57 protein-coding genes and 1 pseudogene (2 of these 58 only partly in view) are annotated in these 55,375 nt (G+C 65.9%); 43 read left to right on the top strand and 15 right to left on the bottom strand.

The genetic code is table 11. From position 1 onward, the window contains the following. Positions 1-261, bottom strand: the 5' end (the start) of a protein-coding gene (locus BEMPMBAN_RS16085; protein ID WP_234897504.1) for a cytochrome P450. Its footprint begins 828 nt before the window's first position; the window shows 261 of its 1,089 coding nt (coding positions 1-261); the start codon lies at positions 259-261; its stop codon lies beyond the left edge, outside the window. 182 nt (positions 262-443) lie between these two features. Continuing rightward, entirely contained in the window at positions 444-653 is a 210-nt protein-coding gene (locus tag BEMPMBAN_RS16090) for a ferredoxin (protein ID WP_159231731.1), read from the bottom strand. 197 nt (positions 654-850) lie between these two features. Here BEMPMBAN_RS16090 and BEMPMBAN_RS16095 point away from each other — a divergent pair, with 197 nt between their 5' ends. The 9 genes from BEMPMBAN_RS16095 to BEMPMBAN_RS16135 all read left to right on the top strand — a co-directional run bounded on the left by BEMPMBAN_RS16095 (position 851) and on the right by BEMPMBAN_RS16135 (position 10,435). Then, positions 851-1,048: a hypothetical protein gene (locus BEMPMBAN_RS16095; protein WP_159231733.1), complete on the top strand. Its 198-nt coding sequence runs from the start codon at positions 851-853 to the stop codon at positions 1,046-1,048. Positions 1,049-1,132: 84 nt separating this feature from the next. Next, the gene (locus BEMPMBAN_RS16100; RefSeq protein ID WP_159231734.1) at positions 1,133-2,401 is read left to right on the top strand and encodes an amidohydrolase family protein; all 1,269 of its coding nucleotides are present in this window, start codon (positions 1,133-1,135) and stop codon (positions 2,399-2,401) included. 48 nt (positions 2,402-2,449) lie between these two features. Beyond that, positions 2,450-3,694, top strand: a complete 1,245-nt coding sequence (locus tag BEMPMBAN_RS16105) for an MCE family protein (protein ID WP_425294981.1) — start codon at positions 2,450-2,452, stop codon at positions 3,692-3,694. Continuing rightward, a complete protein-coding gene (locus tag BEMPMBAN_RS16110) occupies positions 3,691-4,716 on the top strand; it encodes an MCE family protein (RefSeq protein WP_159231736.1) in 1,026 nt (341 codons plus the stop codon). Before BEMPMBAN_RS16105 ends, BEMPMBAN_RS16110 begins: the two co-directional genes overlap by 4 nt. Next, on the top strand, positions 4,716-5,831 hold the full coding sequence (locus BEMPMBAN_RS16115) for an MCE family protein (protein ID WP_159231738.1): 1,116 nt from the start codon (positions 4,716-4,718) through the stop codon (positions 5,829-5,831). The genes BEMPMBAN_RS16110 and BEMPMBAN_RS16115 overlap by 1 nt, the downstream gene beginning before the upstream one ends. A 44-nt stretch (positions 5,832-5,875) precedes the next feature. After that, positions 5,876-7,171, top strand: a complete 1,296-nt coding sequence (locus BEMPMBAN_RS16120) for an MCE family protein (protein WP_234897506.1) — start codon at positions 5,876-5,878, stop codon at positions 7,169-7,171. 38 nt (positions 7,172-7,209) lie between these two features. Beyond that, positions 7,210-8,409: an MCE family protein gene (locus BEMPMBAN_RS16125; protein WP_234897522.1), complete on the top strand. Its 1,200-nt coding sequence runs from the start codon at positions 7,210-7,212 to the stop codon at positions 8,407-8,409. After that, positions 8,409-9,935 (top strand): MCE family protein, encoded by a 1,527-nt coding sequence (locus BEMPMBAN_RS16130; protein ID WP_159231744.1) that lies wholly within the window; start codon positions 8,409-8,411, stop codon positions 9,933-9,935. The genes BEMPMBAN_RS16125 and BEMPMBAN_RS16130 overlap by 1 nt, the downstream gene beginning before the upstream one ends. After that, positions 9,932-10,435, top strand: a complete 504-nt coding sequence (locus BEMPMBAN_RS16135) for an Rv2253/PknI dimerization domain-containing protein (RefSeq protein ID WP_234897507.1) — start codon at positions 9,932-9,934, stop codon at positions 10,433-10,435. Before BEMPMBAN_RS16130 ends, BEMPMBAN_RS16135 begins: the two co-directional genes overlap by 4 nt. A gap of 13 nt (positions 10,436-10,448) precedes the next feature. Here BEMPMBAN_RS16135 and BEMPMBAN_RS16140 read toward each other — a convergent pair whose 3' ends face one another. Beyond that, positions 10,449-11,699, bottom strand: a complete 1,251-nt coding sequence (locus BEMPMBAN_RS16140; RefSeq protein ID WP_159231748.1) for a TetR/AcrR family transcriptional regulator — start codon at positions 11,697-11,699, stop codon at positions 10,449-10,451. A 137-nt stretch (positions 11,700-11,836) separates the two neighbouring features. Here BEMPMBAN_RS16140 and BEMPMBAN_RS16145 point away from each other — a divergent pair, with 137 nt between their 5' ends. The 5 genes from BEMPMBAN_RS16145 to BEMPMBAN_RS16165 all read left to right on the top strand — a co-directional run bounded on the left by BEMPMBAN_RS16145 (position 11,837) and on the right by BEMPMBAN_RS16165 (position 17,331). After that, positions 11,837-12,085 (top strand): hypothetical protein, encoded by a 249-nt coding sequence (locus tag BEMPMBAN_RS16145; protein ID WP_159231750.1) that lies wholly within the window; start codon positions 11,837-11,839, stop codon positions 12,083-12,085. Positions 12,086-12,195: 110 nt separating this feature from the next. Continuing rightward, entirely contained in the window at positions 12,196-13,662 is a 1,467-nt protein-coding gene (locus BEMPMBAN_RS16150) for an aldehyde dehydrogenase (protein ID WP_159231752.1), read from the top strand. Beyond that, the gene (locus BEMPMBAN_RS16155; RefSeq protein WP_159231754.1) at positions 13,659-15,113 is read left to right on the top strand and encodes an aldehyde dehydrogenase family protein; all 1,455 of its coding nucleotides are present in this window, start codon (positions 13,659-13,661) and stop codon (positions 15,111-15,113) included. The genes BEMPMBAN_RS16150 and BEMPMBAN_RS16155 overlap by 4 nt, the downstream gene beginning before the upstream one ends. A gap of 155 nt (positions 15,114-15,268) precedes the next feature. Next, positions 15,269-16,105, top strand: coding sequence for a mycofactocin-coupled SDR family oxidoreductase (locus BEMPMBAN_RS16160; protein ID WP_159231762.1), 837 nt, complete (start codon positions 15,269-15,271; stop codon positions 16,103-16,105). Between the two features lie 23 nt (positions 16,106-16,128). After that, the gene (locus tag BEMPMBAN_RS16165; protein WP_159231771.1) at positions 16,129-17,331 is read left to right on the top strand and encodes a cytochrome P450; all 1,203 of its coding nucleotides are present in this window, start codon (positions 16,129-16,131) and stop codon (positions 17,329-17,331) included. Between the two features lie 44 nt (positions 17,332-17,375). Here the strand turns inward: BEMPMBAN_RS16165 and BEMPMBAN_RS16170 are convergent, their stop codons facing one another. Next, complete coding sequence (locus BEMPMBAN_RS16170; RefSeq protein WP_159231773.1) at positions 17,376-17,957, bottom strand: TetR/AcrR family transcriptional regulator; 582 nt, start codon at positions 17,955-17,957, stop codon at positions 17,376-17,378. Positions 17,958-18,013: 56 nt separating this feature from the next. Between BEMPMBAN_RS16170 and BEMPMBAN_RS16175 the strand changes: the two genes are divergently transcribed. Together BEMPMBAN_RS16175 and BEMPMBAN_RS16180 are read left to right on the top strand one after the other, a co-directional pair. Next, a complete protein-coding gene (locus BEMPMBAN_RS16175; protein ID WP_234897508.1) occupies positions 18,014-18,907 on the top strand; it encodes an SDR family NAD(P)-dependent oxidoreductase in 894 nt (297 codons plus the stop codon). Between the two features lie 33 nt (positions 18,908-18,940). After that, entirely contained in the window at positions 18,941-19,957 is a 1,017-nt protein-coding gene (locus BEMPMBAN_RS16180) for an NAD(P)-dependent alcohol dehydrogenase (RefSeq protein WP_159231776.1), read from the top strand. Positions 19,958-20,090: 133 nt separating this feature from the next. Here the strand turns inward: BEMPMBAN_RS16180 and BEMPMBAN_RS16185 are convergent, their stop codons facing one another. Then, positions 20,091-20,783, bottom strand: coding sequence for a GntR family transcriptional regulator (locus BEMPMBAN_RS16185; protein WP_159231778.1), 693 nt, complete (start codon positions 20,781-20,783; stop codon positions 20,091-20,093). A 65-nt stretch (positions 20,784-20,848) separates the two neighbouring features. Between BEMPMBAN_RS16185 and BEMPMBAN_RS16190 the strand changes: the two genes are divergently transcribed. The 7 genes from BEMPMBAN_RS16190 to BEMPMBAN_RS16220 all read left to right on the top strand — a co-directional run bounded on the left by BEMPMBAN_RS16190 (position 20,849) and on the right by BEMPMBAN_RS16220 (position 27,162). Continuing rightward, on the top strand, positions 20,849-21,685 hold the full coding sequence (locus BEMPMBAN_RS16190; RefSeq protein WP_234897509.1) for an HpcH/HpaI aldolase family protein: 837 nt from the start codon (positions 20,849-20,851) through the stop codon (positions 21,683-21,685). Continuing rightward, positions 21,682-22,482 (top strand): carbon-nitrogen hydrolase family protein, encoded by an 801-nt coding sequence (locus BEMPMBAN_RS16195; protein ID WP_159231780.1) that lies wholly within the window; start codon positions 21,682-21,684, stop codon positions 22,480-22,482. The genes BEMPMBAN_RS16190 and BEMPMBAN_RS16195 overlap by 4 nt, the downstream gene beginning before the upstream one ends. A 1-nt stretch (position 22,483) precedes the next feature. Further along, positions 22,484-23,575: a C4-dicarboxylate TRAP transporter substrate-binding protein gene (locus tag BEMPMBAN_RS16200; RefSeq protein ID WP_159231782.1), complete on the top strand. Its 1,092-nt coding sequence runs from the start codon at positions 22,484-22,486 to the stop codon at positions 23,573-23,575. Beyond that, the gene (locus BEMPMBAN_RS16205) at positions 23,572-24,090 is read left to right on the top strand and encodes a TRAP transporter small permease subunit (RefSeq protein ID WP_159231784.1); all 519 of its coding nucleotides are present in this window, start codon (positions 23,572-23,574) and stop codon (positions 24,088-24,090) included. The genes BEMPMBAN_RS16200 and BEMPMBAN_RS16205 overlap by 4 nt, the downstream gene beginning before the upstream one ends. Further along, positions 24,087-25,463 (top strand): TRAP transporter large permease, encoded by a 1,377-nt coding sequence (locus BEMPMBAN_RS16210; protein ID WP_159231786.1) that lies wholly within the window; start codon positions 24,087-24,089, stop codon positions 25,461-25,463. Before BEMPMBAN_RS16205 ends, BEMPMBAN_RS16210 begins: the two co-directional genes overlap by 4 nt. Positions 25,464-25,524: 61 nt before the next feature. Next, positions 25,525-26,139, top strand: a complete 615-nt coding sequence (locus BEMPMBAN_RS16215) for a class I SAM-dependent methyltransferase (protein WP_159231788.1) — start codon at positions 25,525-25,527, stop codon at positions 26,137-26,139. A gap of 48 nt (positions 26,140-26,187) precedes the next feature. Beyond that, a complete protein-coding gene (locus BEMPMBAN_RS16220) occupies positions 26,188-27,162 on the top strand; it encodes a pirin family protein (protein WP_159231791.1) in 975 nt (324 codons plus the stop codon). Between the two features lie 70 nt (positions 27,163-27,232). Here the strand turns inward: BEMPMBAN_RS16220 and BEMPMBAN_RS16225 are convergent, their stop codons facing one another. The 3 genes from BEMPMBAN_RS16225 to BEMPMBAN_RS16235 form a co-directional block, all read right to left on the bottom strand. Then, a complete protein-coding gene (locus BEMPMBAN_RS16225) occupies positions 27,233-29,380 on the bottom strand; it encodes an FUSC family protein (protein ID WP_159231793.1) in 2,148 nt (715 codons plus the stop codon). Further along, a complete protein-coding gene (locus tag BEMPMBAN_RS16230) occupies positions 29,380-29,844 on the bottom strand; it encodes a hypothetical protein (protein WP_234897523.1) in 465 nt (154 codons plus the stop codon). The genes BEMPMBAN_RS16225 and BEMPMBAN_RS16230 overlap by 1 nt, the downstream gene beginning before the upstream one ends. A 100-nt stretch (positions 29,845-29,944) precedes the next feature. Beyond that, positions 29,945-30,511 carry a TetR/AcrR family transcriptional regulator gene (locus BEMPMBAN_RS16235; RefSeq protein WP_159231795.1) on the bottom strand — a complete coding sequence of 189 codons (567 nt, stop codon included), beginning with the start codon at positions 30,509-30,511 and terminating at the stop codon, positions 29,945-29,947. A gap of 165 nt (positions 30,512-30,676) precedes the next feature. Between BEMPMBAN_RS16235 and BEMPMBAN_RS16240 the strand changes: the two genes are divergently transcribed. The 8 genes from BEMPMBAN_RS16240 (at position 30,677) to BEMPMBAN_RS16275 (ending at position 37,706) form a co-directional block, all read left to right on the top strand. Beyond that, complete coding sequence (locus tag BEMPMBAN_RS16240; RefSeq protein ID WP_200846001.1) at positions 30,677-31,312, top strand: TetR/AcrR family transcriptional regulator; 636 nt, start codon at positions 30,677-30,679, stop codon at positions 31,310-31,312. Between the two features lie 106 nt (positions 31,313-31,418). Next, positions 31,419-32,348, top strand: coding sequence for an SAM-dependent methyltransferase (locus tag BEMPMBAN_RS16245; RefSeq protein WP_159231799.1), 930 nt, complete (start codon positions 31,419-31,421; stop codon positions 32,346-32,348). A 101-nt stretch (positions 32,349-32,449) separates the two neighbouring features. Further along, on the top strand, positions 32,450-33,865 hold the full coding sequence (locus BEMPMBAN_RS16250; protein WP_159231801.1) for an aldehyde dehydrogenase family protein: 1,416 nt from the start codon (positions 32,450-32,452) through the stop codon (positions 33,863-33,865). Positions 33,866-33,876: 11 nt separating this feature from the next. After that, positions 33,877-34,740, top strand: coding sequence for an SDR family oxidoreductase (locus tag BEMPMBAN_RS16255; protein ID WP_159231803.1), 864 nt, complete (start codon positions 33,877-33,879; stop codon positions 34,738-34,740). 6 nt (positions 34,741-34,746) lie between these two features. Continuing rightward, positions 34,747-35,712, top strand: coding sequence for an NADPH:quinone oxidoreductase family protein (locus BEMPMBAN_RS16260; protein ID WP_159231805.1), 966 nt, complete (start codon positions 34,747-34,749; stop codon positions 35,710-35,712). Beyond that, positions 35,712-36,416, top strand: a complete 705-nt coding sequence (locus BEMPMBAN_RS16265; protein ID WP_159231807.1) for a haloacid dehalogenase type II — start codon at positions 35,712-35,714, stop codon at positions 36,414-36,416. The genes BEMPMBAN_RS16260 and BEMPMBAN_RS16265 overlap by 1 nt, the downstream gene beginning before the upstream one ends. Before the next feature lie 23 nt (positions 36,417-36,439). After that, entirely contained in the window at positions 36,440-37,177 is a 738-nt protein-coding gene (locus BEMPMBAN_RS16270) for a methyltransferase domain-containing protein (RefSeq protein ID WP_200846002.1), read from the top strand. 43 nt (positions 37,178-37,220) lie between these two features. Then, positions 37,221-37,706, top strand: a complete 486-nt coding sequence (locus tag BEMPMBAN_RS16275; protein WP_159231809.1) for a DUF456 domain-containing protein — start codon at positions 37,221-37,223, stop codon at positions 37,704-37,706. A 73-nt stretch (positions 37,707-37,779) separates the two neighbouring features. Here the strand turns inward: BEMPMBAN_RS16275 and BEMPMBAN_RS16280 are convergent, their stop codons facing one another. From BEMPMBAN_RS16280 to BEMPMBAN_RS16290, 3 genes are all read right to left on the bottom strand, one after another. Then, positions 37,780-38,580, bottom strand: a complete 801-nt coding sequence (locus BEMPMBAN_RS16280) for a tyrosine-protein phosphatase (RefSeq protein ID WP_159231811.1) — start codon at positions 38,578-38,580, stop codon at positions 37,780-37,782. Beyond that, positions 38,580-39,884, bottom strand: coding sequence for an acyl-CoA dehydrogenase family protein (locus BEMPMBAN_RS16285; protein ID WP_159231813.1), 1,305 nt, complete (start codon positions 39,882-39,884; stop codon positions 38,580-38,582). The genes BEMPMBAN_RS16280 and BEMPMBAN_RS16285 overlap by 1 nt, the downstream gene beginning before the upstream one ends. Positions 39,885-39,967: 83 nt before the next feature. Further along, positions 39,968-40,192: a hypothetical protein gene (locus BEMPMBAN_RS16290; protein ID WP_159231815.1), complete on the bottom strand. Its 225-nt coding sequence runs from the start codon at positions 40,190-40,192 to the stop codon at positions 39,968-39,970. 187 nt (positions 40,193-40,379) lie between these two features. Here BEMPMBAN_RS16290 and BEMPMBAN_RS16295 point away from each other — a divergent pair, with 187 nt between their 5' ends. After that, the gene (locus tag BEMPMBAN_RS16295; protein ID WP_272952240.1) at positions 40,380-41,021 is read left to right on the top strand and encodes a response regulator; all 642 of its coding nucleotides are present in this window, start codon (positions 40,380-40,382) and stop codon (positions 41,019-41,021) included. A 76-nt stretch (positions 41,022-41,097) separates the two neighbouring features. Continuing rightward, positions 41,098-42,222: a sensor histidine kinase gene (locus BEMPMBAN_RS16300; protein WP_200846010.1), complete on the top strand. Its 1,125-nt coding sequence runs from the start codon at positions 41,098-41,100 to the stop codon at positions 42,220-42,222. Positions 42,223-42,318: 96 nt separating this feature from the next. On the opposite strand, the gene pntB is transcribed toward BEMPMBAN_RS16300, so the two are convergent. Further along, a complete protein-coding gene (gene pntB / locus BEMPMBAN_RS16305) occupies positions 42,319-43,761 on the bottom strand; it encodes a Re/Si-specific NAD(P)(+) transhydrogenase subunit beta (protein WP_159231821.1) in 1,443 nt (480 codons plus the stop codon). A gap of 6 nt (positions 43,762-43,767) precedes the next feature. Further along, positions 43,768-45,309, bottom strand: coding sequence for a Re/Si-specific NAD(P)(+) transhydrogenase subunit alpha (locus BEMPMBAN_RS16310; protein WP_159231822.1), 1,542 nt, complete (start codon positions 45,307-45,309; stop codon positions 43,768-43,770). A gap of 278 nt (positions 45,310-45,587) precedes the next feature. On the opposite strand from BEMPMBAN_RS16310, the gene BEMPMBAN_RS16315 reads away from it, so the two are divergent. After that, a complete protein-coding gene (locus BEMPMBAN_RS16315; protein ID WP_159231825.1) occupies positions 45,588-45,965 on the top strand; it encodes a hypothetical protein in 378 nt (125 codons plus the stop codon). On the opposite strand, the pseudogene BEMPMBAN_RS16320 reads toward BEMPMBAN_RS16315, so the two are convergent. Next, positions 45,950-46,057: pseudogene (locus BEMPMBAN_RS16320) on the bottom strand (CAP domain-containing protein); the annotation flags it as partial. The gene BEMPMBAN_RS16315 and the pseudogene BEMPMBAN_RS16320 sit on opposite strands and share 16 nt — an antisense overlap. 133 nt (positions 46,058-46,190) lie before the next feature. On the opposite strand from BEMPMBAN_RS16320, the gene BEMPMBAN_RS16325 reads away from it, so the two are divergent. The 3 genes from BEMPMBAN_RS16325 to BEMPMBAN_RS16335 are packed head-to-tail and all read left to right on the top strand — an operon-like array spanning position 46,191 to position 48,044. After that, positions 46,191-46,838, top strand: coding sequence for a TetR/AcrR family transcriptional regulator (locus BEMPMBAN_RS16325; RefSeq protein ID WP_159231827.1), 648 nt, complete (start codon positions 46,191-46,193; stop codon positions 46,836-46,838). 40 nt (positions 46,839-46,878) lie between these two features. Continuing rightward, positions 46,879-47,604 (top strand): DUF72 domain-containing protein, encoded by a 726-nt coding sequence (locus tag BEMPMBAN_RS16330; protein WP_159231829.1) that lies wholly within the window; start codon positions 46,879-46,881, stop codon positions 47,602-47,604. After that, positions 47,604-48,044, top strand: coding sequence for an SRPBCC family protein (locus tag BEMPMBAN_RS16335; RefSeq protein WP_159231831.1), 441 nt, complete (start codon positions 47,604-47,606; stop codon positions 48,042-48,044). The genes BEMPMBAN_RS16330 and BEMPMBAN_RS16335 overlap by 1 nt, the downstream gene beginning before the upstream one ends. A gap of 21 nt (positions 48,045-48,065) precedes the next feature. Here BEMPMBAN_RS16335 and BEMPMBAN_RS16340 read toward each other — a convergent pair whose 3' ends face one another. Next, on the bottom strand, positions 48,066-48,752 hold the full coding sequence (locus tag BEMPMBAN_RS16340; protein WP_234897510.1) for a GntR family transcriptional regulator: 687 nt from the start codon (positions 48,750-48,752) through the stop codon (positions 48,066-48,068). Positions 48,753-48,840: 88 nt separating this feature from the next. Here BEMPMBAN_RS16340 and fadD5 point away from each other — a divergent pair, with 88 nt between their 5' ends. The 6 genes from fadD5 to BEMPMBAN_RS16370 form a co-directional block, all read left to right on the top strand. After that, complete coding sequence (gene fadD5, locus BEMPMBAN_RS16345; protein WP_159231835.1) at positions 48,841-50,607, top strand: fatty-acid--CoA ligase FadD5; 1,767 nt, start codon at positions 48,841-48,843, stop codon at positions 50,605-50,607. A gap of 213 nt (positions 50,608-50,820) precedes the next feature. Then, a complete protein-coding gene (locus BEMPMBAN_RS16350) occupies positions 50,821-51,624 on the top strand; it encodes an MlaE family ABC transporter permease (RefSeq protein WP_159231837.1) in 804 nt (267 codons plus the stop codon). A 1-nt stretch (position 51,625) separates the two neighbouring features. Then, entirely contained in the window at positions 51,626-52,495 is an 870-nt protein-coding gene (locus BEMPMBAN_RS16355; protein WP_159231838.1) for an MlaE family ABC transporter permease, read from the top strand. 2 nt (positions 52,496-52,497) lie between these two features. Then, on the top strand, positions 52,498-53,715 hold the full coding sequence (locus BEMPMBAN_RS16360) for an MCE family protein (RefSeq protein ID WP_159231840.1): 1,218 nt from the start codon (positions 52,498-52,500) through the stop codon (positions 53,713-53,715). Continuing rightward, positions 53,712-54,743: a virulence factor Mce family protein gene (locus BEMPMBAN_RS16365; RefSeq protein WP_159231843.1), complete on the top strand. Its 1,032-nt coding sequence runs from the start codon at positions 53,712-53,714 to the stop codon at positions 54,741-54,743. The genes BEMPMBAN_RS16360 and BEMPMBAN_RS16365 overlap by 4 nt, the downstream gene beginning before the upstream one ends. Beyond that, positions 54,740-55,375 carry the 5' end (the start) of a virulence factor Mce family protein gene (locus BEMPMBAN_RS16370; RefSeq protein ID WP_159231845.1) on the top strand. The gene runs 948 nt beyond the window's last position, so only the first 636 of its 1,584 coding nucleotides appear in the window; the start codon lies at positions 54,740-54,742; its stop codon lies off the right edge, out of view. The genes BEMPMBAN_RS16365 and BEMPMBAN_RS16370 overlap by 4 nt, the downstream gene beginning before the upstream one ends.

Raw genomic sequence — 55,375 nt, forward strand, 5'->3', positions numbered from 1 at the left:
TACCGCCTCTTCGACCCAGTTGCGAATCCACCACTGCGCCTTGGAGGGAACGAACGACGGCTGAACCAGTCCCCGATAGCGCTTGTGACCTGGCCCGTTCATGAAGAGCATGCTGTTGACCGGGCTGAGTTCGCCAACGGCGGGATCCACCGGGTCGGGCCACTGTGCGAACGTCTCGGGTGCACGGTAGACCGCTTCGCACGCCTCGTAGCTGAACGTCGTGAAGTGCTCACGATCCGGCTCCGGCAGGCCTACGAACATGGCCGGCCCTTCGAAACCCGTAAGTTCGTGTAACACTCCCGGATGCACCGGAGCCTGTTCTCGCAACCGATGCCAGACCGGGTACGGGTCGTCGTGGTAACTTCCGCCGAGTAACGCGTAAGTGGGCCCACGCAGATCGAATAGCTCGCGAATTCGCGTTCGATCGAGAGTGCCGAGCTCGGTCACTGGTGCTCCTGACGATCGTCTGAATCGAGACTGAGGGCGCCGCTTGGGCACGCGGAAACAGCGCAGCGGACGGTCTCCGGCGGATCACCGTAGGGATCCATCACCCGGGCCTTCATCTCCGGATCTAACTCGAACGTGTTGGGTGCATAGATCGTGCATTGCCCGCTGCCCATGCAGATTTCTCGGTCGACGACGGTTCTGATCATTCTTTCCTCATCGCCTGGTCAACCCCTGTTCCGGACCTCTCATAGGTCGAGACACTAGCAAATCGGGCCGTGCAAAACAAAGATCTGGTTACGATGGAAACAGAGATCTGGTTGAGGCTTGTCGCTGCTTCAAACAAGTATTAGGTTATCGGTCAGTGCCACAGTACGCAGTGGTTGGGAAGGCACCGGGAGGGCGAATGCGCGCAGGAACGATCACTGCGGTCGGACGCTTCCGGGCGCAGAACGTCACAATGATCGAACCGGGCAACCCCTTCGGAGGGACCCGTGCATCGCGGGACATTCCGCGCTACGCCGAGTTGATCGAGTCCGGCCTGCTGGACTCGGCGACCATGATCTCGCGCCGACGAAACACTACTTGCACTGCCTTCGGGTGACGCCATTCGCACAGTGACCGCGTGAGGACGGGTCGAACGGCGTAGTAACGCTACTAATTTCAACTGTCAAAAGGAGATGAACACATGCGTATGGAAGACATGATCATGGTGAGTATCGATGACCACATGGTCGAACCTCCGGACATGTTCGACAACCACGTTCCAGAGAAGTGGCGTGACCAGGCGCCGAAGCTGGTCCGCAAGGATGATGGCACCGAGGGTTGGCAGTTTCAGGGCCAGAGCACGGTGACGCCTCTGGGAATGGCCGCGACAGTAGGATGGCCGAAGGAGGAATGGGGTTTCGATCCGGCGGTCATGTCCGAGCTACGCCCCGGTTGCTTCGATGTCCATGCACGGGTCCGCGATATGGACGCCAACGGCATTCTGGCGTCGATGAACTTTCCCACGATGGCGGGCTTCAACGCTCGGACCTTCGCCGAGTCGGAGGACAAGGAAGTCGGACTGGTCATGTTGCAGGCCTACAACGACTGGGCCATCGACGAATGGTGCGCTGCCTACCCGGACCGATTCATGCCGATCGGTGTAGTGCCGATGTGGGATGCCGAGCTCGCTGCCGCCGAGGTGCACCGGCTGGGCAAGAAGGGCTGTCGGTCCATCAGTTTCATGGAGGCCCCGCACGCCTGGGGCTACAAGAGCTTGATCTCAGGTTATTGGAATCCGATGTACAAGGCGCTATGTGACGAGAACATGGTGCTGTCGCTGCATATCGGCGCCGGCATCGCGGCGATCAACCATGCCCCGGAAGCACCGATCGACAATATGATGATCCTGGCCTGTCAGATATCGGCGATCGTCGCGCAGGACCTTCTTTTCGGACCGATCTTTCGTGACTTCCCCGATCTGCGTGTGGCTCTCTCCGAAGGCGGGATCGGCTGGATTCCCTTCTATTTCGATCGGATTGACCGGCACGTCTCCAACCAGGCCTGGCTGGACCACACCAATGATTTCGGCGGGAAGCGGCCATCGGAGGTGTTCCGCGAGCACATCCTGGCCTGCTTCATCACCGATCCGTCGGGCCTTCTCCTCCGCGACCGGATCGGCACCGACATCATTGCGTGGGAGTGCGACTACCCCCACACCGATACCACGTGGCCGGAGTCCCCGGAGAAGTTGTGGGCCGAGTTCCAGGAGACAGGTGTGTCCGACGAGGACATCCACAAAATCACCTGGGAGAACTCCTGCCGCTTCTTCGACTGGGACCCGTTCAAGCTCACTCCGCGAGATCAGGCCACGGTCGGAGCGTTACGTGCCAGGGCCACCGATGTCGACGTCACGAGAATGCCTCGGGCCGAATGGCGCAAGCTCAACGAAGCAGCACAGTCTGCCACGTAGCCCGAACAGCGAAATCCGACCCACCGCGACTCTACGGAGAGGCTGTCGATGCACATGCGTGGTCGGCCTCCTCGACGGCGGTCGGCGGTAGGCAACGGTGGGCGGAGCCGGCGGCCGGTCACCGCGCCGATTATCGGTGCGGTGACCGTCGCGTCGCTCTTCGCCATCGTCGTGCTTGTCGCGGTCCAGTTCCGCGGGGGCTTCGCCGGCCACGTCGACGTCACATTGCTGACCCAGCGGGCGGGATTGGTGATGAATCCCGACGCCAAAGTGCAACTACTCGGAGCCCCCGTGGGCAAGGTGGACTGGATCGAGGAGAGGCCGGATGGAACCGCGGCCATTCACCTGTCGATCGATCCCGCTCAATTGCCGGTGATTCCCGCGAACGTGCGTGCTGAAATCTCGGCGACGACCGTGTTCGGGGCGAAGTATGTGCAACTGGTTCCTCCGGATGACCCGACCTCGGCGTCCATGTATGCCGGCCAGGTCTTGACGGCTCAGAATGTCACTGTCGAGATCAACACGGTCTTCCAACAGCTCACCATGGTGCTGGCCAAGATCGAGCCCGAGAAGCTCAATGAAACTCTGGGCGCGGTCGCGACCGCATTCAACGGCCGGGGAGAGAAGATCGGACAAACCCTGACCAGGCTGGACGAGCTGCTGGCCAGGATCGAGCCGCATTTGCCCGCGCTGACTCACAATCTCGAGTTGGCGCCGCAATTCTTGACTGCCTACGCTGATGCAGCACCCGACATCGCGGAGATCGCCGAGAATACGACCGCGCTTGGTCAAACGATCGTCGATCGCCAAGATGATCTCGATGCCGCACTACTGGGCGTGATGGGGCTCGCCGATCTCGGACACTCGGTGTTGGACCAGAACTCCGCACCGCTAGCACAGGTCCTCGAACTCTTGCTTCCGACAACCGATCTCGCGCGTCGCTACAACGCCAGCCTCTATTGCGGGGTCGCCGGCCTGTCGGTGATGGCGAATCTGCCGCCTGCGAATGTCCCCGGGGTCAACATCCTGGCCGGTGTTCAGTGGGGCGCAGAACGGTACAGCTATCCATCGAACCTTCCCAAGGTCGCGGCTACCGGCGGACCGCAGTGCACCGGTCTTCCGCGCGTACCCTTTGAGACGTCGCCACCGTATGTTGTCACCGACACGAACTCCAACCCGTTCGAATACGACAACCCCGGCTTGCTGTGGAATTCCGACGGCCTCAAACGGCTGCTGTTCGGCGAGATCGACGGCCCCCCGCGCAACATTGGTCAGATCGGCCAGCCGGGATGAAGGGGACTGCACCTCTACTGATGAAGTTCGGCATCTTCGCCACGGTGATGACTCTTTTGACTGCATTGCTTTTCGCGATATTCGGCCAATACCGAGCGGGCGAAACGGCCGCGTACACCGCAGTGTTCTCCGACGTGTCGAGACTCAAGCCTGGCGACACTGTTCGAATCGCAGGAGTGGTCGCGGGCAAGGTGACTCGCGTCGAATTGCGGGATAGCGAGACGATGCTGGTCGGTTTCACGGCAGACCGCAGTGTCGCGCTCACGACCGGCACGAGGGCGCTGGTTCGCTACCTCAACCTGGTCGGGGACCGCTTCCTCGAACTCATTGAAGGGGCAGGGGCTACCACCATACTTCCGCCGGGGTCTGAGATTCCCCTCCAGCAGACCGCCCCGGCGCTGGACCTCGATCTGCTATTGGGTGGTCTCAAGCCTGTCATCCGGGGATTGAATCCGCACGATGTCAATGCGCTCAGCGCCTCTCTGATTGAGATCGTGCAAGGGCAGGGCACCAATCTGGAATCGCTGGTCTCCCAGGTTTCGGCGTTTACGAATAATCTAGCCGACCGAAGCGCGGTGATTCAGGAGTTGATCGGCAATCTTCGCGGTCTGTTGAAGACACTGTCGGATGATCGCGACGACTTCGCGTCGGTGATCGACGGTCTCGAGCGGTTGGTCGGTGAGCTTTCGGCCGAACGCGACCCCATCGCCGAAGCGATCACGTCGCTGGAAAGCGGTACCGCCTCTTTGACCGACCTGTTGACAGCGGCACGCCCCCCGCTGGCCGAATCGGTCGAGCAGCTAAACCGGTTGGCGCCTGCACTCGACGACCAGAAAGACCGCCTCGACGCGATGCTCAACCGATTGCCCGACGACTACCGCAAACTCGCCCGCATCGGCAGCTATGGAAGCTTCATCAACTATTACGCATGTGCACTCACGGTGCGCGCCACCGACTTGCAGGGCCGCACTGTCGTCATCCCCGTATTTCGACAAGAGGGTGGAAGGTGCTCTGAGCCCTGATGCTGAAATACCGTAAACACAGCCTCATTCGGGTCGGCTTCCTCGGCGCGACGCTGATTCTGCTCGTTATCGCGGTGGGTTTGCAGCCCGAGCGCATCATCACTTGGGCGTCGTCGATCCGGTACTCCGCGATCTTCGCCGAAGCGGGCGGACTGGCGCCCGGCAATGACGTGACGATAGGTGGCATGAAGGTCGGCAGTGTCACCGCCATGAGGCTCGAGCAGGGTGATGTCGCTGTTACCTTTCACGTCAGGGGCAATGTTCCCCTCGGTCCGCGCACGACCGCGCATATCAAGACGGGCACGCTGCTGGGCGAGCGAATGCTCAGTCTCGACTCCGATGGCGAGGGGCGGATGAGTCCGAACACGGTGATACCGCTGTCGCGGACGTCCTCACCGTATTCACTGACCGAAGCGGTCGACGAACTCACAACGAACATCGAAGAAACCGATACCGAATCGCTCAATACGTCGCTCACGACCCTCGCGCAGACACTCGATCAGATCGCACCACAATTAGCCCCTGCCTTCGATGGGCTGACCCGGGTGTCCCGGGCGGTCAACGAACGGGATGAAACGCTGAGAGATCTACTGACATACGGCAGTGACGTCGCAGGTATCCTCAGCCAACGCAGCCAGCAGGTCAACGCCCTCATCCTGAATGCGAACGACCTGGTCGGCGTGTTGGCTGCCCGACGACAAGCGATCGTCGCACTGCTGGCCAACACATCCTCGGTCGCTCAACAGCTGTCGGGATTGGTGCATGACAACGAGGAACGCCTGGGACCCGTTCTGGACCGCCTCAACTCGGTCGCCGCCATGCTGGAAAACAACCGCGACAACATTGTCAAATCGCTGGTGGGTCTGGCCAAGTTCGAGAGCACGTCAGGTGAAGTGGTCGCCAGCGGCCCCTTCTACACCGCGTTGGTGCCCAACCTCGACATGCCCGTCCTCCTACAGCCGTTCTTCGACTACGCGTTCGGGCTCCGCAGGGGAGTCAATGCCGGGCAACCGCCTGACGATGTGGGTCCGCGCGCCGAAATACCGATCCCCCGTGACGCAATCCGACCCGACATGCCGATCCCCGGTAACACAATCCCGGGGCCGGGACAGTGATGGCCTCGTCGATTCGCCAACATCGCACCGCAGCAGTGGTGCTGGTGCTGGTGCTGGTGCTCGGTGGCGCCGCATCGTTTATCGCATTCCGGACATGGATGGGCCCCACGACGGTATTCGCGTACTTCAAGACCGCCATGTCGATCTATCCAGGTGATGACGTCCGCGTCTCGGGTATGAAGGTCGGGACGATCACGGCCATTGATCCCGACGGCACCCAGACCAGGCTGACTCTTGACGTGCAGCGCCGCGTACCGATCCCGGCCGACGCGAAAGCCGTCCTGGTTGCACCGAACTTGGTCGCGGCCCGTTATATTCAGCTCACACCGGCATATCGCACCAGCGGACCGATCATGGTTGACGGCGCGGTGATTCCCGTCGAGCGGACAGCGGTCCCTGTGGAATGGGATCAGGTCAAGGAGCAACTCACCCGTTTGGCCACAGAACTCGGGCCGAACAAGAATGTCTCGACCCCCGCGCTTTCGCAGTTCATCGACAGCACGGCGAATGCACTCGAAGGAAACGGGAACAAGCTCAGGAACACTCTCAGTCAGCTGGCCGGTCTGGCCACCATCCTTTCGGATGGCAGCGGCGATATCGTGACGACGATCGAGGGCCTGCAGACGTTGGTAACCGCCTTGCGGGATTCGAAACAGCAGATCGTGCAGTTCCAGGACCACATGGCCACCTTGAGCAGTGTACTCAACGGGAGTAGGTCGGATCTGGATGCGGCGCTGACGAATCTGTCTACGGCCATTGTCGAATTGAAGCGTTTCGTGACCGAGACCGGAGAGAAGACCTCAGAGCAGATCCAGCGACTGGCCAACGTCACACAGACATTGTCTGACCAGCGGATGGTTGTCGAGCAGATTCTGCATGTCGCGCCCACGGCGTTGGTCAACACCTACAACATGTTCGATCCGAAAACGGGCGCACCCGCGGGACAGTTCGTCGTGAACAACTTCTCCGACACCAATGCATTCTTCTGCAACATGATTGCCGCTCTCTCCAATGTCACCGCCCCGGAGACCGGCAAGCTCTGCGCCCAGTATCTCGGTCCGGCCTTGGACCAGATGACCGCGAACACCCTTCCGATTCCGTTCAACCCGCTGCTGATGGCCCGACCGCCGTGGCAGTCCCTCATCTACAGCGAGGACCGCCTCAAGCCCGGTGGTGACGGGCCAAAGCCGCAGACATCGGATCTGCCACCAGCGGTGTCGGCCTACACCGGAGAGCCGGCCGATGTGCCCGAGCCGCATATGCCGGTACCGACTCCCGATCCTGAAGGCGGTCCACCGCCACCCGCCGGTGAGCTGCCCGCAGAAAGGCCGATCCCATGACCGTGCGCCGCCGACTGCGGATGTCGCTCAGTGTCGCCATGTGCTTGGCATTGACACTGAGTGGTTGCGGCTTCCAAGGTTTGAACTCGCTGCCGCTGCCCGGCACGGTCGGAAGAGGATCCGGGGCGCAGGTTTACTACATCCATTTCGCGAATGTCGGTACACTTGAGTCGAATTCACCGGTCATGATCGACGACGTCATCGTCGGCAGCGTAGCCAAGATCGCGTTGCGCGGCTGGCACGCCAATGTCGAGATCTCGGTTAAGCCCGATACCGTGGTGGCTGCCAACGCAGTGGCTGACGTCGGGCAGACCAGTCTGCTGGGTTCCATGCACGTGGCGCTGAACCCGCCGCCGGGCGAGCCGCCGAGAGGTCGGCTCCCGTCAGGCTCGAACATCGGGCTCAGCGAATCGTCGACCTACCCCTCGACCGAACAGACCCTCGCCGCACTGTCGACGGTGGTGAACTCCGGCGGAGTCGGGCAGCTCGGCGATATCATCCACAACTTCAACGCTGCCGTTTCCGGACGCGAGCCGCAGATCCGAGATCTGGTGACAAGGCTAAATACCCTCGTCGGAACGCTGAACGGTCAGCGCGACAACATGATTTCTGCGATGTCAGAGTTGAATCGGTTCGCCGGGACATTGAACGACAACCAAGATATTGTCGTCCGCGCGCTGCGTACGCTGCCGCCGACGCTCGAGGTTCTGATGGCCCAGCGGCCCAACCTCACCGATGCCCTGCAGAAGCTCGGCGTGTTCAGCGACACCGCGACTCGGGTGATCAACGAAACCCAGGAAGACTTGGTGACCAACCTCGCGAACGCGGCGCCGGCGGTCTGCGCGCTGGCCGATGTCGGCCCCGATATCGGCACCGCACTGGCCTACGCTCCGCTATTTCCGTTGGGGCAGAATCTGGTTGATCGAGGCCTGCGTGGCGACTTCATCAACCTGTTCGCCACCGTCGATATCACCGTGCCAGCCCTCAAGCGTTACCTCGGGTCCGGTACCCGACTGTGGGAGGGCGATGTGGCACTCACCCCGGCTCCCGGGGATCCGGGGTATGAGGAGTTCTACCAGAAGTTTCCCGACGGCAAGGGAATCCGACCGATACCGCCGTGGCTTGAGAACTTGCCGGAGGGAAGTCCACCTCCGCACCAACACGGCATGGCGCCCAAGGGAGTGCCGGCCCCGATATTCACCCCACCCCCGGCGGCAACACCGAGCGGGTGTGGCTGATGCTGACCCGTCTCGTCCGGATTCAATTGACGATCTTCGCCGTATTCTCGGTGATCGGCATGACCGCGATGGCAGTCAACTACATACAGGTCCCAACGCTGTTGGGGATCGGCCGCATCACCGTAACGGTGGAGTTGCCGGCCACCGGAGGCCTCTACCGTTTCGGCAACGTGACCTACCGAGGTATGCAGATGGGGCGGGTCACCGACGTCCGTGTCGTGCGAAAGGGGCATCGACCCATCGTGGAAGCCGAACTTTCACTGATGCGTTCACCCAGGGTTCCGGCTGACCTTGTTGCCGGAATACACAGCGTCTCGGCGATCGGCGAAATCTACGTCGATCTGCGGCCCCGGACCTCGTCTGGGCCATTCCTGCGGGACGGGTCGGTCATCGCCAGTTCCGACGTCGTGCTGCCGCCGCAGGTCGGCCCGATGCTGGACCAGGTCAACGCGCTTGTCGACAGCGTGCCCGAGCATCGAATCAGTGACCTTCTCGACGAATCGTTCAAAGCGTTCAACGGAGCCGGTTACGACTTGTCCTCGCTGATCGACTCGTCGTCGAAAGTGGCAGGCGATCTCAACAGTGTCGCCGATCGTGTCGGCACCCTCTTCGACGACAGTCGCCCGCTCATTGAATCCCAAGCAGAAACGGCTGACTCGCTACGACTATGGACACGTAGCCTGGCCGGCGTCACCGAGCAGATAACCGACAACGACGCCCAGATCCGCACTCTGCTCAGCGAGGCCCCGGGTGCCGCCGATCAAGCCACCAGCCTGCTTGAGCAGGTTCAGCCGACGCTGCCGATCCTGCTGGCGAACCTGACCACGGTCGGTCAGATCGGACTCACCTACAACAAGTCACTCGAGACACTGTTCGTCATAGTGCCGCCAGTCGTCGGCTACACCCAGGCAATCAACCCCACGAATAACGCCACCGGACTGCCGATTGCGGTGTTCCGGGCATCGGCTTCCGACCCGCCGGCATGCACTGTCGGCTTTCTTCCGCCATCGGCCTGGCGCAGTCCGGCCGACGAGACAGTTGTCGACACCCCCGACGGCCTGCACTGCAAGCTACCCCAGGATTCACCGCTCCTGGTGCGTGGGGCCCGAAACATTCCGTGCATGGGCGTTCCCGGCAAGCGAGCACCAACTGTCGAAGAATGCTACAGCGACAAACCCTTTCAACCGTTAGCGATGCGACAACACGTCACAGGTCCCTACCCGATCGACCCCAACCTGGTGTCACAAGGTATCCCGGTGGACAGCCGTGTCGACCTCGACGAGCGGATCCACGCGCCCATTGAGGGCACGCCACTCCCGCCTGAAGCCGCAACGGGCCCGCGGGAATCACCACCCGCCGTTCCCAATGCGTTCACACCCGGTGGCCCCGCAGTCGCGATTGCCCCCTATGATCCGCAGACCGGTCGCTATGCCACACCCGACGGTCGGGTCCTGCAACAACACGATCTTGCCGCCGGCGCACCGAAAACCTGGCAGCAGATGCTGATCCCAGGAGGCGGCTTGTGAAGCGACACGCGTGCGCGGCCATCGCGAAGACGACCAGTGTGGCCCTGATGCTGATGCTCAGCGGCCTGTTGGCGGCCGCGCCGGCTCAAGCCGCGGACTGTGCCGAGCCGTTCACCGGGCGCTACACCGCATTTTCTGACGGCAAATGGGCCTCGAAACACTATTTGTTCCGCGAAGAGGTCAGCGTCACAGGGACGTGGACCGTGGATACTGACTGCCGCGACTATCTGTTCTGTACGGGCACCGTCGTCAGCGACCAGGGATGGACAGCGTCCGCAATGTGTAGGAGCGGCCTGTGGACCGTCACTCACGACGTACCGAACTGGGTGCCCTGTCCCGATGGGACCACGGCGACGGGCCAGCAGAAGTTCACCTTTTTCTCCGAGACCGATCCACCGCGGTTCCGCGGCTGGGATAGGACGCTGGGTCCTAGTGGGGCATGCGGAACCAACAGGCACCTGATTATCGAAATGCCGTTCACATTAACGAAGATCGAGTAGCTGCGGTGCTCGGTCAGCTACCCCACGTCGGATCCGCAGCGCCTAGGATCACCGTGTCACGCGCCAGCGCGTGCGCAGCACGAGTTCCTGAACTACGAACGATCGTCTCCGGCATCGCGATCAGATCGAGAACGCATCGCGCACGTATGTTGGACGTGCCGCCCACGAGGTTCATTTCACCGGCTTCTTCGCCTTCGGAAATCAAAGTCTTCAGGCGGCGAAGTTGATCCAAATACAGGTGCCCCAGATTCTGCGCCGTGGGCGGAGTCTGGCGCAACCAGGACAACATGATCTTCACTTCGTCGCTGAACCGCTCGAGAGCGTTGATGTCGAGCCACAACAGGGCATCGAGCTTTTCCAGAGGGCTCGCCTTCGATTCGAGCACGTTATCCCAACCCGTCGCAATACGTTGACTGAAGTCCCCCATGACGGAGAGGAGAAGTTGATCTTTGGAGCCGATCCACTTGTACACCGTCGAAGTGGAAATACCGGCCGCAGAAGCGATGTCGCGAAGGGTGGTGCCCTCATAGCCGCGACGGGCGAATTCGGAGCGCACGATATTGCGGAGGTTGGTCGCATTGTCGTCCACCGATGGCTCCTCGATCCACGTGGCCATCGTGAGGTCAGCGGCCGCCAGCGCGGGCGATCCGTCCAATGAACTGACAGCACTCGCATCTGCAGCAACTCCGTTGAGCAATATTCGAGCCTTCAGTGCGGGAACGCGGTTGTTGCCCGGGCCCGGGTGCAGCACCCCGGCCCCGACGTGCAGCATGCTTCTGCAGAGACGCTCAGCCAGACGACCGAGGTCTATGCCGGACCGGATATATCCGCTCTCGCGCCCGGTGCGCAGAAGCTCAAGCATCGCGGCGTCGATCGCCATGGGGGTTCGACCTGCGAGCTCGACAAGTTCTTCGGAGGCACCCGACGCCGGCTCGTACACGGTGAGAAGGAGCGCCGCTCGATGTTGGACGGCACACGCCGCGATGCGCGTACCCAGAGAGACGATTTGGTCGGAGATAGGCGGGGGGGTTTGGCCGCCCGCCTCCTCGAGTGCGCGCTCTGCAAGCCGATCGAGGTCGGCCTGGTACCGCCTGACCAATTCGATGACGATCGCTTCTTTTGATTCGAAGTGATGGTAGAGACTTCCGCCAAGAACGCCGCATTTCTTGCCGATGTCATCCAGCGATACCCGAGATCCGTGCGAAGCGAACAGCGAAGCCGCCGCCTGAAGAATCTCTTCTCTCCGACTACCATCGCGAGCCATTAAAAACCTGCCTACCTGCGGTTTGTTGTTAACCGTTTCGACACCAATCCTACTGTGCAGCGCACAGCCCCGGAAGAGGACCGATCCTTGGTCGTGTTGTTGCGAACAAATACTTGGTTACGGTACTCTTTTGCCTGATGTTGAAGACATTCGACCCTACGGCACCCACGTTCGGTGCCGACAGGTCCGCGATTTTCCGCCAGCTTCGTGATCAGCACCAGGTGTTCCATGACGAGCCGACTGACACCTACTTCCCGATCTGGTTCGATGACGTCTTCGAACCTGCAACCGAGGTAATCGGTCGGCTGCTCGGCGTTCCCGCGGACCGCCTCGAGACCTTCCGTCATCTCATCGACCAGTTGTCTCGTTCCGGGTCAACGCCGTGAAGAAGCGACGATGGCGGGAGCAGCGCAGACTTGTGCCGGGCTGACTCATTAGCCGGACATCGCAATGGCGACATTCATCTGCGCCGACACATCGGCGTCGGCAATCCTGCTTGGCCCGAAAGGAAGACATGCGGACCTACGAGAGATTGTTCATAGACGGCGACTGGGTCCTACCGGAGGAACCTTCGCGCCTCGATGTCGTCTCGCCGCACAGCACAGAAATCGTGGGAACCGCCCCTAACGCCGGAAAGGCAGACGTAGCACGAGCCGTCGGCGCAGCGCGACGCGCTTTTGATGACGGCGAATGGCCACAATTGGCACCGGCCGAACGTGCCGCCCACCTCAAAGCTCTCGCGGCGGCATACGAGGCCCGGGTTGCCGAGATGGGCACACTGATCACAGAAGAGATGGGTTCACCGCTGTCCTTCAGCCACGCCGTACAGGCCTACGCCCCGGTACTTCTGATCAACAGCTTCGTCGACATCGCAAACGAATTTCCCTGGGAGCAAGGCCGTTCGGGCATGCTGGGGGAGACAGTCGTGCGACGCGAACCTGTCGGCGTCGTCGCCGCCATCGTGCCCTGGAACACCCCACAACTCACCGCACTGACCAAACTCGTCCCGGCGTTGCTATCAGGATGCACGGTCGTGTTGAAGCCCGCGCCGCAGACACCGCTCGATGGGTTGCTCCTGGGTGAGATCATCGATGGGATCGGCCTGCCTAAAGGTGTCGTCAACATCGTCACCGGCGGTCGCGAGGCCGGCGAGGAGCTGGTGACCCATCCCGGCGTGGACAAAGTTGCCTTTACTGGATCCACTGACGCGGGTCGGCGCATCGCCGCCCTGTGTGGAGCGAACCTCAAGCGAGTCACTTTGGAGCTGGGAGGTAAGTCTGCGGCGATCATCCTCGATGACGCCGACTTGAGTGCCACTGTCGAAGGCCTTCGAATGGCGTCTTTCATGAACAGCGGCCAAACGTGCATAGCGCAGACCCGGATCCTCGCCTCGCGCAACAACTACGCGGCCGTGGTCGAGGCTATCGCCGACCTAGCCGCTTCCCTGAGGGTCGGCGATCCGATGGATGCACAGACCGAGGTGGGGCCCCTCGTCAGCCAGCAACAGCAACGTCGGGTGCAGGAGTACATCGACCTCGGACAGGATGAGGGTGCACGGATCGCCGCGGGCGGGTCCGCCATGCCCTGCGGGCTGGAGCGGGGCTGGTATGTGCGACCGACCGTATTCGCCAATGCCGACAACGGTATGCGGATCGCGCAGGAGGAGATCTTTGGCCCCGTCCTCACCGTGATTCCCTTCTCCGACAGCGAGGACGCCGTCCGAATCGCCAACGCCTCACGGTACGGTCTCGCCGGTTCAGTGTGGACCGGAGACGTCGAGCAGGGCATGGACATCGCCCGCCGCATCAGGGTCGGATCATTCGGCATCAACCAATACGCGCTCGACTTCGTGGCACCCGGTGGAGGATTCAAGGACAGCGGTATCGGGCGCGAGGGTGGCCGCGAGGGATTCGAGGCCTTCGTGGAGCCCAAATCCATACTGGCGAAGGAGCAAGCTCAGTGACGGTGCAATCAGTTCTGGAGGACATTCGGAACCGTCCGGGGTCCGGGGAGACCATCGCGGTCATCGATCCCGCCACCGAAGAGCAGATCACTGAGTTCAAAGACTGCGGAAGGGAAGCGGTCAACGATGCGGTTGCTCGTGCGGTGGCCTCGTATCAGGCTGGTGTGTGGGCCGATCTGCCCGGTCGTGCGCGAGCCAAGATCCTCTGGCGTATCGCCGATCTCATCGAGGAAAACGCGGAGGAGCTCGCTCAACTCGATTCGATGAACACCGGGATGCCGCTGATGCAGGCGCGACTGAACGTGCCCACCGCAGCGGAATTCTTCCGGTACTACGCAGGCTGGTGCACCAAGGTCCACGGTGAGGCATACGCTGTGAAGACAAGTGGCATCGCCTCGGACACGTATGTCGATATGCACGCTTACACCCTGAAGGAACCTTACGGGGTCGTGGGACTGATCTTCCCGTGGAACGGCCCTGTCTTCAACGCCAGCGCCAAGCTCGCACCGGCACTTGCTGCTGGCTGCAGCAGCGTCGTCAAACCTGCCGAAGAGACCCCCCTGTCAGCACTCGTACTCGAGCGGATCATCGCCCAGGCGGGCGTTCCGGACGGTGTCGTCAACTTCGTCACCGGGTACGGCCACACCGCCGGCGCAGCGATCACCGCACATCCCGACGTCGAAAAAGTTGCGTTCACGGGGTCCACCGAAGTCGGCAAGGAGATCGTGCGGACATCGGCGGGCAACCTGAAGAAGGTCATGCTTGAACTCGGCGGCAAATCGCCGGTCATCATCTATGACGACGCCAGCCTCAAGAGAGCAATCGCGATGGCCGCGATGGGCATCTTCGTTCATTCGGGTCAGGGATGTGTCTGTGGCTCACGAATCTTCGTGCAACGCGGAGTTTATGACCAAGTCGTCGAGGGCATCGCCGCAGTGGCGAACACGCTTCAACTCGGCGGACCGTCGGACAAAGATGCGGCGATTGGTCCTCTCATCAGTCAAAAACAGCTGACCCGTGTCATGGGTTACATCGACGAGGGTAAGGCAGGCGGCGCCGAGGTCGTCACCGGTGGACGCCGGCTCGATCGCAAAGGCTACTTCGTCCACCCGACCGTCCTCACAAACGTCGATACGAACCTCGATTTGTACCGTGACGAGATCTTCGGTCCTGTAGTGACCATCCTTGCGTTTGACGACGACGACGAGGCTGTCGAAATGGCCAACGACACGACCTATGGTCTGGCTGCGGCAATCTGGACGAACAAGCTGAGTCGGGCACATCGACTAGCAAAGCGGCTGCAAGCGGGCACTGTGTCAGTCAACTCTCAACTCGTGTTCGATCACGCTGTGCCGTTCGGCGGCTACAAGCAATCTGGCTGGGGACACGAGTTCGGCAAAGAAGGTATCGAGGCATACATGAAGACGAAAAGCGTATGGGCGCAGCTCTGAGCAAGAACTGACAGCCGTCATTGTCGAATGTCGAGCGCAAGGAGCACCAATGAACCGGTTGAGCCATTCATCCCCCGGTCGCAGAGTCAACAACGTTCGCATCGAAACGCGCTGAAGAGTGAATAAGTGACTGCCAAGACTACGAAGGAGAGCCAATGATGGGCCGTGTTTCAGGCAAGGTCGCATTCGTCACCGGAGCCGCGCGCGGGCAGGGACGCAGTCATGCCGTGCGGTTGGCGCAGGAAGGTGCCGACATCATCGCCGTCGATATCTGCCGCCCCTTCGCGGACTCGCCTGCCTCGCCGGCGACTCCCGAAGACCTTGCCGAGACCGCGAACCTCGTCAAGGCGCTGGATCGGCGCATCGTCACTGCCGAAGTCGACGTCCGCGACTATGAACTGCTGAAATCCGCCGTCGACAGCGGGGTCGAACAACTCGGTGGGCTCGATATCATCGTCGCCAACGCGGGCATCGGTACCGTCGGAACGCGGCTCGACCGGATGAAGGAAGACACCTGGCAGGAGATGATCGATGTCAACCTGTCCGGGGTGTGGAAGTCGGTGAAGGCCGGCATTCCGCATATGGTGGCCGGCGGCCGCGGGGGCTCGATCATCCTGACCAGTTCGGTCGCGGGTCTGAAGGCCTACCCCCACACGGGCCATTATGTGGCGGCCAAACACGGCGTCGTCGGCCTGATGCGGACCTTCGCCGTTGAACTCGGTGCGCAATCCATCCGCGTCAACTCGGTACATCCGACGCATGTGAACACGCCGCTGTTGCTGAACGAGAAGACATTCCGGATCTTTCGGCCTGACCTGGAGAACCCGGGTGCCGATGACATGGCCCCGATTTGTCAAACCTTCCACATGCTGCCCATCCCGTGGGTAACCGCCGAAGACATCAGCAACGCGGTCCTGTTCCTGGCGTCCGACGAGGCGCGGTACATCACCGGCGTGGCGCTACCCGTCGACGCAGGCAGTTGCCTGAAGTAACCCTTCGAAAGGACTACTGCACCATGACCATTGCACCCGACACCGATGTCTACTACGACCCCTACGACATAAGCATCGTCCACGACCCCTACCCGGTCTACGCCCGGCTGCGGGACGAAGCGCCGGTCTACTACAACGAGCGCTACGACTTCTGGGCCATCTCGCGGCACGCGGATGTCGAGAAGGCGCTCAACGATTGGAAGACATTCTCCAACAGCCGGAGCGACATCCTCGAACTGGTGAAGTCGAAGTTCGACATGCCACCGGGCGTGTTGATGTTCCAGGACCCTCCTATGCATACGATGTTGCGGGGCCTGATGGGCCGGGTGTTCACGCCGCGTCGGATGGCCGAGATCGAAGACCAGATCCGACAGTACTGCGTGAAATGTCTCGACCCCCATGTGGGTTCTGACGGCTTCGACATCATCACCGAGTTGGCATCGATGATGCCGATGAGGGTCATCGGGATGTTGCTGGGCATTCCTGAACAGGACCAGATCGAGGTCCGCGACGCCAACGACGCGAACCTGCGCACCAAACCGGGGGCGCCGATGAAGGTCGTCGATCCGGACGCGATCGCCGACGGGCGGATCTACGCCGATTACGTCGACTGGCGATCAAAGAACCCGTCCGATGACCTGATGACCGCGCTGCTCAATGTCGAGTTCGAAGACGAGAACGGCGTGACTCGTAAGCTCAACCGCAAGGAGGTGCTGCACTATACGCAGGTCGTTGCGGGGGCGGGGAATGAGACGACCGGTCGACTGATCGGTTGGCTGGCGAAGGTCCTAGCCGAACATCCTGACCAGCGACGTCAGATCGCCGAAGACCGTAGTCTGCTGACCCGCGCGGTCGACGAAACGCTGCGTTTCGAACCTACGGGCCCGCACGTAGCCCGGTGGATGGCACAGGATCACCAGGCGTACGGCACCACCGTGCCTGCGGGCAGCGCCATGCTGCTGCTGTTCGGAGCCGCCAATCGTGATCCCCGCCGGTATCCGGATCCCGACACCTTCGATATCCACCGAGACAATGTCTCGCACATCACTTTTGGCAAGGGTGTGCATTACTGCCTCGGCGCCAACCTCGCTCGGCTGGAAGGTCGTGTCGCGCTCGACGAGCTGCTCAACCGCTGGCCTGAATGGGATATCGATTACAAGACAGCGAGATTGGCACCGACCTCGACTGTTCGCGGTTGGGAAGAGCTACGTCTAGTGCTTCCGTGAACCAATCGAGTGACGTTGTGTTGCGAAGCCATTGGGGCGTGCAGCTAGTTTCGGCGGTCTGCCCCGTCGATGATCGCGATGAGCCCATCGGTGAGTTCCTCGGCGGTGGTGCGCCATTTGGCTGTGGTGAGCAGTCCGCTCATTTCCAAGCCGGCGGCGCCGTGCGCACCCGTCAGCATTATCGCCGCATAGCGCTGTGCCTCCCGCTCACCGACGACCTCGGTGATGATGGCGAGGAATTCATCGCATAAGCGTTGCGCGGCGCGGACTACGGCGGTCGGATCTCCGGCAGGTGTAGTGAACATCAGCCGGTACAGGTGCGGTTGTTGCCGGCTGACTGTGATGACATCGAGGAGTGCAGCCCGCAGCTTCTCGACCGGTTCGAGGCGCGAATCTTTCTGCAGTGCCTGCATCTTGGAGCTGAGTCGATCCCACCCCGAGGCGGCTAGCGTGGTCAGCAGGCTTTCCTTGTCGGCGAAGTGCCGGTAGGGCGCACCGCGGCTCACCCCGGCCTGTGCGCCGACTGCTCGCAACGTCACGGCGTCGGGGCCGCCGCTGTCAAGCAGCTTCGCGGCCTCATCGAGAAGCGCGCGACGGGTGGCAGCTGCTGATTCGATGCGACTCACCGCTGGCCATTCCTTTCAGAGTTGACACTGTCATCTTAAACGCTATGCTCATTCAGATGACAATGTCATCTGAATGTGAGCTTGCCGTCGTCACGGGCGCTTCCACCGGCATCGGCGCGGCCACGGCACATGAACTGGCCCGGCGGGGATTCCACGTGCTGGCCGGTGTCCGGCGCGATCGGGACGCCGACGCCATCCGCGCCCCTGGTATCGAGCCGCTGATCGTTGACATCACCGATCCGGACCATGTCCAGACCCTAGCTACTCGGGTCTACGAGGACCCGCAACGCCGTCGACTTCGGGCGCTGGTGAACAACGCCGGCGTCGGGGTGAATGTCCCGGTCGAGACGTATCCGCTCGACGAATGGCGATGCCTGTTCGAGGTCAACCTCTTCGGCCACATTGCCGTCACGCAGGCGCTCCTGCCGGCGTTGATCCGCGCCCAGGGCCGGGTTGTCAACATCAGTTCGGTGGGCGGCAGAATCGCTATGCCCACCTACGGGCCCTACGCGGCCACGAAGTTCAGCCTCGAGGCCGTAAGCGACGCTCTACGGCGTGAACTCGCGCCCTCAGGTGTCCGGGTGGTCGTGGTGGAACCGGGCGCCATCAAAACCGAGATGCCCGGCCGCGCCATCGCCACCGCCGCGGATCTCGCGTCGCGGATGACGGCCACTCAACGCCAGCGTTACGGCGCGCTGGTGCACGCGATCAACGCACAGACCGACGCCCACAGCGGCAGAGGTCTGCCACCGCAAGCCGCGGCAGACGTGATCGCCAGGGCCGTGACGGTTCGTCATCCGCGCACGCGCTACACCGTCGGCCGCGAAGCCGCGCTCCTGGCCCTGGTGCGCGTCCTTCCCGACCGGATGCTCGACCGAATGCTCGCCGCCGCGCTGCGCCCGTACCGTGCCAACGCCATGGCCATGAGCGCCTCTGCCACTTCCCGCTGACGTAGCCCTCACGCTCCGGATAAGGACGATTTCATGCGTGTTAATGCTTTTGCCGCCGCCACTCCCGGCGCCGACCTATCCCCCTACGAGTACGACGCAGACGAGTTAGGACCGCTCGAGGTCGACGTCGAGGTGACGCACTGCGGCATCTGCCACACCGATCTGATGGTCATCGACAATGACTGGGGCACAGACGTACCCGCAGTCGCCGGCCACGAGGTGGCCGGCATTGTCGCGGCCGTCGGGCCACTGGTCGACACCAACCGGCTGGCGGTCGGTCAACGCGTCGCCGTCGGCGGCGTAGCCGGTTCCTGCATGAGCTGCCAATACTGCCTGACCGGTCGGCAACAACTGTGCGCCCGCAGAGACAGTATGGCCTTTCGGGGCGACCGCGGCGGCTTCGCTTCCTCGGTGCGCGCCAGCGACTGGCGCTTCGTGTTCCCGCTTCCCGAGGCCATCGAACTGGAGCACGCCGGCCCCATGCTCTGCGCGGGGGTAACTGTCTTCGCGCCATTCGTCCGACACAACATCAAGCCCGCCGACCACGTCGGCATCGTCGGCATCGGCGGACTCGGTCATCTGGCCATCCAATTCGCCCGGGCGTGGGGATGCGAGGTGACCGCCATCTCAACCTCGCCCGACAAGCGCGACCAAGCCGTCGCACTGGGGGCCGACCACTTCATCGCCACACGCGCCACCGATGAGGTGGCCCAAGCGGCGGGCACTTTCGATTTCATCATCTGCACGGTCCCGGCCGACCTTCCGTGGGACGACTACTTGGCGTCGTTGAAGCCGCAGGGAACGCTCATCGTGATCGGCGCATCGGCGAGCGCAATGCAGATCAATCCTCTCTCACTGGTGTTCGCCGAAAAGAAGATCTCCGGTGGGCTGGTGGCCTCGCCGCACGAAACCCGGCAGATGCTCGATTTCGCCGCTCGGACAGGCGTGCGGCCAGTGGTCGAGACCTTCGCCATGACTGACATCAACGCGGCACTCGCCCGCGTCCGGTCCGGCGACATCCGATTCCGGGCGGTCCTGTCCACACGCTAAGCGCAAGGAAGGGAGCGCCACAGCCGCAAAGGTGGTGTGCACAGGAAGCGCACCGCCTGGTCCGAGGCCAGGGGCCTGGGGTTACCGGAGCTCCTCTCTGTTGATCGAGGGAGTACCCGCTGCGCTGCCAGTGCTACGCAGGAGCCGCGCCGCGGGCAGCGGAAAACGCGTCAACCAACTCGGGGATCTCACGCAGATGCCGGCGTAGCGCCTCGACGCTGGCATCGGCGTCGTTGCGGTCGAGGGCGGCGACGAGTTCGCGATGCTCACGCTCGATGGTGGTCAACCGACTGGGTGCCTCGACGAGGGTGCGGGTGCCGAGCCGAACCTGGCGCGGCTGCAGAGAGTCGTAGAGCTCGGCGACGACCGCATTGCCCTGATGACGCACGATCTCGGCGTGGAACTGCTGATCCAGCTGAGCGAACCCGTTCCAGTCGCCCACCTGCCCCGCCTGCTCCATCTCCTCGATCAACACACGTGCGCTTGCCGGGACGCCGGCCTGGCGCTGACAGATCGTCCGCAGCGCGGCGGATTCGAGGACGAAGCGCGCCTGGTAGATCTCGCGCATCTCCAGTGCCGTGACCACCCGCACCTGCGCCCCCCGGCGGGGGAGCAGATCGACGTACCTCTCCACCTGAAGCCGCTGCAGCGCTTCGCGGACCGGGGTTCGCGACGTGCTCACCCGAGCGGCCAGCGCCACTTCGTCGATGAACTCGCCTTCGGCGAACTCGCCGCTGAGGATCGCGTCGCGGATCCAGCCGTAGGCGCGCTGGCTGGCGGTGGCCTTGACCGCCTCCGCGCCGCTGCGGCTTCCGATGGGGGGCATGAAGTTCATTCAACCATTTACACCGCGTGCATTCTTCGTGTATACAACGTGTGTACAGTCACTGTTTGCACCCCGCCCCGACCACCCCGAGAAGAGGCGAAGCGTTGTCGAAGCCACCCGAAGACGGCGCCGCACCCCGTCACCCGTCGGTCTCCATCTGGCTCACCGAACCCTCCGCGGCCGCCGTCGAAATGGGCAGCCTGGCCGGGTATGACACCGTGGTGCTCGACATCGAACACGGACTCTTCGACCTGCACGCGCTGGACTGGATCATCCCGCTCATCCGGGCCAAGGGGATGCGGGTGATCGCCAAGGTGCTCGGCCCGGAGCGCGGCCCGATCCAGCAGGCGCTCGACTTCGGCGCCGACGCCGTCGCGATCCCGCACATCACCTCCGCCGCCCACGCCGCGCAGATCTGCGGATACGCGAAGTTCCCGCCGCTGGGTGACCGGTCCTTCGCCGGCGGCCGGACCTCCGATTTCCGCGGGTTCACCGACGACTGGGTGCGCGCTCAGGACCGAAAAACCCAGTGCTACCCGATGATCGAGGACGCGTCCGCATTGGACGAGATCGAGGCGATCCTGGACCTGCCCGTCGTCGACGGCATCTTCATCGGACCGTCGGACCTGTCGCTGCGCCGGGATCGCGGCGCCTACACCGTGACCGAGGCCGACCTCGCCGACATCCGCCATCTGGCCCGCGCCGCCACCGCCGCCGGCAAGCCGTGGCTGCTCCCGGCCTGGAGCGAGGTCGAGCAGCGCCTGGCCATCGAAGAGGGCGCGCACACCATCGTGGCCACCATGCAGTACGGCGCGATGCTGGCCGGGTTCACCGCGACGATGCAGAACCTCCAGAAGATCAGCCTCGAGAACATCACTGCGGGGGAGACAGGAAACCGATGAATCTGACTGCCGCAGTTGCCCAATTCGCCCCGACCGAGGACAAGGCCGCCAACGTCGAGACGATGATCGATCTGCTCCGCCAGGCCGCCGGATACGGCGCCGAACTGGTGGTGCTGCCCGAGTACTCGGTGTTCACCGTGTCCTCGATGGACGACCGGTTCGTGCGCACCGCCGAACCCCTCGACGGGCCTTCGGTGACCCGGCTGGCGCAGGCCTCCGCCGAACTGGGCCTGACCGTCATCGTCGGTGTCAACGAGGCCGCCGAGCAGGGCAGGATCCACAACACCCTCGTCGGCATCCAGGACGGCAAGGTCGCTGCGGTGTACCGCAAGGTCCACCTCTACGACGCTTTCGGATACAAGGAATCCGACCGCGTCATCGCCGCCGACCCCACGACGCCCCAGCTGCTGCGGATCAACGGATTCACCATCGGCATGCAGACCTGTTACGACCTCCGGTTCCCGGAGACGACGCGGGTTCTGGTCGACGCCGGCGCCGATGTGATCGCCCAGCCTGCCGAGTGGGTTCCCGGGCCGCTCAAGGAATATCACTGGAACACGCTGCTTCGGGCGCGGGCCATCGAGAACACCGTCTACGTCCTGGCCGCCGATCAGATCGCCCCCGCCGGTTCCGGCAACAGCGCCATCCTCGACCCGATGGGCATCCCGTTGGCCGCGCTCGGGGAGGCCGCCGGCGTCGGAGTGGCACGCCTCGAGCGCAGCCGCCTTGACAGCGTGCGCACCGTGAACCCGGCGCTGTCCCTGCGGCGTTACCGGGTCCAGCCGGAGGTGCGTTGACATGACCAGACTCGCCCATCGCCTGCGCGTCGCCGTCGCGGTTGCCGCGGCAGCCGTGTGCACGGCAGCGCTGTCGGCCTGTGCCGTCAACGACGGAAAGTTCGTGCTGCACTACACCACCTACTCGTCGCCGACGTCGGACCAGTCGGTGACCATGCAGCGGTGGGCCGAGGAGGTCGAGGATCGCACCGACGGTGGAGTACGGGTCAAGTTCCACTACTCGCAGAGCCTCGTCGACGCGGACGAAGCGCTGCAGGCGACCCTGGACGGCCGGGCCGATCTGGCTCAGGTCGGCTCGCTGTACTCCGCGTCGGATCTGTCGATGTTCACCGTGATCGAGTTGCCGTTCGAGACCAACAACCCCGAAGTGCAGATGACCGCCATCGAGCGGCTCTACGAGGAGAACGACACCTACCGCAGGGACTTCGACCGCCAGGGCGCGCAACTGCTGTTCCCCCTGCCGCTCGGCATCAACCTGCTCGGTCTGGAGGAACCCGCCCCGACCCCGATGGCCCTGGCGGGGCGCAGCATTCGGTCCGGCGGCCTCACCTCCGAGGCGCTGCTCACCGTCGGCGCGAACCCGGTGGCGATGACCGCGACCGATGTCTACGAGTCCATGGAACGCGGCGTCATCGACGGGTACACCTCCCTGGCGATCGCCAACCTGCCCACCTTCGGATTGGCATCGACCACGCCGTACCTCGTCGACCCCGGAATCGGCGCCTACGCGTCCTCGATCGTGGTGATCAACTCCGAACTGCTCGAGTCGATGCCGTCGGAGTACCAGGACGCGATCGGCGAAGCGTCCGGCAACGCCATCACCAACGGGCTGGAGGAGATGGACAAGCTCGGCGTCGAAGCGTGCACCGACCTGCGTGCGACCGGCGCGCAGTTGGCGACGATGCCGCCCGCGGATGTCGACGCGTGGAAGGAACGCGCCGGGATCGCCCAGGAGTGGGTCGACCGGTACGCCGAGCGTGGCTACGACGCCGAGGATGTGCTCGCCGACTATCGCCGGATCATCCGCGAAGAGTCCGCGCGCTCAACGTATGTGGATCCGTTCTACGCGTGCCTCGAGGGGGAGATCCGATGACCGAGGACATCACGCTTCCGCGGCCGGTGCTGGTGGTCGCGCGGACGCTGAGCATCGTGGCCGGCATTCTGCTGATCGGGCTCACCCTGCTGACCATCGCCGACGTGATCAGCCGCAACGTCCGTGATCGCTCGATCGTCGGAACCGTCGAGATCGCCACCATGCTGCTGGTCGCCATCGGCTTCCTCGGTCTGGCGTCCGCTGAAGCCGACGGTCGGCACGTGGCGGTCGAACTGTTCGAGAGTCGCTTCGGAGTGCGCACCCGAACGGTCTTCTCGATGCTGCGCACGCTGCTGTTGATCGGACTCGGAGTCCTCCTCACGTGGGGGCTGAGCGATGTCCTGCTCAGCGCCCTCGAGCGCGGTGAGACGACGAACGACATTCTGCGACTGCCCACTTGGCCCGCGAAGGTGGTGTTGCTGGCCTCATTCGTCGTGTTCTTCGTCGTCGCCGTGTGGAAGGAAGTCCGCACCACCGCGGCCTTGCGTGCCGAGCAGAACGGGGGACACCGATGACCGCCACCACAGGCGTCATCCTGCTCGTCGTCGTCGTGTTGTTCTTCGGCCTCCTGGCGATCCGCCTTCACGTGGGCTTGTCGCTGATGGCCTCGGCGTTCGTCGGCGTGTTATTGCTGCGCGGCACCGGAGCCGGGGTCAGCACCGTGGCCAATCAGCCGTTCTCCACGGCGGCCGACTACTCGCTGACGATCATCCCGCTGTTCATCGTGATGGGGATATTGGCCGTCCGCGCGGGCCTCGCCCAGGCCGGCTTCGATCTGGCCTCGGCGGTGTTGCGCCGCCTTCCCGGCGGGCCGGCACTCGCGTCGCTGGCCGGGTCCGGGATGTTCGCCGCGGTCACCGGCTCCAGCGTGGCCACAGTCGCCACGATGGCACGGGTCTCCACCGACGCCATCGTCCGCGCCGGGTACAGCATCCGGCTGGCCGCCGGGGTCGTCTGCGCCGGCGGAACACTGGGCGTGCTGATCCCGCCCTCGATCGTTCTTGTCCTGTATGGCGTGGTCACCGAGGAGAGCATCGGGCAGCTGCTGATCGCCGGGATCGGCCCGGGGGTGGTGACGATCGCCGCCTACGCCGCCGCGATCGTCGCGCTGGTGATGTGGCAGCGGCGCCGCGCCGGGCGTCGCGCCGGCGAGACCGCCGCCGACCCGGAAGGCGAGTCCGGCGAGGCTCTGTCTGAAGGAACAGCCGGGTCCGGCGCCCCGGGCCGCCTCGACCTGTTGGGGTTCGGCTACCTGGTGGTCATCTTCGCCGTGTCCATCGGCACGATCTACCTGGGTCTGGCCACCCCGACGGAGGCCGCGTCCTTCGGTGCGTTCGCCGCGCTGATCATCCTGCTGTTGCGGACCCGGCCGCCGGCCTGGCTGCACGAGATCAAAGAAGCTCTCACCGAGGCCATCGGCCTGACTGCGATGACCTTCCTGCTGATGATCGGTGCCGGGGTGTTCACCTACGTCCTGGCCTTGAGCGGCGCGAGCACCTCGCTGGTCAGCGCGGTGACCGAGGCCGACCTGTCGCCGTACCTGGTGCTGGTGCTGTGTCTGGTGGTACTGCTGCCGCTGGGCATGTTCCTCGACGGCATCTCGATGATCCTGATCGCCGCGCCGCTGCTGCACCCGATCCTGACCGGCTACGGCTTCGACGGGATCTGGATCGGCGTGCTCATCGTCAAGGTCGCCGAGATGGCGCTGATCACGCCCCCGGTCGGCATGAACGCGTTCGTCTACTCGGGTGCGGTGCGCGAGGCGGGGCTGGGCCGCGTCTTCCGCGGCGTCGTCCCGTTCCTCGTGGCCGACGTCGTGGTGGTGGCACTGCTCATCGCGTTCCCGGCCATCGTCACGTTCCTGCCGTCGATGTCCGCCGCGCAGTAGCTCCCGACACCTTCCCCGACCCCGGTGAGATGATCGCCCTGACGAGGGGAGCCGACCGATCGTGCGCTATCCACCACAGGACGCATTCGCCGACGAGGTCTCGCACTGGGACGACATCCCGGGATGGTTCCACTGGCGCGAAGGCCAACAGGAAGCGGTCGCCGCGTTCCCCGAGCGCAGCACGTTCGTCGAGGTCGGTTGCTACCTGGGCCGCAGTCTGTGCTCACTGGCCGATGTGGTGCGCGACTCGGGACGCGACTACACGGTGATCGGTGTGGACACCTGCCGCGGCAGCGGGCAGGAGGGTCCGGCCAGCAAGAATGCGCACGGTCCCGCGGTCGAATACGGCGGAGGGACGTTCGCGGGTCTGTTGCACCGCAACGTGATCGCGTGTGGGTTCGCCGATACGGTGCACGTCTTCATCAGCTCGTCGCCCAGGGCGGCCGACTTCTTCACCGACCGCTCGCTGGCGTGGGTGCATCTCGACGCGCGGCATGACTACGACAGCGTCGCCGCCGACATCGACGCGTGGGCGCCCAAGGTGATGCCTGGTGGCTGGCTGTCCGGTGACGACTACGACGACCGGTTGTGGCCCGGGGTTGTCGGCGCGGTCCGCGACCGGGTGCCGGATGCGCACGGCTGGCTGACGGCACAGTGGCGGTGGCTCAAGCCGTGACGGGGTGCGGGCGGGAATTAATCGGACCACAGTCCGGTTGAGTTGGCTATGCCTGCCATCACCGCCGACACCCTCACCCTGCCCCGCATCGCCGGCCCTGCCGCGTCCGACACCGAGCGGCCCGTGCGGTCGGTCACGACCGGCCCGCGCGGCTACGAAGGCGAGGGGTTCCCCGTCGTCCGCGCATTCGCCGGCGTCACCGCCCGCGACCTCGACCCGTTCGTCCACATGGACCAGATGGGCGAGGTGGAGTACCAGCCCGGCGAGCCACGCGGTACCGACTGGCACCCGCACCGCGGCTTCGAGACCGTCACCTACATGATCGACGGCCGGTTCGCCCACCAGGACTCCCACGGCGGCGGCGGCCTGATCGCCGACGGCGCCACCCAGTGGATGACCGCGGGCTCGGGCATCCTGCACATCGAGACCCCACCCGCCGAACTCGTCGAGAGCGGCGGGACATTCCACGGCATCCAGTTGTGGGTGAACCTGCCGCGCAAGGACAAGTTCGCCGCGCCCAGGTACCAGGCCATCGAAGGCACCCAGGTCAAGCTGCTGTCCTCCGACGACGGCGGTGCGCTGCTGCGGGTCATCGCCGGTGCGGTCGACGGCGAGGGCGGTCCCGGTGCGACGTACACGCCGATCACGTTGGCGCACGCCACCGTCGAGCCCGGTGCTCGGCTGAACCTGCCGTGGAACCGCGACTTCAACGCGCTCGTCTACGTGCTGTCGGGCCGCGGCACCGTCGGACCGGTCGGTCACCCCGTCGCGCAGGGCCAACTCGCCGTGCTCGGCCCCGGCGACCGGATCACCGTGGCCGCCGACGGCACGCAGGACTCCGACCGGCCGGCGCTGGAGCTTCTGCTGCTCGGCGGTGAGCCGATCCGCGAGCCGGTGTTCCAGTACGGGCCGTTCGTGATGAACTCCAAGTCCGAGCTGGTCCAGGCGGTCGAGGATTTCAACGCCGGCAAGTTTGGGTCGATCCCGCCGAACGCGTTGATGCCGCACTGGCCCCTGCGCTGAGCCGCGCCGGAACGGTATTCCAGGTGCGGAAAATCGAGAGAACGCCTGCTGGAATACCGTTCCGGCGAAGTCAGGGGTCCTGCAGCGGCCAGACCAGCTCCAACTCGCCGAGCAGTGCGGCGACGGTCAGCAACGGCAGGGCCGCCGATACGCCGAGGTCGTCCTCGCGTGCTTCGGAGCGCAGTGCCAGCACGAAGTCGTCGGCGATCGGCACCCACGACCGGTCCTGGTCGAACCGCCCCGCCAGCCGTTGGCAGATCGCCTCGGCGTGGAACTCCAACACCACACGCACTTTCGGATACGCCGACAGCGGCGGCGGTGTGGGGATGTCGGCGATCAGATCGGCCGCCGAGCGCAGCCGAATCGCCCGGTTGAACGACCGCACGATCGGCGCCCGGAAGTCGGTCTCGCCGCTGCTCTCCGAAAGATACTGGCGCACAGCATCATCGATCACCCGGGAGGCGGCCAGTGCGTTGTAGCTCAGCGTCGCCACCTCGTCGGTGCGTTCCTCGAACGCCCCGCGGGTGATCCGCAGTACCGCGGCTTGCAGATACCGGGCGAAGATCACCCGCGCTGAGTCGATCGCGCGGGTGACCGATGCGGTCGCTCCTCGTGGCCACAGCAACAACGAGGCGAACACCCCGACCAGCGCACCGATCACGACGTCCTCCACCCGGATCAGCCCGACCTGCCAGCCGGTCGGGACGACGAGGTTGAAGATGATCAGCACCATCATCGTGAACGCTGCCTGTCCGGCGGTGAACGAGGCGATCTCGGGGACGTAGGCCGAACCGAAGACGGCCATCGGCAGCAGCAGCCACAGCACCGCCGGATCCACCCCGACCAGTGAGATCAGCACAGCGCCGAGCAGGAAGCCGATACCGGTGCCGATCACCGCCCGCCACACCCGGGTGCCGGTGGTCAGCGCGCTGCTGCGCAGCACCGACAGCGCACCGAGAACGACCCAGAAGCCGTGTTCGACGGGGAACAGATGGGTGACAGCCACCGCCAGCGCCAGCCCGAGGCCGGTGCGCAGGCTGTTGCGGAACGCTACCGCGCGGTTGGCGACGAACCCGGACGTGATCTGCGCGGCGACAACGGTCTCGGGCAGCAACCGGTCCGAGGCCCCCGTCTCGGGCAGCCGCAGGCCGAACGCCCGGGCCCAGACCGGTCGTGCGTCGGCGGCCGCCGCGGCGGCGATGATGCGGCCGGTCGCGCCGATGGTGGCCGCGATGGTGCGTCGCCGCAGCAGCTCTCGTCCCAGGACCACCGCATGCGCATCGTCGGGGGCGCCGAGGATCGCGGCGAGGTCTTCGCGATACCGCCCGCGCGCGGCGGTGCGCAACGCGACCAGGGCCAACTCCAGGTCGGCGCGGGCGGCGTCCCGTCGCGCCACCCGGGTGATGCGCAGCACCGCGGCCGCATCCCGCAGCACCCGCACCGCGGGGTCCTTCATGTCGGCCAGTGCCGCACCGGCCTGTTGCCCGGCGCGGTCGGCGACCCACTCGAGGTCGTCGACCACCCGCACCAGTGCCCGGCTGCCCGCGGTCAGCCCGACCGGCCGGAAATCGGCGCCGAGGAAGTTGGCGCGCAGCGCGTCCATCGCCCCGGTCACGTCGTCGGCGGACGCGCGTCCGTCCAGCCTGTCGGCCAGGGCGCGGCAAGCCCGGGCGGCGTGCCGGCGCAGTTCGCCGTGGTGGCGGGGCGGCAGCACGAACAGAGCGGCAGGTACACACACCGCCAACGCGATGGTCCACCCCAGGAGTCGGTCCTCGACCGGTGCCGGGGGCGTGCACGCCGGCAGGACGAACGTCAACAGCGTGGCGCGCTGACCCGCGGCGATCGTCTCGCTGAGCACCCCCGAGAACGTCACCGCGACCCCGAGGACGAACATCAGCAGCACCGCCGGAACCGGAAGCGGCGCGACCAGCGTGCCCAGCGTGATCATCACGAAGCCGTTGAGCGCCAACCCGGCGTAGGCGACGGCACGGTTCTGCCGGTTACCCGGGAAGTCGGAGAACACCAGCAGCGCAACCGACCCGAAGATGGTGAACAGCGGCGTCTGCGCGTTGCCCCCGGCGACAGCGAAACTCAGTGCCCCCGCCATCGGGACGACCAGCGCGGCCCGCACTGCGCGCCGCAACGCGTCGTTTTCCGGGTCGCGCCGTTGGACGCGCCGCGTGATGCGGTGCCGCAGGCCGTCGGCAGCGATGACCATCAGTGGGCGAGCACCTTGATGCCGATGACCAGCACGCCGACCCCGGCGAGTAAGACAACCGTCAGAATTTGCTGCCACCACGGCAGCTGCGTCCTGCGGACCGCCAGCAACGCGATCAGGCCGAGCTCGACAACCAGGATCCACTTCGCGATCCACATGGCTGTGTCGGTGTCGAGCACCCCGAAGCCGGCCACCGCCAAGGCCAGCAGCGGAAGCAGGCTGGCCTCCAGAATCTGGCCGGAGGCCTGCAGCATCCGCCACAGCTCCACCCTGCGTGGAGCCCGCTCGTGCACGCTGAGATGGGCGACGAAATCGGCGAGCAGGCTCGCCGCCCACAGCCCGCCCATCGCGACCGCCACGTCGATCATCCGGTCCCAGGCGCTGGTGTCCTCGCCGGTGTAGTGGGTGAGCACCGCGAGCGTCGCCAGGCACGAGATGGCGCCGTAGAGGCGCTCCCGCAGCATCGCCACGACGTGCTCGACCGGCACCTCCGGTGTGCCGTCGGTGGTGTCGTCCGGTCGGGTCGTGACGTCCGGGTGGGCGCCGCGGTCGTCGTCGCCGGTCTCAGTCATCGTCGGGCACCGAGCTGAAGCGACCGGAGTCGAGCGCCTGCAGCAGCTGGGCGATGATCCAGGCCAGGCCGTCGGTGTCCGGTGGGAGTATTGCCTGCTCGTAGCCGACCAACAGGTATATCGCCCACGCCGCGAAGAGCTCGGCCTGACGTTCGTCGTGCAGGATCTCCAGCGTCGACTCGTAGACGGCCTCGAAGCGCTGACGGTCCACCTCGGCCTGCACCGAACGCACCCCGGGGTCGATGGAGCTCCACACCCGGATGGCCGCCTCCGCGCCGTGCGGCAACGCCAGGCCGGCTTCCATCAGGCTCGCGATCCGCTGTCGGGGGTCGGCTTCGGTCCGGCTCGCCAGCACCACCTTGACCGTCATGCCCTCACGCCAGTGGTCCACCAGCGCCCTGGTGTAGACCGGCCAGCTGGGAAAGTGGTGGTAGAACGAGCCGGATGTGACGCCGAGACGCTGACAGACCTCGGCCAGCTTCAGGCCCCCGTAGCCGAGGTCGGACAGGACATCGAGCCCGGCATCAAAGTACGACTCTCGTGAAGAGACGACCCCCATGTCCGAAACCCTAGTTCGACTGCGGCGGGCGATCCGGCGTCGTGGACGACAAATTCGCGGCCCGGCACCGCGGACGGCCGGCATTCGGTTTGCTGAAATTCGGCCCCGGCACCTGGAACGGCATCGCATGACGACCTGTCAGGTGACTTGTGGCACAATTTGACCGTGCCGTACACGGCGAGTAGAGGTCCAGGTCGTCCTCCCGCAGCGAAGGCCGCTGAAACGCGGGAGCGCATTGTGCACGCTGCTCGCGGGGTATTCAGCGAGCTCGGCTACGACGCGGCGACGTTTCAGGCGATCGCGATCCGCGCGGATCTGACCCGTCCCGCCATCAATCACTATTTTTCCAGCAAACGCGTGCTGTGGGCCGAGGTGGTCGAGCAGACGAACCGCTCGATTGTTAGCGTGGGCATCGCCAGGGCTCGTGAACAGACCGCCCTGATCGACCGGTTGGCAACGTTCCTGTCGGTGGCGACTCAGGCCGAAGCCGAGGATCGCTCCGCGGCGGCGTTTCTCGTCACGTCCGTGCTGGAGTCCCAGCGTCACCCGGAGCTCAGCAGCGACGAGCACGACCCGTTGAAGAACTCGCGGGCATTCGTGTCCTGGGCGGTCAACGACGCCATCGCACGCAGTGAGCTCAGCACCGACACCGACGTCGGACACCTGGTGGAGATGCTGGTGGCGGTCGTGTGGGGGATGGGCTTCTACGCCGGGTTCGTGGGTGACCGCGCCGAACTCGGCGCCGTCGTGCACAAACTCGAGCTGCTGTTGGCCAACAAGCTCTGGCAGCTCGGCGGCTGACCGGCCCGCTCCGGCTGTGGATCTCCTGTGCATGTCCCTGCGGTGAGCGCATCCCGCCAACTTTTAGTTAGACTTGCGAAGTAACCGCGAGGGGATGGAGCCCGCCATGAGTTCACTGCGCACCGACAACGACACCTGGGACATCGCATCCAGCGTCGGCGCGACCGCCGTGATGGTGGCCGCCGCCCGCGCCGCGGAGACCGACCGGCCCGAGCCGCTGATCCGCGATCCGTACGCCAAGATCCTGGTGGCAGACGCCGGTACCGGCGCGTGGGAGTACATGCTCGACGACGAGTTCGTCTCCAAGGTCGCCGAGGCCGACAGCGAGATCGCGGCGATGTTCGAGCACATGGGCAACTACCAGGCGGTGCGCACCCATTTCTTCGACGCCTTCTTCACCGCCGCCGCCGACGCCGGTATCCGTCAGGTCGTCATCCTGGCCTCCGGTCTGGACTCCCGGGCGTTCCGGCTGCCGTGGCCCGCCGGCACCACGGTCTTCGAGATCGACCAGCCCAAGGTGCTCGAGTACAAGGCCGCCACACTGGCGTTGCACCACGTGGGCCCGACCGCGGACCGCCGTGAGGTCGCGGTCGATCTGCGGCAGGACTGGCCGAGCGCGCTGGTCGAGGCGGGCTTCGACACCGCCGAACCCACCGCGTGGCTGGCCGAGGGGTTGCTGATGTATCTGCCCGCCGACGCCCAGGATCGGCTGTTCACCCAGATCACCGAGCTCTCCGCGGCCGGAAGCCGGGTGGCCGCCGAGTCCATGGGGATCCACGCCGAGGACCGCCGCGAGCGGATGCGGGAGCGGTTCACCGCGCTGACCGCGAAGTTCGACGTGGAGCCGATGGACATCACCGAGCTCACCTACGAGGATCCCGACCGCGCCGATGTCGCGGTGTGGCTGCGCGCGCACGGCTGGCGGTCCGCCACGGTCGACTCCCAGGACGAGATGCGCCGCCTGGGCCGGTTCGTCGAGATCGCCGACGCGGACGGGCAGTCGTTTTCCACCTTCGTCACCGGCGAGCGGGTCTGACCTCTTTCGGGACCCCTGAGGGGGCCGAACGGGTGGCTGTTCACCAACCGGCCGGTTGGTTACGATTCGGGTACTCCACGGTCACCGAAGGAGACCTCATCATGACCACAGAATCCGTTGTCCCAGCTCAGGTGGACAATTCCAGCGACACCCCGGACATCCCCGCCATCGTCCGCCGTCTCCGGCAGACATTCGCCACCGGCCGCACCCGCAGCGTCGAATGGCGCAAGCAGCAGCTGCGTGGCCTCGAACGGCTGATGACCGAGAACGAGGCCGCGATCGCCGACGCGCTCGACAAAGACCTCGGCAGGTCCCCGTTCGAGGCGTGGCTCGCCGACGTCGCCAGCACCGCCGGGGAGGCCAAGGCCGCCGCGAAGAACGTCGGCAAGTGGATGAAGCGCCGCCACCGCCTGCTGGAGTTGTCGCAGCTGCCCGGCCGGGGCTGGGTCGAATACGAGCCCTACGGCACCGTACTGATCATCGGCGCGTGGAACTTCCCGTTCGCCCTCACCCTCGGTCCGGCAGTCGGCGCCATCGCTGCGGGCAACACGGTGGTGCTCAAGCCGTCCGAGGTGGCGCCGGCGTCATCCGCGCTGATGGCCGAGCTGGTGCCGCGTTACCTCGACAACGACGCCATCGCCGTCGTCGAAGGTGACGGTGCGGTCAGTCAGGCGCTGATCGCGCAGGGCTTCGACCACCTCCTTTTCACCGGCGGCACCGAGGTCGGCCGAAGGGTCTACGAGGGCGCGGCACCGCATCTGACGCCGGTGACCCTGGAACTGGGCGGCAAGAGCCCGGTGATCGTGTCCGCCGACGCCGACGTCGATGTGGCGGCCAAGCGCATCGCGTGGACCAAGCTGATCAACTCCGGTCAGATCTGCATCGCGCCGGACTACGTCCTCGCCGAGGCGCCCATCCGCGACAGGCTGGTCGACAAGATCAGGGAAGCCGTCGAGACCTTCGAAGGCGAGAACGCCGGTGGCAAGCGCATTGTCAACGAACGCCACTTCGACCGGCTAACCACCGCACTGGCAGCCACCAAGGGCACGGTCGCGGTCGGCGGCGGCTCGGATGCCGCCGGTCTGAAGATCCAGCCGACCGTGGTGGTCGACCCGGACCCGGGTGAACCGCTGATGACCGACGAGATCTTCGGCCCGATCCTGCCGATCATGACGGTCCAGAACCTGGACGAGGCAATCACTTTCGTCAACTCCCGGCCCAAGCCGCTGGCCGCGTACCTGTTCACCAAAGCCAAGTCGGTACGCGAGCGCGTGATCAAGGAGGTGCCCGCCGGCGGCATGGTGATCAACCACCTGATCTTCCATTTCGCCACCCACAAGCTGCCGTTCGGCGGCGTCGGGCCGTCCGGCATGGGCGCCTATCACGGCAAGTTCGGCTTCGAGGAGTTCAGCCATCGCAAGTCCGTGATGACGAAGTCGACCCGACCCGACGTCGGCGCCTTCATCTACCCGCCGTATACAGAGAAGGCTTGGAAACTCGCTAGGCGACTCTTCTAGGAAGGAACCTCATGCCAGGAGTGCAGGATCGCGTCATCGTCGTCACCGGTGCCGGAGGCGGACTCGGGCGGGAGTACGCCCTGACGCTCGCCCGCGAGGGCGCCAGCGTCGTCGTCAACGACCTCGGCGGGGCGCGGGACGGCACCGGCTCCGGATCGGCGATGGCCGACGAGGTGGTCAAGGAGATCCGAGACGCCGGCGGACGTGCCGTGGCCAACTATGACTCCGTCGCCGAACCCGAGGCCGCAGCCAACATCATCAAGACCGCGGTCGACGAGTTCGGCAAGGTCGACGGCGTGGTCAGCAACGCGGGCATCCTGCGCGACGGCACCTTCCACAAGATGGAGTTCGGCAGTTGGGACTCCGTCATCAAGGTGCACCTCTACGGCGGCTACAACGTGATCCGGGCGGCCTGGCCGCACTTCCGCGAGAACGGCTTCGGCCGCGTCGTCGTCGCCACCTCTACCAGCGGGTTGTTCGGCAACTTCGGGCAGGCCAACTACGGTGCCGCCAAGCTCGGCCTGGTCGGCATGATCAACACGCTGGCCCAGGAGGGCGCGAAGTACGACATCAAGGCCAACGCCGTGGCGCCGATCGCGGCCACCCGGATGACGCAGGACATCCTGCCGCCCGAGGTCTTCGAGAAGCTGACCCCGGAGTACGTCGCCCCGGTGGTGGCCTACATGTGCACCGAGGAAATGCCCGAGACCGCATCGGTGTTCATTGTCGGCGGCGGCAAGGTGCAGCGGGTCGCGCTGTTCCAGAACAACGGCGTCACCTTCACCAGCGTGCCCTCGGTGGACGACGTCGCCGGCAAGTGGGGCGAGATCACCGACCTGTCGGCGGCCGAGCGGGCCACCTTCAGCCTCGGCTGACCTCGGGTGAAAGCGCTTGTAGCGCAGGAGCTGTCGGGCCCGGCGGGGCTGAACTACGTTGACGTGGACCGCCCGGCTGACGATCCTGAGAAGGTTGTCATCGACGTGGGCGCCGCGGGCGTCTGCTTCCCGGACCTGTTGCTGCTGCGCGGCGAATACCAGCTGCGCCTGGAGCCACCGTTCATCCCCGGGATGGAAGTGGCCGGCGTGGTGCGGTCAGCACCCGCGGCGTCGGGATTGACAGTCGGTCAACGGGTGTCGGCATTCACGATGATGGGCGGCTACGCCGAGCAGGTGGCGGTGGCCCCCGACGCCGTGGTGCCGACCCCCGGTGACCTCGACGACGCCTCCGCGGCTTCGTTGCTGGGCAACTACTACACGATGTACTTCGCGCTGCAGCGTCGTGGCGCTCTGCTGCCCGGCGAGACGGTGCTGGTGCTCGGGTCCGGCGGAGGGGTCGGAACCGCGGCGGTCCAGATCGCCAAGGCGTTGGGCGCCAAGGTCATCGCGATGGTGCACCGGCCGTCGGCGGTCGAGTTCGTCGAGTCGCTCGGCGCCGACGTGGTGCTGCCGCTGACCGACGGATGGCTGGATACGGTCAAGCAGCACACCGGCGGGCGGGGAGTCGACCTGGTGGTCGACCCGGTCGGCGGGCAGGCTTTTGATGTCGCAGTCCGTGCGATGACCACTGAGGGCAGGCTGCTGGTCATCGGATTCGCCGCAGGCGGCATCCCGACGGTGAAGGTGAACCGGCTGCTGCTGCGTAACGTCAGCATCGTGGGCGTCGGGTGGGGCGAGTTCGTCAACCGCACACCCGGGGCGCAGGCCGAAGTCGGCGCCGGATTGGCCGAGCTCGTCGCAGCCGGGTTGAGACCCCCGGAGCCGGTGCGCTTCCCGCTGTCCGAAGGGGCCGAGGCGCTGCAGCACCTGGCCGACGGCAAGGTGCACGGCAAGCTGGTACTGGAGCCCTAATGCAGGTCCGTGCACTAGCGTTCGACGTGTTCGGCACGGTCGTGGACTGGCGCACCAGCATCGTGGGTGAGCTCGAGGAGTTCGGCCGTAACCACGGGGTGGAAGCGGACTGGCAGTGCTTCGCCGACGACTGGCGCGCGGGCTATGCCCCCGCGATGGATCTGGTGCGTAGCGGCGAGCTTCCGTGGACGCGGATCGACGACCTGCACCGCCGTATCCTCGACGAGTTGCTCCTAGGCGCGGGGATCACGGCGATCAGCGACGACGACGTCGACGACCTCAATCGCGCATGGCACCGGTTGGATCCTTGGCCCGACGCCGTGGCCGGCCTCACCCGGTTGAAGGAACGGTTCGTCGTCACCACGCTCTCGAACGGCAACGTCTCGCTGCTGGTGAACATGGCCAAGCGCGCCGCGCTGCCGTGGGATTGTGTGCTGTCGGCGGAGATCTTCGGGCACTACAAGCCCGACCGCGAGGCCTACCTCGGCACGGCGGCCCTTCTCGATGTCGCACCCGATGAGCTCATGCTGGTCGCGGCACACCCCGGCGACCTCCGCGCCGCCGCGGACGCGGGGTTGCGCACGGCGTTCGTCTTCCGGCCGGCCGAGCACGGCCCGGAGCGCACGCTGCGCAAACCCGACGACGCCGAATTCGACTTCATGGCAGACGATTTCCTCCACCTCGCCGACCAGTTGGGCGCGTGAGCCGTCGGCGTACCGTGGACGGTATGAGTGCCAACACCACCGTGTCCCCCGCCCTGCGGATGGCGGAGCAGTTGCTCGTCGACCCGCCGCAGAATCCCGATGTCAGCAGGGGGTATCTCGACCTGCTGGGTGAACGATCCGCCGAGACCGGGGACCGCAACACCGGGGCGATCCAGGCGCTGTGGGCGTCGCGGCTGGGCTCGCTGTTCTACGACAACGCCCAGACCGTCGTCCGCCGCCTGATGACGGCGTGGCAGGAGCCCACCGAATGGCTCAACCTGCCGGTCGGCGGCACCGCCCTCGACGTCGGCAGCGGCCCCGGCAACGTCACCTCGGCACTCGGCCGTGCGGTCGGGCCCGGCGGGCTCGCGCTCGGTGTGGACATCTCCGAGCCCATGCTGGCGCGCGCCGTACGCGCCGAGGGCGGTCCGAACGTCGGCTTCCTGCGGGCCGATGCCCAGCGCTTGCCGTTCCGCGACGAATCCTTCGATGCGGTGGTCTCGATCGCGATGCTGCAGCTGATCCCGGACCCGTCGGTGGCAGTCGCGGAGATGGTGCGGGTGCTGCGGGCCGGTCGGCGCATGGCCGTCATGGTGCCGACCGCCGGGCCGGCGGCAGCCGCACTGCGCTACCTGCCGAACGCGGGTGCCCACGTCTTCGGCGACGACGAACTCGGTGATGCGTTCGAGCGCCTCGGCCTGGTCAGCGTCCGGACCAAGAACGTCGGCACCATCCAGTGGGTGCGCGGCAAGAAGGCGTGAGCGGAGGCCCCGGTGACCTCGGCGACCCCGTAGTGTCGCGGGCGTGAGCACCGGGGGCCTCGTACTCGTCGCGCTGGCGATCGCCGTCGGCCTGGCCGGCATCATCCTGCCCGTCCTGCCCGGCGCGTTCCTGGTGATCGCCGCCATCGGCGTGTGGGCGTTCGTCGAGGGCGGCGTGGTGGCGTGGGTGACGTTCGGCATCGCGGCGGCCGTGTTCGCCGCGGCCGAGGTCATCAAGTACACCTGGCCGGTCAAACGGATGCGGCGGGCCGAGGTCCGGACGTCGGTGCTGGTGGTCGGCGCGATCGCCGGTTTCGTCGGGTTCTTCGTCATCCCTGTCATCGGGCTGCTGATCGGCTTCGTCGCCGGCGTGTTCGCCGCCGAGTTGGCGATACGTCGCGACCTGGTCAGGGCGTGGGCGTCCACCGTGCATGCCGTCAAGGGCGTCGCGCTGTCGATCGGGGTGGAGCTGGCCGGAGCGTTACTGGCCACGGTCGCGTGGGTGGTCGGGGTGTTCCTGACGGTCTAACCAGTCGCCGAGCGTGTCGATGTTGTACACAAAGCCCGAGTGAGCCGTGCAACAACTGCCCCCTGGGCGAGGGCTAGCCGCGCAGGGCTTCCCGCAGCCGTCGGACGTCCTCGTCAGTGAGCCCGGATGCGTCCAGATAGCCACGCAACGAACCGAATTCGTCGTCCAGCGTGCGGCGCGCAGTGTCTAGGTATTCCTCGCGCACCCCTAGCACCGCCTCGGTCAGCCGCGCCTCGGCCAGCTCCATCACCTCGGGCATCTCCGCCGCCCGCGCGCGGATCGTTGCCAGGATGCTCTCCCGCAACTGCGGCACGGCGACGTTGCTGCGCAGATAGTCGGCCATGATCGCGTCACGGTCGACCCCGGCGGCCTCGAGGACGACGGCGATGGTGAACCCGGTGCGGTCCTTGCCGGCGAAGCAGTGCGCCAGTACCCGCCGGTCCGTTCCGAGCAGTGTCACCACCCGGTGCACGGCTTGACGCGCCAGCGGGGCGGCGGCGATGCGGCTGTACTCCTCGGTCATGTATCGCGCCGCGGCGGCGGGGACGGACTCGCCGTCGGGCTTTTCGGTCATCATCCGCTTGAACGCCTGCTCGTGCGGCGCCTCGTCGTCGGACGCGGTGGTCTCGATGAACGGCAGGTGGTGAATGTCCACCCCGGCAGGCACCAGCCCGGCGCCGTGCCTTTCGAGTTCGCGCAGGGTCCGCAGATCGGCGACGTCGGTCACGCCGAAACCGGCCAGTGTGGCCCGGCCTGCCTCGTCGAGCTTGGACAACTCACTGGCGCGGAAGAACCGGCCGGGCGCGATGCCGGCGTGCTCGGAGACGTCGCGGAAGTTCCACGCCCCCGACAGTTCGGTTCCGACGGAGGCCACTAGCTCGTCACCGCCGGGCCCGATTGGCGGTTCACCGCCGGGCCCGATTGGCGGTTCACCGCCGGGCCCGATTGGCGGTTCACCGCCGCCGCGAACGCGGACTTCTCCCCTCCGAGTTCGGCCCGGGCGATGGTCCGCATGTGCACCTCGTCGGGTCCGTCGAACAACCGCATCGCGCGGTGCCACGCGTACAGCCGGGCCAGCGGGAAGTCGTCGCTGACGCCGGCGCCGCCGTGCACCTGGATGGCGCGGTCGATCACGTCGCACGCCATCTGCGGCGCGATCGCCTTGATCTGGGCGACCTGCTTCTGCGCTTCCCTGCTCTTGTTGCCGTGCTGATCGATGGTCCATGCGGCCTTGTGGCAGAGCAGCCGGGCCTGGTCGATCTGGTTGCGCGACAACGCGATCTGCTGTTGCACCATCCCCTGCTCGGCCAACGGCTTGCCGAACGCGATGCGCTTCTGCACCCGGTCGATCATCAACGCCAGCGCCCGCTCGGCGACGCCGATCGCCCGCATGCAGTGGTGGATGCGGCCCGGCCCCAGCCGCGCCTGGGCGATCGCGAAGCCACCGCCCTCCTCACCCAGCAGGTTGGACACCGGCACCCGCACGTTGTCGAACGAGATCTCGCAGTGCCCGTGCTGGTCCTGCCAGCCGAACACCGGCAGCGACCTCTCGATCGTGACGCCAGGGGTGTCGACGGGCACCAGGATCATCGACTGCTGCTGATGGCTGGCCGCATCCGGGTTGGTGCGGCCCATCACGATCATGATCGTGCAGCGCGGGTCGGCGACCCCGGTGATCCACCACTTGCGGCCGTTGATCACGTAGTCGTCACCGTCGCGCAGCATGGTGGTCTGGATGTTGCGGGCGTCGCTGGAGGCCACCGCGGGCTCCGTCATCGCGAAGGCACTGCGGATCTCACCGGCAAGCAGCGGCTCCAGCCACTGCTTGCGCTGCTCGTCGTTGGCGAACAGGTGCAGCGTCTCCATGTTGCCGGTGTCGGGTGCCGCGCAGTTGAGCACCTCGGGCGCGATGTCACCGCTCCACCCGGACAGTTCGGCCAGCGGCGCGTACTCCAGGTTGCTCAGCCCCGACTCCGACGGCAGGAACAGGTTCCACAGCCCCTGCTCCTTGGCGAGCTTCTTGAGCTCCTCGACCACCGGGGGCACGGTGTGATCGTCGGGACCCTTCTCGTGCCGGTAAGCCTCGTACGATGCCTCGGCGGGGAACACGTGCTCGGTCATGAAGGAGGTCAGCCGGTCGTGGTAGTCCTGGCCTTTGGCTGACATCGCGAAATCCATGACCGCCACGATATGACACGCGGTGAAAATGGCCCTCTCCGGATCGTCATCCGAGGAGGGCCATTGTCGAGGGCTGCCGGCGATCAGCCCAGGAACGGGTTGTGGTGGTAGTTGCCGTGGCGGTAGTGCGAGGTCGGCCACTGCGGCGGGTTTGCCTTGGTGTCCGGGGTCGCCACGATGGCGGTGTGTCCGCTGGTGGTTGTGGTGTTGACCTCGGCGCCGGCCGTGCCTGCCAGGCCGAGCGCCGCCCCACCGATGATGCCCGCCGAGAGAAGGGGCAGGGCCAGGTAACGGGTGATCGTCTTCATTGTCATTCCTCTGTGCTGGTTGCTTTTTCGGGTTCGTCCGCCGGTTGTTTCGGCGATGTACAAAGAATGCCCTGGTGGGCGGCTCACGTCTGTCCGCCTGCCGGTGGACGCACCGGGTGAAACCGGCGTCCTCCAATCGGGGGATAGCGCGCGGGCGCTGTGCGAAGCTGATCGCCATGGGGGGACGGTGACCGGCGACAAGGTGCGGGTGGTGGTCGGCGACGACCACCCGATGTTCCGCGAAGGCGTGGTCCGTGCGTTGCAGTCGAGTGGGTCGGTCGAGGTGGTCGCCGAGGCCGACGACGGGACGGCCGCCCTGGCCGCGATCCGCGAGCACCACCCGCAGGTGGCCCTGCTGGACTACCGGATGCCGGGTCTGGACGGAGCCGAGGTCGCGGCTGCGGTGCAGCGAGACCAGTTGCCCACCCGGGTGTTGCTGATCTCCGCGCACGACGAGTCGGCGATCGTCTACAAGGCGCTGCAGGAGGGTGCGGCGGGATTTCTGCCGAAGGAGTCGACTCGCTCGGAACTGGTCGCCGCGGTGCTGGACTGCGCGAAGGGCCGCGACGTCATCGCCCCCGGTCTGGCCGCAGGTCTCGCCGGTGAGATCCGGCGGCGCGCCGAGCCCGAGGGGCCGGTGTTGAGTCCCCGCGAGCGGGAGGTGCTGGTGTTGATCGCCGGCGGCAGCAGCATTCCCGCGATGGCCAAGGAGCTGTTCCTCGCCCCGTCCACGGTCAAGACCCACGTGCAGCGCCTCTACGAGAAGCTCGGGGTCAGCGACCGGGCCGCTGCCGTCGCCGAGGCGATGCGGCGCAAACTGCTGGACTAGCGTGACCGGCCTCCTGGGACGACTCGCCGATTACCGCGATTTCCTTGCGGCCGAACCCGTTCGCGTCGCGGCAGCGATGCGGTTGCCGCTGATCGGCCTCATCGCGACGCTGGTGTGGATCTGGGAGGTCGACCACTGGCTGCCTGGGCTCTACGTGGTGATCCTCGGCAGCTACGCGGTCGCGGCGTCGGTGTGGCTGGTCGCGGTGCTGCGCAGCCCCGTTCCCCGCTGGGCGGGCTGGGTCTCGACCGGCGTCGACCTCACCGTCATCGTCTCGCTGTGCATGGTCTCCGGCGGTGCGACCGCGGCGCTGCTCCCGGTGTTCTTCCTGCTGCCGATCTCGGTGGCGTTCCAGGACCGGCCGGCATTGACGGCGCTCATCGGGGGCGTCACCGCATTCGGTTACCTCGCGGTGTGGATCTTCTACTCCAAGCGCGACGACCGCATGGGTCTGCCCAACATGGTCTACACCCACTTCGGCTTCATGGTGTGGCTGGCGGTGGCGACGACGGCGCTGTGCTTCGTGTTGGCCCGTCGCGCGGAACGACTCAGGGCACTGCAACAGATGCGACTGCAGCTGGTGTCGGAGGCGATGCAGTCCGACGAGCAACGCAATCGCGAGGTCGCCGAGCATCTGCACGACGGCCCGCTGCAGACCCTGCTGGCGGCCCGCCTGGAACTCGACGAGGCCCGCGAGCGCAACCCGGACCCGGCGCTGGACATGGTGTACGCCGCGTTGCAGGAGACCGCCACCGGCCTGCGGTCGACGGTGACCCAGCTGCACCCGCAGGTGCTCGCGCAGCTGGGGCTGACGGCCGGGGTGCGGGAGTTGTTGCGGCAGTTCCAGACCCGCTACGACATCGAGGTGATCGCCGAACTCGAGGAGGTCGGCAAGCCGGCGAGCCAATCGCTGATGTACCGGGCCGTCCGCGAACTGCTCACCAACGTCGGAAAGCACGCCGGCGCGAGCAGGGTGCGGGTCGACCTGCGGCGCCTCGGGGATCGGGTGGTGCTGACGCTCGGCGACGACGGCTGCGGGTTCGACCCGGCCATCGTCGGGAAGTCGTTGGCGGAGGGGCACATCGGGCTGGGCTCACTGCTGGCACGCTTCGATGCCATGGGTGGCTCGATGCGTATCTCGACGGACGTCGGCTACGGCACCCAGGTGACGGTCACGTCACCGCCCGAATCCGACGACTGAGTCACCCTCGAAGCGCAGGGCTGACGCATCCACGTTTTGCACACGAAGCGCGAGTAACTCGCTACAAAAAGTGGATGCGTGGCACGGGCCCGCCGATCAGACGTGCTCGGTGACCGACAACGCCGCGTTGATCGCGTCCACGCGGTCCTTGGCATCGCCGAACAACATCTGGGTGTTCTCCCGGAAGAACAGCGGGTTCTGCACGCCGGCGTAACCCGACGCCATCGACCGTTTGAAGACGATGACATTGTCGGCGTTCCACACCGTGAGCACCGGCATCCCCGCGATGGGGCTGCCGGGATCCTCGGAGGCCGCCGGGTTGACGGTGTCGTTGGCGCCGATCACCAGCACGACGTTGGTGCCGTCGAAGTCGTCGTTGATCTCGTCCATCTCGAGGACGATGTCGTAGGGCACCTTGGCCTCGGCCAGAAGCACGTTCATGTGGCCGGGCAACCGTCCGGCGACGGGGTGGATGCCGAAACGGACGTCGACGCCGCGCTCACGCAGCTTGCGGGTCAGGTCGGCGACGCCGTACTGGGCCTGCGCGACGGCCATCCCGTAGCCGGGGGTGATGATCACCGAGGTGGCCGTGCTGAGCAGTTCGGCCACCCCGTCGGCGGTGATCTCGCGGTGCTCGCCGTAGTCCACATCGGACCCGCCACCGGAGCTTTCTATCCCGAAGCCGCCGGCGATGACCGAGATGAAGGACCGGTTCATCGCCTTGCACATGATGTAGGACAGGTAGGCACCGGAGGATCCGACCAGCGCGCCGGTGATGATCAGCAGGTCGTTGCCCAGCAGGAAGCCGGATGCCGCTGCGGCCCAACCGGAGTAGCTGTTGAGCATGGACACCACGACCGGCATGTCGCCGCCGCCGATCGAGGCCACCAGGTGCCAGCCGAGCAGCAGGGCCAGCACGGTGACCACCGCGAGCAACCACAGCGTGGGGTCGATCACGAACCAGACCGTGAGCGCAAAGAAGGCGAGCAGCGCGCCGACGTTGAGAATGTTCTTGCCGGGCAGCATCATCGGCGCGGAGTTGATCCGGGCGGAGAGCTTGAGGTTGGCTACGACGGACCCGGTGAAGGTCACCGCACCGATGAAGACGCCGATGAACACCTCGGCCGAGTGGATGCCGAGCATGCCCTCCTGGGCGAGTGCCACGGCTTCCGCGCCGGCCGGATCACCCTCGACGTGCAGGTAGCCGTTCCAGCCGACCAGCACCGCGGCGAGTCCGACGAACGAGTGCAGCAGCGCGATCAATTCGGGCATACCCGTCATCTCGACGATCTTCGCCCGCCACAACCCGATCACCGCGCCGATGACCATGGCGACGATCAGAAGCGCCAGACCCAGGGGCTCGATGTCGCGGGCGAGCGCCAGCGCGATCGTCGCGATCAGCGCGACGGCCATCCCGGCGATACCGAAACTGCTGCCGGCCTTGGAGGTTTCGTGTTTGGACAACCCGGCCAGTGCCAGGATGAACAGCAGGGCCGCAACAACATACGCCGCGGTTGCGGTGTTTTCCAGCGTTAACATGGTCAGCTAGCTCCTCGAGAACATGGACAACATGCGGCGCGTCACCGCGAAGCCGCCGAAGACGTTGATGCTGGCGAGCAGGATCGCCACGAAAGCGATCCCGGTGATGACGTTGTCGCCGTGCCCGATCTGAAGCAGCGCGCCGACGACGATGATCCCGGAGATCGCGTTGGTCACTGACATCAGCGGGGTGTGCAGCGCGTGATGCACATTGCCGATGACGTAGTAGCCGATGACGATCGCCAGCGCGAAGACCATCAGGTGAAACTGCAGCGCGGCCGGGGAGAGCGCGATCAGCGCGAACAGTGCCGCCGCGACGGTGAAGGCCACTCCCAGGCGGCGCCCGGTCGTCATCGGTTTCTTCGCCGGCTTCGCCTCCGGGCTTTCCTGGGCGACGGCGCCACCGGCAGCGGGAGCGGCCGACACCTGCACAGGCGGAGGCGGCCAGGTGACCTCACCGTCGCGCACCACAGTCACCGAGCGCTGCACCACGTCATCAAAATCCAGGGTGAGCTGACCGTCCTTCTCGGGGGTCAGCAGTTTCAGCAGGTTGACCAGGTTGGTGCCGTACAGCTGCGATGCGGTGGCGGGTAGTCGGCCGGCCAGATCGGTGTAGCCGATGATCGTGACTCCGTTGTCGGTGACGACGGCCTGGTCCTTGACCGTGCCCTCGACGTTGCCGCCGTTGGCCGCCGCCATGTCGACGATGACGCTGCCGGACTTCATCGAGGCCACCATGTCGGCGGTGATGATCCGCGGCGCGGGCTTGCCGGGTATCAGCGCGGTCGTGATGATGATGTCGACATCCTTGGCCTGCTCGGCGTACAGCGCCGCTTCGCGAGCCTTGTAGTCGTCGCCCATCTCCTTGGCGTAGCCGGTGGCCGACGCCTCGGCGGCCGCAGGATCGACGGGCAGGTACTCCCCGCCGAGCGACTTGACCTGATCGGCAACCTCGGGCCGGGGGTCGGTGGCCCGCACGACCGCCCCCATACTGCCTGCCGCGCCGATTGCGGCCAGACCGGCCACACCTGCGCCGACCACCAGCACCTTGGCCGGCGGCACCTTCCCGGCCGCGGTGACCTGTCCGGTGAAGAACCGGCCGAACTGATGCGCCGCCTCGACCACGGCGCGGTAGCCGGCGATGTTGGCCATCGACGACAGCACGTCCAGCGACTGCGCGCGGGAAATCCGCGGTACCGCGTCCATCGCGAGCACCGTGATCGGGCGTGAGGACAGCTCCTCGACGAGCTCCGGCTTCAGGGCCGGCGAGATCAGGCCGATCACCGTCGCGCCGTCTCGGACCGCCGCGATCTCTGCGCTGTTCGGGGCGTTGACCTTCAGCACCACGTCTGCCGCCAACACCTGCACGGTGGATCCGACGTCGGCGCCGGCCTCGGTGAACGCGGAGTCGGAGAAGCTCGATGCACTGCCCGCGCCGGCCTCTACGACGACGTCGTAGCCGAGCTTGATGAGTTGGCCGACCGTCTGCGGGGTGGCGGCCACACGCGTTTCGCCAGGCAGCGACTCTTTCGGTATCCCGATGATCATCGATATCGATCCGATCTAGGCTTCGCTCACGGTGCAGTCGGACGCACGGGGGCGCCCCGACACAGCTCGTCGTTGGACGGGTGGAATACGTCAGTGTAAGAGTTCGCCGGACTCGCGGTAACGCCTGTACGACGCGAGCCGCGCTGGACGTGACGGATCGGGGTGGATGGTAACGGCAGTCAAGACTGAACCGGTGCCGGTCTCGAAACGGCACCGATCCGGCATCGACATTCTCCGGCGGGTAACGCGATATGCCCCGCTAGCCCCACGATGTCGGTATGAGCAAGGTGGTCGAACGAGGGATCGCGCGATGCCCGCGATGCGTGTCGGTGGCGGACTACGTCTTCATCGAGACAGGGGCCGGGGGCGCCTTGCGATACGAGGTGCGTTGCCGCAAGTGCGGCGAGTGCTACGGCGAAGATTCCCGGCCGCTGATGCTGCTGCCGGTGGTCGTCGTCGCCGAACCACGCATCGAATGGCCACCCGACCGTGAACCGGTACCCGAGCGGGACTGGCGCAGCGAGGTGAGGGAACGGATGTCATCGGCGATGCGGGTGGGACGATCCGAAGTCGACGAGGTGGCCCGTCGCACCCGGACGTGGGTGCTCGAGCACCGGGCGAGGCGCAGTGCCCGGGTGGATCAGACCGGCGGGTAGGCGGGTGGCGGGTACACCCCGCGCAGGATCCACGCGAACCAGTTGATGCCGTACTCCAACTCGTCGCTTGCGTCGTAATCGGGATTGGGGTCCACCGCGATACCTCCCAGTTGTCTGGCTGGAGTCTAGACCGGCTGCGCCCGCGACAACATAGCAACGGCCTACACTGCACCAACCAGTTAGTCGACCCCGGAGTGGTCCGGGGCCTGCCTATAGTGAGTCGCCATGTCTGAAGCTGTCACCACCAACGGGATGTCGCGGCGCGAGGAGTTGTTGGCGGTCGCCACCAAGTTGTTCGCCGCGCGCGGCTACCACGGCACCCGAATGGACGACGTGGCAGAAGCGGTCGGCCTGAACAAGGCCACGGTGTACCACTACTACGCCAGCAAGGCCCTGATCCTCTACGACATCTACAAGGGCGCCGCGGACTTCACCGTCGACGCGCTGCACGACGACCCGACGGCGTCGGCCCGGGAGACCATCTACCACTTCACCCGGCGCCTGCTCGTCGGCATCGCGAGCAACATCGAACGCGCTGCGGTGTATTTCCAGGAGGGCCCCTACATCACCGAGTGGTTCACCGAGGAGCAGGTGGAGTACATCCGGGAGAAGGAAGCGCAGGTCTACGAGCACGTCCGTGACGTGATCGACCGCGGGATCGCCAGCGGCGAGTTCTATGACTGCGACTCACACGTGCTCGCCCTGGGATACATCGGCATGACCCTCGGTTCCTATCGGTGGCTGCGGCCGCACGGCCGGCGCACCGCACAGGAGATCGCCGTCGAGTTCAGCACCGCGCTGCTGCGCGGCCTGATCCGCGACGATTCGGTGCGGCAGAGCGCGCCCCTCGGGGTCGACGTCGCCGCCACCTGAGGCGGGCAAGAACAACTACAGAACCGGGTACCCAGCCCCGATGACGATCCGCATCGGAACCTCCGGCTGGTCGTACCGTGACTGGGTCGGGGTGCTCTACGAACCGGGGCTGCCGGCGTCGCGGTGGCTGCAGCGCTACGCCACCGAGTTCGGCACCGTCGAACTCAACGGCAGCTTCTACCGATGGCCGCGCGACGGCGGGTTCGCCCGGTGGCGCGACCAACTGCCACCGGGTTTCACGATGTCGGTGAAGGCGGCCCGCGGCCTCACCCATGCGCGCCGACTGAAGTCCCCGCAGGTGTGGATCGAACGGTTGGAGCGCGGGTGGGCCGAACTCGGCGACCGTAGCGGCGTGATGCTGGTGCAACTGCATCCCGCCCACGAACGCGACGACGCGGTGCTCGATCAGTTCCTCGGCGCGATGCCGGGACACATCCCCGTCGCGGTCGAGTTCCGCCACCCGTCCTGGGATCACCCGGCGGTTTATGACGTGCTTGAAGACCACGGAGCCGCGTACGTCGTGATGAGCGGTGCCGGGTTGCCCTGCATCCTCAAGGCGACGACGACGTTCGTGTACGTGCGACTGCACGGGCCCGACCCGGACGCGCTCTACGGCGGCTCGTACAGCCCGGACGATCTTCGGTGGTGGGCCGAGCGGATCCGGGAGTGGGACGCCCAGGGCCGGGATGTGCTGTTGTACTTCAACAACGACGGCGGAGGCAATGCCGTCCGCAATGCCCGGGATCTGCTCGGTATGCTCGGCTGATGCCTCTGGTGAGCAAAACGGTCGAAGTAGCAGCCGCCGCCGAGTCGATCATGGCGATCGTTGCCGACTTCGGGAGTTACCCGCAGTGGAACGAGGAGATCAACGGCTGCTGGGTGCTGGCCCGCTACGACGACGGCCGGCCCAGTCAGCTGCGGCTCGACGTGACCGTGTTGGGGCAGGCGGGCACGTTCATCTCCGCCGTGTACTACCCCGGCGAGAATCAGATCTTCACGGTGCTGCAGCAGGGCGACCACTTCGACAAGCAGGAACAGAAGTTCTCGGTGGTGGCCACGGGCCCCACCTCGTTGCTGACCGTCGACCTCGAAGTCGAGACCAAACTGCCGATCCCCGCGCCGATGGTCAAGAAGGCCATCGGCGACACCCTGGACTACCTGGCCAATAACCTCAAGACACGCGCCGAGCAGCTCGCGGCGACGTAACCCTGACCCGTCAGCGCCCTCTCAGTCCCACAGCCCGGCCTGGTCCAGCCAGGCGATCAGCCGCGTCGCGGCGTCGGTGAACTGGCTCCTCGTCAGCGCGACGACGGAGTTCGCGTCCCGGCGGCGCAGCGCGTCGATCAGCTGCGCATGCCCGGCGACGGCGCCGGCACCCCAGCTCCGATCGGTCGCGAAGACCTGCGGGGGCAGATAGCGCGCCGTGTGCAGCAGGAACCACGCGAGCTTGACCCGTCCGCTGGACCCGTTGAAGGTCCAGTGGAACGCGAGCTCGGCGCGGGCGATCTCGTCGGGATCGCGGAGTTCGACCGCGACGGCCAGCCGGTTGTTGAGCCGCTCGAGTTCGTCGATGTCGTGATCGGTGATGCGCTCCGTGGCGGTGGCCGCCAGCTCCGCGGCGATTGTCGACTGCAACCAGAAGATGTCCTCGACATCGGTGCGGGTCAGCGGCACCACCCGATGGCCACGGTGCGGCTCCAGCTCGACCATGCCCTCACCCCGCAGCGTGCGCAGGGCCTCGCGCACCGGCGTGATGCTGACCCCCAGGCGCGCCGCGGTCTCGTCGAGACGGACGAAGGTGTCCGGTCGCAGCGCACCGGTCATGATCTCGGCCCGCAGCCGGGTCACCACCTCGTCGGAAAGCTGTTCGCGCCGCACCGTTCCAGCCGGTCCGGGACGGGCAGGGGCGTTCAATTCTGCGGCCCTTCCCGCTAGTTGTGACGAGGGCGCGCAAGAGGTTGTCTCGACGCGGCCGGGGCCATAGTGTGACCGAGGCAACACCATGTTTGATCAAATATCAGCCTCCCGCAACCCTGGGTTGCGCAGAGATGGAGAGAACACGACGTTGACCGCTCTACCCGGCCCGTCTGTACCCGGCCCGTCGGGCCCGGTGCCTGAGCAGCCCTACCTGGCGCGTCGCCAGAACTGGACCAACCAGCTCGCCCGGCACGCGTTGATGCAGCCCGACAGCGCCGCGTTGAGATTCCTCGGCCGCACCACCACCTGGCGCGAACTCGACCGCCGGGTGACCGCACTGTCGGCGGCGCTGCACCGGCGCGGCGTCGAGTTCGGGGACCGGGTCCTGATCCTGATGCTCAACCGCGCCGAGTTCATCGAGTCGGTGCTGGCGATCAACAAGCTCGGGGCGATCGCGGTGCCGGTGAACTTCCGGATGACGTCGGCGGAGATCGGCTATCTGGTCTCCGACTGTCAGGCCCGCGTCATGATCACCGAGGCGGTGCTGGCTGCCGTGGCGGCGGAGGTGCGCGACCTGGACGCGAGCCTGGCCACGGTGATCGTCGCGGGCGGGGATGCCCAGACCGACGACGCCGATCCGGACAATGCCGCCCTGGATTACGACACGCTGCTCGCCGAGTCGGGCGCCGACCCGCCTGCCGTCGACATCCCGGACGACTCCCCCGCACTGATCATGTACACCTCGGGCACCACGGGACGCCCCAAGGGGGCCGTGCTCACCCACAACAACCTGGCCGGCCAGGCGATGACGCACCTGTTCACCAACGGTGCCGACATCAACAACGACATCGGCTTCATCGGGGTGCCGCTGTTCCACATCGCCGGGGTCGGCAACTTGATCTTCGGGCTGCTGCTCGGCCGGCCGACGGTGCTCTACCCGCTGGGAGCGTTCGATCCCGGGGAGCTGCTCGACGTGCTCGAGTCCGAACAGGTGACCGGGATCTTCCTGGTGCCCGCCCAGTGGCAGGCCGTGTGCGCAGCCCAGCGGGCCAACCCGCGCACCCTGAAGCTGCGGACGCTGTCCTGGGGAGCCGCGCCGGCTTCGGACACCCTGCTACGGGACATGTCGCAGACCTTCCCGGGCGCGCAGATCCTGGCGGCCTTCGGCCAGACCGAGATGTCACCGGTCACCTGCATGCTGTTGGGGGAGGACGCTCTGCCCAAGCTCGGCTCGGTGGGCAAGGTGATCCCGACGGTGTCCGCGCGGATCGTCGACGAGGACATGAACGACGTCCCGGTGGGGCAGGTCGGCGAGATCGTGTACCGGGCGCCGACCCTGATGGCGGGCTACTGGAACAACCCCGAGGCCACCGCCGAAGCCTTCGCCGGGGGCTGGTTCCACTCCGGTGACCTGGTCCGTCAGGACGACGAGGGTTACATCTGGGTGGTCGACCGTAAAAAGGACATGATCATCTCCGGCGGTGAGAACATCTACTGCGCCGAGGTCGAGAACGTCCTGGCCGCCCACCCGGACGTTGTCGAGGTCGCGGTGATCGGCCGCGCGCACCCGCGATGGGGGGAGGTGCCCGTTGCTGTGGTCGTCCTGCGGAGTTCGCTGGGGCCGACGAATCAGGCCGCGGCCGGTCCGGCGGACCTCGACGAGTTCCTCACCGCAAGGCTTGCCCGCTACAAACACCCCAAGGTGATCGAAGTCGTCGACGCGCTCCCCCGCAACCCCGCCGGTAAGGTCCTCAAGACGGAACTGAGATCGCGCTTCGGCGCGGAAGAGGTCATTGACGCCCGCGAAAGTTCCACTCCGCCAACGGTTTCGACTGGCGCACAAGGACATTAGCGGAGAGGGGGGTTGTTTGCCAACGGTTACGTATTCAATCCCGCTGATGCGGTACGCGACGACGACGCCATCGGGTACAGTCCTGTGGTCTGTCTTACTACCGACCGGTAGGGAGGCGGTGCTCACAGGGATGGCGACCAGGCTGGAAGGGGGCGTGCGACAGGTGCTGCCGGTGCGCTACACCAGCCGTCAAAACGTCGCGGGAGCATCGCGGTGACCGCGCCTCCCAAATCCAACCTGACCGGGTACGTCCGCGCACAGGTCAGGCCGGGACTCGAGGCCATCGGTGGCTTCGTGCGGATGTGCGTGCTCACATGGAAGGCGCTGTTCAAGCCGCCGTTCCAGTGGCGGGAGTTCGTGCTGCAGAGCTGGTTCCTGATGCGGGTGGCGTTCCTGCCGACGCTGGCAGTGTCGATCCCGCTGACCGTCCTGCTGATCTTCACGCTCAACATCCTGCTGACCGAGTTCGGCGCGGCGGACATCTCCGGAGCCGGGGCCGCGTTGGCGGCGGTCACCCAGCTCGGCCCCCTGGTGACCGTTCTGGTGGTCGCCGGCGCCGGCTCGACGGCGATCTGCGCCGACCTCGGCGCCCGCACCATCCGTGAGGAGATCGACGCCCTCGAGGTGCTGGGCATCGACCCGATCCAGCGCCTGGTGGTGCCGCGGGTGATCGCGTCGACATTCGTCGCCCTGCTGCTCAACGGCGCGGTGATCACCATCGGTCTGGTCGGCGGCTTCATCTTCGGGGTATACCTGCAGAACGTCTCGGCGGGCGCGTACGTCTCCACGCTGACCCTGGTGACCGGGCTGCCCGAGGTGCTGATCTCGGTGGTGAAGTCCATGACCTTCGGCCTGATCGCCGGCCTCGTCGGCTGCTACCGCGGTCTGACCGTCGCCGGCGGCGCGAAGGGTGTCGGGACCGCCGTCAACGAGACGCTGGTGCTCGCCGTGATCGCGCTGTTCGCGGTCAACGTGGTGCTGACCACCATCGGTGTCCGGTTCGGAACGGGGAGCTGACATGTCGACAACCGCCGTCCTGCGCTCCCGGTTCCCCCGCGGTACCGCGCGGGCCGAAAAGGTGGTCGGGGCACCCGGCAGAGGCCTCGAGTCCGTCGGCCACGTCGCCTGGTTCGTCGTCACCGCGATCGGGTCGATCGGCCACGCGCTGCGCTACTACCGCAAGGAGACGTTGCGCCTGATCGCCGAGATCGGCATGGGCACCGGCGCCATGGCCGTGATCGGCGGCACCGTCGCCATCGTCGGCTTCGTCACGCTGTCCGGTTCGTCCCTGGTCGCCATCCAGGGGTTCGCCTCGCTGGGCAACATCGGCGTCGAGGCGTTCACCGGGTTCTTCGCAGCGCTGATCAACGTGCGCATCGCCGCGCCGGTCGTCGCGGGCCAGGCGCTGGCGGCCACCGTCGGCGCCGGCGCGACCGCCGAGCTGGGTGCGATGCGGATCAGCGAGGAGATCGACGCCCTCGAGGTGATGGGCATCAAGTCCATCTCGTATCTGGTGTCCACCCGCATCATGGCCGGGTTCGTCGTCATCATCCCGCTCTACGCGATGGCGATCATCATGTCCTTCTTGTCGGCGCAGGTGACGACGACGTTGTTCTACGGGCAGTCGATCGGCACCTACGAGCACTACTTCCGGACGTTCCTGCGCGCCGACGACGTGATGTGGTCTTTCGTGCAGGCGATCGTCATCTCGGTCATCGTGATGCTCAACCACTGCTACTACGGCTTCTTCGCCAGCGGGGGACCGGTCGGCGTGGGTGAGGCCGTGGGCCGGTCGATGCGGGCCTCACTGGTCGCGATCGTGGTGGTGGTGCTGTTCGCCTCGTTGGCGCTCTACGGCGTCGACCCGAACTTCAACCTGACGGTATAGCGATGACCGCCCCTGTGAACTCGAGGCGCGAGCCGCCCTACAAGATCGCCGGTTTGGTGCTGGCGGTGCTGATGATCGGCGTGACGGCGCTGGTGTACTTCCAGTTCCGCGGCGACTTCCTGCCGCGGACGCAGCTCACCATGATCTCCTCGCGGGCCGGTCTGGCGATGGACTCCGGCTCCAAGGTCACCTACAACGGCGTGCAGATCGGGCGGGTGGGCAACGTCGAGGCGGTCAACATCGGGGATGAACCGAGGGCCAAGATCACCCTCGAGGTCAACCCGAAGTACCTGCACCTGATCCCGCAGAACGTGGTGGCCGACATCAGCGCCACCACGGTCTTCGGCAACAAGTACGTGGCGTTCTCGTCGCCGCCGGACCCCGCGTCGGAACGGATCACCGCCTCCGACGTCATCGACGTCACGTCGGTGACCACGGAGTTCAACACGCTGTTCGAAACGGTCGTGTCGGTCGCAGAACAGGTGGACCCGATCAAGTTGAACCAGACGCTGACCGCCACCGCGCAAGCGCTCGACGGGCTGGGCGACCGGTTCGGTGGATCGATCATCGACGGCAACGAGATCCTGTCCGAACTCAACCCGCAGATGCCGCAGATCCGTCGGGACAACCAGTTGCTCGCCGACCTGAGCGAGGTGTACGCCGACGCGGCGCCGGACCTGTTCGACGGCCTGCAGAACGCGGTGACCACCGCCCGCACCCTCAACGAGCAGCAGGGCAACGTCGACCAGGCGTTGATGGCAGCTGTCGGGTTCGGCAACGTCGGCGGCGACATCTTCGAGCGCGGCGGCCCGTACCTGGTCCGCGGGGCCGAGGATCTGCTGCCGACCTCGGCGCTGCTCGACGAGTACAGCCCTGCCCTGTTCTGCACGATCCGCAACTACCACGACGTCGAGCCCAAGATCGCGGCGTCGCTGGGCGGCAACGGTTACTCGCTGCAGACCCACTCGGAGCTGCTCGGTCTGGGCGCCGGCAACGCGTATGTATACCCGGACAACCTGCCCCGGACCAACGCCAAGGGCGGGCCCGGCGGCCGGCCGGGCTGCTGGCAGCCGGTCACCCGTGACCTGTGGCCGGCTCCGTACCTGGTGATGGACACGGGAGCCTCGATCGCCCCCTACAACCACATCGGGCTGGGCTCGCCGCTGTTCACCGAGTACGTCTGGGGACGCCAAGTGGGGGAGCACACGATCAACCCATGAAAATCACCGGAACCGCGATCAAATTGGGCGCCTTCTCACTGGTGCTGCTCACGTTCACCGCCGTCATCATCGTGGTGTTCGGTCAGGTGCGCTTCGACCGGACCACCGGTTACTCGGCGATCTTCTCCAGCGCCAGCGGATTGCGGGAAGGGCAGTTCGTCCGTGCCTCGGGCGTGGAGGTCGGCAAGGTCTCCAAGGTGGCTCTGATCGAAGACGGGTCGAAGGTCAGGATCGACTTCGAGGTCGACCGCTCGCTGGAACTGTTCGAGGAGTCCACGGCCTCGATCCGGTACCTCAACCTGATCGGCGACCGGTACATGGAGCTGTCCCGGGGGGAGAGCAACACCAGGCTCGCCGCCGGTGGCACCATCCCGCTCGAGCTCACGCAACCCGCGCTCGACCTGGACGCCCTCATCGGTGGCTTCCGCCCGGTCTTCCAGTCTCTGGAGCCGGAGAAGGTCAACAACATCGCGCAGTCGATCATCACGGTGTTCCAGGGCCAGGGCGGCACGATCAACGACATCCTCGATCAGACGGCGTCGCTGACGTCGGCACTGGCCGACCGCGACCAAGCCATCGGCGAGGTGATCAGGAACCTCAACACGGTGCTCGAGACCACGGTCCGGCACCAGCAGCAGTTCGACGAAACCATCCAGAACTTCGAGGTGCTCATCACCGGGTTGAAGAACCGCGCCGACCCGATCGCCACGTCGGTCGCCGACATCAGCGACGCCGCGGGCACGATCGCCGACCTGCTCGCCGACAACCGGCCGCTGCTGCAGAGCACGATCAGCCGTCTCGAAGTCGTCGCGCAGCCGTTGGTCGACCAGCGCGACGAGCTCAACGATCTGCTGGTCAGATTGCCGACCGCGCTGAAGACCATCGGCCGGGCCGGCGGTGTCTACGGTGACTTCTTCAACTTCTACGCCTGCGATGTCACGTTGAAGCTCAACGGATTACAGCCCGGAGGACCGGTGCGCACGGTCAAGGTCTGGAGCCAGCCCTCAGGTAGGTGCACGCCGAAATGAGAGTCCTCGAAGGTTCCAACCGGGTTCGCGGCGGGGTGATGGGCATCATCATCCTGGTCCTCGTCATCGGCGTGGGGCAGAGCTTCGCCAGCGTGCCGATGCTGTTCGCCACCCCGACGTACTACGCCGAGTTCGGCGACACCGGCGGCATCAGCGCCGGCGACAAGGTCCGCATCGCCGGCGTCGACGTCGGCCAGGTGCGTTCGATGGAGATCGACGGAGACAAGGTCCTCATCGGCTACTCGCTCAACGGCACCGAGATCGGCGCCCAGAGCCGAGCGGCGATCCGCACCGACACCATCCTCGGGCGGCGCAACGTCGAGATCGAACCGCGGGGTTCGGAACCGTTGCCCGCCAACGGAATTCTGCCGCGGGGGCAGACCACCACGCCGTATCAGATCTACGATGCGTTCTTCGACGTCAGCAACTCAGCGGCCGGGTGGGACACCCAGACGGTCAAGGAGTCGCTCAACGTGCTCTCCGAGACCATCGACCAGACCTATCCGCACCTGAGCGCGGCGCTCGACGGGGTGGCTCGGTTCTCCGACACCATCGGCAAGCGCGACGACCAGATCACCGCGCTGCTGGCCAACGCCAACAAGGTCGCCGGCGTCCTGGGCAACCGCAGCGAG

Origin of the sequence: Mycolicibacterium austroafricanum, assembly GCF_902705885.1 — a bacterium.
GTDB lineage: Bacteria > Actinomycetota > Actinomycetes > Mycobacteriales > Mycobacteriaceae > Mycobacterium > Mycobacterium vanbaalenii_A.

Excerpts from the sequence above, each read along its gene's own strand:
- BEMPMBAN_RS16335 (WP_159231831.1), top strand. The coding sequence starts at position 47,604 with ATGCCTCTGGTGAGCAAAACGGTCGAAGTAGCAGCCGCCGCCGAGTCG.
- BEMPMBAN_RS16130 (WP_159231744.1), top strand. The coding sequence starts at position 8,409 with ATGCTGACCCGTCTCGTCCGGATTCAATTGACGATCTTCGCCGTATTC.
- BEMPMBAN_RS16140 (WP_159231748.1), bottom strand. The coding sequence starts at position 11,699 with ATGGCTCGCGATGGTAGTCGGAGAGAAGAGATTCTTCAGGCGGCGGCT.
- BEMPMBAN_RS16250 (WP_159231801.1), top strand. The coding sequence starts at position 32,450 with ATGACCACAGAATCCGTTGTCCCAGCTCAGGTGGACAATTCCAGCGAC.
- BEMPMBAN_RS16180 (WP_159231776.1), top strand. The coding sequence starts at position 18,941 with ATGCGTGTTAATGCTTTTGCCGCCGCCACTCCCGGCGCCGACCTATCC.
- BEMPMBAN_RS16145 (WP_159231750.1), top strand. The coding sequence starts at position 11,837 with ATGTTGAAGACATTCGACCCTACGGCACCCACGTTCGGTGCCGACAGG.
- BEMPMBAN_RS16185 (WP_159231778.1), bottom strand. The coding sequence starts at position 20,783 with ATGCCCCCCATCGGAAGCCGCAGCGGCGCGGAGGCGGTCAAGGCCACC.
- BEMPMBAN_RS16265 (WP_159231807.1), top strand. The coding sequence starts at position 35,712 with ATGCAGGTCCGTGCACTAGCGTTCGACGTGTTCGGCACGGTCGTGGAC.
- BEMPMBAN_RS16195 (WP_159231780.1), top strand. The coding sequence starts at position 21,682 with ATGAATCTGACTGCCGCAGTTGCCCAATTCGCCCCGACCGAGGACAAG.
- BEMPMBAN_RS16175 (WP_234897508.1), top strand. The coding sequence starts at position 18,014 with ATGACAATGTCATCTGAATGTGAGCTTGCCGTCGTCACGGGCGCTTCC.
- BEMPMBAN_RS16245 (WP_159231799.1), top strand. The coding sequence starts at position 31,419 with ATGAGTTCACTGCGCACCGACAACGACACCTGGGACATCGCATCCAGC.
- BEMPMBAN_RS16355 (WP_159231838.1), top strand. The coding sequence starts at position 51,626 with ATGTCGACAACCGCCGTCCTGCGCTCCCGGTTCCCCCGCGGTACCGCG.
- BEMPMBAN_RS16115 (WP_159231738.1), top strand. The coding sequence starts at position 4,716 with ATGCTGAAATACCGTAAACACAGCCTCATTCGGGTCGGCTTCCTCGGC.
- pntB (WP_159231821.1), bottom strand. The coding sequence starts at position 43,761 with ATGTTAACGCTGGAAAACACCGCAACCGCGGCGTATGTTGTTGCGGCC.
- BEMPMBAN_RS16330 (WP_159231829.1), top strand. The coding sequence starts at position 46,879 with ATGACGATCCGCATCGGAACCTCCGGCTGGTCGTACCGTGACTGGGTC.
- BEMPMBAN_RS16220 (WP_159231791.1), top strand. The coding sequence starts at position 26,188 with ATGCCTGCCATCACCGCCGACACCCTCACCCTGCCCCGCATCGCCGGC.
- BEMPMBAN_RS16090 (WP_159231731.1), bottom strand. The coding sequence starts at position 653 with ATGATCAGAACCGTCGTCGACCGAGAAATCTGCATGGGCAGCGGGCAA.
- BEMPMBAN_RS16315 (WP_159231825.1), top strand. The coding sequence starts at position 45,588 with ATGAGCAAGGTGGTCGAACGAGGGATCGCGCGATGCCCGCGATGCGTG.
- BEMPMBAN_RS16205 (WP_159231784.1), top strand. The coding sequence starts at position 23,572 with ATGACCGAGGACATCACGCTTCCGCGGCCGGTGCTGGTGGTCGCGCGG.
- BEMPMBAN_RS16290 (WP_159231815.1), bottom strand. The coding sequence starts at position 40,192 with ATGAAGACGATCACCCGTTACCTGGCCCTGCCCCTTCTCTCGGCGGGC.
- BEMPMBAN_RS16225 (WP_159231793.1), bottom strand. The coding sequence starts at position 29,380 with ATGGTCATCGCTGCCGACGGCCTGCGGCACCGCATCACGCGGCGCGTC.
- fadD5 (WP_159231835.1), top strand. The coding sequence starts at position 48,841 with ATGTTTGATCAAATATCAGCCTCCCGCAACCCTGGGTTGCGCAGAGAT.
- BEMPMBAN_RS16100 (WP_159231734.1), top strand. The coding sequence starts at position 1,133 with ATGCGTATGGAAGACATGATCATGGTGAGTATCGATGACCACATGGTC.
- BEMPMBAN_RS16300 (WP_200846010.1), top strand. The coding sequence starts at position 41,098 with ATGCGGTTGCCGCTGATCGGCCTCATCGCGACGCTGGTGTGGATCTGG.
- BEMPMBAN_RS16270 (WP_200846002.1), top strand. The coding sequence starts at position 36,440 with ATGAGTGCCAACACCACCGTGTCCCCCGCCCTGCGGATGGCGGAGCAG.
- BEMPMBAN_RS16160 (WP_159231762.1), top strand. The coding sequence starts at position 15,269 with ATGATGGGCCGTGTTTCAGGCAAGGTCGCATTCGTCACCGGAGCCGCG.
- BEMPMBAN_RS16310 (WP_159231822.1), bottom strand. The coding sequence starts at position 45,309 with ATGATCATCGGGATACCGAAAGAGTCGCTGCCTGGCGAAACGCGTGTG.
- BEMPMBAN_RS16110 (WP_159231736.1), top strand. The coding sequence starts at position 3,691 with ATGAAGGGGACTGCACCTCTACTGATGAAGTTCGGCATCTTCGCCACG.
- BEMPMBAN_RS16230 (WP_234897523.1), bottom strand. The coding sequence starts at position 29,844 with ATGCTGCGGGAGCGCCTCTACGGCGCCATCTCGTGCCTGGCGACGCTC.
- BEMPMBAN_RS16365 (WP_159231843.1), top strand. The coding sequence starts at position 53,712 with ATGAAAATCACCGGAACCGCGATCAAATTGGGCGCCTTCTCACTGGTG.
- BEMPMBAN_RS16285 (WP_159231813.1), bottom strand. The coding sequence starts at position 39,884 with ATGGATTTCGCGATGTCAGCCAAAGGCCAGGACTACCACGACCGGCTG.
- BEMPMBAN_RS16360 (WP_159231840.1), top strand. The coding sequence starts at position 52,498 with ATGACCGCCCCTGTGAACTCGAGGCGCGAGCCGCCCTACAAGATCGCC.
- BEMPMBAN_RS16210 (WP_159231786.1), top strand. The coding sequence starts at position 24,087 with ATGACCGCCACCACAGGCGTCATCCTGCTCGTCGTCGTCGTGTTGTTC.
- BEMPMBAN_RS16255 (WP_159231803.1), top strand. The coding sequence starts at position 33,877 with ATGCCAGGAGTGCAGGATCGCGTCATCGTCGTCACCGGTGCCGGAGGC.
- BEMPMBAN_RS16200 (WP_159231782.1), top strand. The coding sequence starts at position 22,484 with ATGACCAGACTCGCCCATCGCCTGCGCGTCGCCGTCGCGGTTGCCGCG.
- BEMPMBAN_RS16095 (WP_159231733.1), top strand. The coding sequence starts at position 851 with ATGCGCGCAGGAACGATCACTGCGGTCGGACGCTTCCGGGCGCAGAAC.
- BEMPMBAN_RS16235 (WP_159231795.1), bottom strand. The coding sequence starts at position 30,511 with ATGGGGGTCGTCTCTTCACGAGAGTCGTACTTTGATGCCGGGCTCGAT.
- BEMPMBAN_RS16325 (WP_159231827.1), top strand. The coding sequence starts at position 46,191 with ATGTCTGAAGCTGTCACCACCAACGGGATGTCGCGGCGCGAGGAGTTG.
- BEMPMBAN_RS16105 (WP_425294981.1), top strand. The coding sequence starts at position 2,450 with ATGCACATGCGTGGTCGGCCTCCTCGACGGCGGTCGGCGGTAGGCAAC.
- BEMPMBAN_RS16165 (WP_159231771.1), top strand. The coding sequence starts at position 16,129 with ATGACCATTGCACCCGACACCGATGTCTACTACGACCCCTACGACATA.
- BEMPMBAN_RS16125 (WP_234897522.1), top strand. The coding sequence starts at position 7,210 with ATGTGCTTGGCATTGACACTGAGTGGTTGCGGCTTCCAAGGTTTGAAC.